45 protein-coding genes and 1 tRNA gene (2 of these 46 cut by a window edge) are annotated in these 57671 nt (G+C 58.7%); 29 read left to right on the plus strand and 17 right to left on the minus strand.

What is annotated here, in order from left to right; genetic code table 11:
• Positions 1-398, minus strand: the start of a protein-coding gene (locus tag CA51_RS24630; protein WP_145123762.1) for a neutral/alkaline non-lysosomal ceramidase N-terminal domain-containing protein. It extends 1021 nt beyond the left edge of the window; the window shows 398 of its 1419 coding nt (coding positions 1-398); its start codon is at positions 396-398; its stop codon lies off the left edge, out of view.
• 260 nt (positions 399-658) lie between these two features.
• Between CA51_RS24630 and CA51_RS24635 the strand changes: the two genes are divergently transcribed.
• On the plus strand, positions 659-1066 hold the full coding sequence (locus CA51_RS24635) for a DUF1294 domain-containing protein (RefSeq protein ID WP_197451450.1): 408 nt from the start codon (positions 659-661) through the stop codon (positions 1064-1066).
• 738 nt (positions 1067-1804) lie between these two features.
• Here the strand turns inward: CA51_RS24635 and CA51_RS26015 are convergent.
• From CA51_RS26015 to CA51_RS24645, 3 genes are all read right to left on the minus strand, one after another.
• Positions 1805-1966, minus strand: coding sequence for a hypothetical protein (locus tag CA51_RS26015; protein WP_197451451.1), 162 nt, complete (start codon positions 1964-1966; stop codon positions 1805-1807).
• Positions 1967-2091: 125 nt separating this feature from the next.
• The gene (gene arsS, locus CA51_RS24640; RefSeq protein WP_145123763.1) at positions 2092-3159 is read right to left on the minus strand and encodes an arsenosugar biosynthesis radical SAM (seleno)protein ArsS; all 1068 of its coding nucleotides are present in this window, start codon (positions 3157-3159) and stop codon (positions 2092-2094) included.
• A gap of 137 nt (positions 3160-3296) precedes the next feature.
• Positions 3297-4475 (minus strand): methyltransferase domain-containing protein, encoded by a 1179-nt coding sequence (locus tag CA51_RS24645; protein ID WP_145123764.1) that lies wholly within the window; start codon positions 4473-4475, stop codon positions 3297-3299.
• A 279-nt stretch (positions 4476-4754) separates the two neighbouring features.
• Between CA51_RS24645 and CA51_RS24650 the strand changes: the two genes are divergently transcribed.
• Entirely contained in the window at positions 4755-5558 is an 804-nt protein-coding gene (locus tag CA51_RS24650; protein ID WP_231745881.1) for a glycosyltransferase family 2 protein, read from the plus strand.
• Positions 5558-7306: a hypothetical protein gene (locus CA51_RS24655; RefSeq protein WP_145123765.1), complete on the plus strand. Its 1749-nt coding sequence runs from the start codon at positions 5558-5560 to the stop codon at positions 7304-7306. The genes CA51_RS24650 and CA51_RS24655 overlap by 1 nt, the downstream gene beginning before the upstream one ends.
• A gap of 47 nt (positions 7307-7353) precedes the next feature.
• On the opposite strand, the gene CA51_RS26020 is transcribed toward CA51_RS24655, so the two are convergent.
• On the minus strand, positions 7354-7494 hold the full coding sequence (locus CA51_RS26020) for a hypothetical protein (RefSeq protein WP_197451452.1): 141 nt from the start codon (positions 7492-7494) through the stop codon (positions 7354-7356).
• A 317-nt stretch (positions 7495-7811) separates the two neighbouring features.
• Between CA51_RS26020 and CA51_RS24660 the strand changes: the two genes are divergently transcribed.
• Both CA51_RS24660 and CA51_RS24665 read left to right on the plus strand, forming a co-directional pair.
• Positions 7812-10622 (plus strand): hybrid sensor histidine kinase/response regulator, encoded by a 2811-nt coding sequence (locus CA51_RS24660; RefSeq protein WP_145123766.1) that lies wholly within the window; start codon positions 7812-7814, stop codon positions 10620-10622.
• Between the two features lie 279 nt (positions 10623-10901).
• Positions 10902-11996, plus strand: a complete 1095-nt coding sequence (locus CA51_RS24665) for a hypothetical protein (RefSeq protein WP_145123767.1) — start codon at positions 10902-10904, stop codon at positions 11994-11996.
• A 639-nt stretch (positions 11997-12635) separates the two neighbouring features.
• Here CA51_RS24665 and CA51_RS24670 read toward each other — a convergent pair.
• Positions 12636-14006 carry a hypothetical protein gene (locus tag CA51_RS24670; RefSeq protein WP_145123768.1) on the minus strand — a complete coding sequence of 457 codons (1371 nt, stop codon included), beginning with the start codon at positions 14004-14006 and terminating at the stop codon, positions 12636-12638.
• A 389-nt stretch (positions 14007-14395) separates the two neighbouring features.
• Positions 14396-16558: a sodium:solute symporter family protein gene (locus tag CA51_RS24675; RefSeq protein ID WP_145123769.1), complete on the minus strand. Its 2163-nt coding sequence runs from the start codon at positions 16556-16558 to the stop codon at positions 14396-14398.
• A gap of 348 nt (positions 16559-16906) precedes the next feature.
• On the opposite strand from CA51_RS24675, the gene CA51_RS24680 reads away from it, so the two are divergent.
• The 9 genes from CA51_RS24680 (at position 16907) to phoU (ending at position 29719) form a co-directional block, all read left to right on the plus strand.
• Positions 16907-18973 carry a thioredoxin domain-containing protein gene (locus CA51_RS24680; protein ID WP_145123770.1) on the plus strand — a complete coding sequence of 689 codons (2067 nt, stop codon included), beginning with the start codon at positions 16907-16909 and terminating at the stop codon, positions 18971-18973.
• Between the two features lie 115 nt (positions 18974-19088).
• Positions 19089-19793 carry an SDR family NAD(P)-dependent oxidoreductase gene (locus CA51_RS24685; RefSeq protein ID WP_145123771.1) on the plus strand — a complete coding sequence of 235 codons (705 nt, stop codon included), beginning with the start codon at positions 19089-19091 and terminating at the stop codon, positions 19791-19793.
• Positions 19794-20247: 454 nt separating this feature from the next.
• Entirely contained in the window at positions 20248-23244 is a 2997-nt protein-coding gene (locus CA51_RS24690) for a PVC-type heme-binding CxxCH protein (protein WP_197451453.1), read from the plus strand.
• Between the two features lie 62 nt (positions 23245-23306).
• Positions 23307-24584, plus strand: a complete 1278-nt coding sequence (locus CA51_RS24695; RefSeq protein ID WP_145123773.1) for an aminotransferase class I/II-fold pyridoxal phosphate-dependent enzyme — start codon at positions 23307-23309, stop codon at positions 24582-24584.
• A 188-nt stretch (positions 24585-24772) separates the two neighbouring features.
• Positions 24773-25849 carry a PstS family phosphate ABC transporter substrate-binding protein gene (locus tag CA51_RS24700; RefSeq protein WP_197451454.1) on the plus strand — a complete coding sequence of 359 codons (1077 nt, stop codon included), beginning with the start codon at positions 24773-24775 and terminating at the stop codon, positions 25847-25849.
• A gap of 2 nt (positions 25850-25851) precedes the next feature.
• Positions 25852-26808, plus strand: a complete 957-nt coding sequence (gene pstC / locus CA51_RS24705) for a phosphate ABC transporter permease subunit PstC (RefSeq protein ID WP_231745882.1) — start codon at positions 25852-25854, stop codon at positions 26806-26808.
• The gene (locus tag CA51_RS24710; RefSeq protein WP_145123775.1) at positions 26805-28022 is read left to right on the plus strand and encodes a PstA family ABC transporter permease; all 1218 of its coding nucleotides are present in this window, start codon (positions 26805-26807) and stop codon (positions 28020-28022) included. Before pstC ends, CA51_RS24710 begins: the two co-directional genes overlap by 4 nt.
• A 104-nt stretch (positions 28023-28126) precedes the next feature.
• On the plus strand, positions 28127-28918 hold the full coding sequence (pstB, locus tag CA51_RS24715; RefSeq protein ID WP_197451455.1) for a phosphate ABC transporter ATP-binding protein PstB: 792 nt from the start codon (positions 28127-28129) through the stop codon (positions 28916-28918).
• A 75-nt stretch (positions 28919-28993) separates the two neighbouring features.
• Complete coding sequence (gene phoU / locus CA51_RS24720; RefSeq protein ID WP_231745883.1) at positions 28994-29719, plus strand: phosphate signaling complex protein PhoU; 726 nt, start codon at positions 28994-28996, stop codon at positions 29717-29719.
• Positions 29720-29806: 87 nt separating this feature from the next.
• Here phoU and CA51_RS24725 read toward each other — a convergent pair whose 3' ends face one another.
• Positions 29807-30769 (minus strand): DUF3500 domain-containing protein, encoded by a 963-nt coding sequence (locus CA51_RS24725; RefSeq protein ID WP_145123777.1) that lies wholly within the window; start codon positions 30767-30769, stop codon positions 29807-29809.
• Between the two features lie 467 nt (positions 30770-31236).
• On the opposite strand from CA51_RS24725, the gene CA51_RS24730 reads away from it, so the two are divergent.
• Entirely contained in the window at positions 31237-32292 is a 1056-nt protein-coding gene (locus CA51_RS24730) for a fatty acid desaturase family protein (protein WP_145123778.1), read from the plus strand.
• Here CA51_RS24730 and CA51_RS24735 read toward each other — a convergent pair.
• A complete protein-coding gene (locus CA51_RS24735; protein WP_145123779.1) occupies positions 32272-33138 on the minus strand; it encodes a class I SAM-dependent methyltransferase in 867 nt (288 codons plus the stop codon). The two genes, CA51_RS24730 and CA51_RS24735, sit on opposite strands and share 21 nt — an antisense overlap.
• 241 nt (positions 33139-33379) lie before the next feature.
• On the opposite strand from CA51_RS24735, the gene CA51_RS24740 reads away from it, so the two are divergent.
• From CA51_RS24740 to CA51_RS24750, 3 genes are read left to right on the plus strand one after another with little or no spacing between them, the layout of a single operon-like run.
• Positions 33380-34573 carry a M20/M25/M40 family metallo-hydrolase gene (locus CA51_RS24740; RefSeq protein WP_145123780.1) on the plus strand — a complete coding sequence of 398 codons (1194 nt, stop codon included), beginning with the start codon at positions 33380-33382 and terminating at the stop codon, positions 34571-34573.
• 2 nt (positions 34574-34575) lie between these two features.
• Positions 34576-34842 carry a (2Fe-2S)-binding protein gene (locus tag CA51_RS24745; RefSeq protein WP_145123781.1) on the plus strand — a complete coding sequence of 89 codons (267 nt, stop codon included), beginning with the start codon at positions 34576-34578 and terminating at the stop codon, positions 34840-34842.
• Positions 34842-35927 (plus strand): serine hydrolase domain-containing protein, encoded by a 1086-nt coding sequence (locus tag CA51_RS24750; RefSeq protein ID WP_145123782.1) that lies wholly within the window; start codon positions 34842-34844, stop codon positions 35925-35927. Before CA51_RS24745 ends, CA51_RS24750 begins: the two co-directional genes overlap by 1 nt.
• Positions 35928-36178: 251 nt before the next feature.
• Here the strand turns inward: CA51_RS24750 and infC are convergent, their stop codons facing one another.
• Positions 36179-36694, minus strand: coding sequence for a translation initiation factor IF-3 (gene infC, locus CA51_RS24755; protein WP_231745884.1), 516 nt, complete (start codon positions 36692-36694; stop codon positions 36179-36181).
• A gap of 346 nt (positions 36695-37040) precedes the next feature.
• Between infC and CA51_RS24760 the strand changes: the two genes are divergently transcribed.
• A tRNA-Val gene (locus tag CA51_RS24760) sits at positions 37041-37114 on the plus strand.
• 514 nt (positions 37115-37628) lie between these two features.
• Here the strand turns inward: CA51_RS24760 and CA51_RS24765 are convergent.
• The 5 genes from CA51_RS24765 to CA51_RS24785 all read right to left on the minus strand — a co-directional run bounded on the left by CA51_RS24765 (position 37629) and on the right by CA51_RS24785 (position 44685).
• Entirely contained in the window at positions 37629-38267 is a 639-nt protein-coding gene (locus CA51_RS24765) for a DUF3800 domain-containing protein (protein ID WP_145123784.1), read from the minus strand.
• 595 nt (positions 38268-38862) lie between these two features.
• On the minus strand, positions 38863-39696 hold the full coding sequence (locus CA51_RS24770; RefSeq protein ID WP_145123785.1) for a hypothetical protein: 834 nt from the start codon (positions 39694-39696) through the stop codon (positions 38863-38865).
• A gap of 1112 nt (positions 39697-40808) precedes the next feature.
• Entirely contained in the window at positions 40809-42236 is a 1428-nt protein-coding gene (locus CA51_RS24775; protein ID WP_145123786.1) for a DUF11 domain-containing protein, read from the minus strand.
• Positions 42236-43084, minus strand: coding sequence for a hypothetical protein (locus tag CA51_RS24780; RefSeq protein WP_145123787.1), 849 nt, complete (start codon positions 43082-43084; stop codon positions 42236-42238). The genes CA51_RS24775 and CA51_RS24780 overlap by 1 nt, the downstream gene beginning before the upstream one ends.
• A gap of 167 nt (positions 43085-43251) precedes the next feature.
• Positions 43252-44685 (minus strand): hypothetical protein, encoded by a 1434-nt coding sequence (locus CA51_RS24785; protein WP_232530192.1) that lies wholly within the window; start codon positions 44683-44685, stop codon positions 43252-43254.
• Between the two features lie 279 nt (positions 44686-44964).
• Here CA51_RS24785 and CA51_RS24790 point away from each other — a divergent pair, with 279 nt between their 5' ends.
• The 4 genes from CA51_RS24790 (at position 44965) to clpX (ending at position 49179) form a co-directional block, all read left to right on the plus strand.
• Positions 44965-45930 carry a hypothetical protein gene (locus tag CA51_RS24790; protein ID WP_145123789.1) on the plus strand — a complete coding sequence of 322 codons (966 nt, stop codon included), beginning with the start codon at positions 44965-44967 and terminating at the stop codon, positions 45928-45930.
• Positions 45931-46088: 158 nt separating this feature from the next.
• Complete coding sequence (locus CA51_RS24795) at positions 46089-47063, plus strand: UbiA family prenyltransferase (RefSeq protein WP_145123790.1); 975 nt, start codon at positions 46089-46091, stop codon at positions 47061-47063.
• Positions 47064-47220: 157 nt separating this feature from the next.
• A complete protein-coding gene (locus tag CA51_RS24800) occupies positions 47221-47472 on the plus strand; it encodes a hypothetical protein (RefSeq protein WP_145123791.1) in 252 nt (83 codons plus the stop codon).
• Between the two features lie 417 nt (positions 47473-47889).
• Positions 47890-49179: an ATP-dependent Clp protease ATP-binding subunit ClpX gene (clpX, locus tag CA51_RS24805; protein WP_145123792.1), complete on the plus strand. Its 1290-nt coding sequence runs from the start codon at positions 47890-47892 to the stop codon at positions 49177-49179.
• A 147-nt stretch (positions 49180-49326) separates the two neighbouring features.
• Here clpX and CA51_RS24810 read toward each other — a convergent pair whose 3' ends face one another.
• Positions 49327-50280: an FHA domain-containing protein gene (locus CA51_RS24810; RefSeq protein WP_145123793.1), complete on the minus strand. Its 954-nt coding sequence runs from the start codon at positions 50278-50280 to the stop codon at positions 49327-49329.
• 641 nt (positions 50281-50921) lie between these two features.
• Between CA51_RS24810 and CA51_RS24815 the strand changes: the two genes are divergently transcribed.
• The 6 genes from CA51_RS24815 to CA51_RS24840 all read left to right on the plus strand — a co-directional run bounded on the left by CA51_RS24815 (position 50922) and on the right by CA51_RS24840 (position 57354).
• A complete protein-coding gene (locus CA51_RS24815; protein ID WP_145123794.1) occupies positions 50922-52562 on the plus strand; it encodes a hybrid sensor histidine kinase/response regulator in 1641 nt (546 codons plus the stop codon).
• Positions 52562-52954: a response regulator gene (locus CA51_RS24820; RefSeq protein WP_197451456.1), complete on the plus strand. Its 393-nt coding sequence runs from the start codon at positions 52562-52564 to the stop codon at positions 52952-52954. Before CA51_RS24815 ends, CA51_RS24820 begins: the two co-directional genes overlap by 1 nt.
• Positions 52951-53541: a response regulator gene (locus tag CA51_RS24825; protein ID WP_145123796.1), complete on the plus strand. Its 591-nt coding sequence runs from the start codon at positions 52951-52953 to the stop codon at positions 53539-53541. The genes CA51_RS24820 and CA51_RS24825 overlap by 4 nt, the downstream gene beginning before the upstream one ends.
• A 203-nt stretch (positions 53542-53744) precedes the next feature.
• Positions 53745-55007 carry an ABC transporter substrate-binding protein gene (locus tag CA51_RS24830; protein WP_145123797.1) on the plus strand — a complete coding sequence of 421 codons (1263 nt, stop codon included), beginning with the start codon at positions 53745-53747 and terminating at the stop codon, positions 55005-55007.
• A gap of 11 nt (positions 55008-55018) precedes the next feature.
• On the plus strand, positions 55019-56914 hold the full coding sequence (locus CA51_RS24835; RefSeq protein WP_197451457.1) for a sensor histidine kinase: 1896 nt from the start codon (positions 55019-55021) through the stop codon (positions 56912-56914).
• Between the two features lie 35 nt (positions 56915-56949).
• A complete protein-coding gene (locus CA51_RS24840) occupies positions 56950-57354 on the plus strand; it encodes a response regulator (protein WP_145123799.1) in 405 nt (134 codons plus the stop codon).
• Between the two features lie 165 nt (positions 57355-57519).
• Here CA51_RS24840 and CA51_RS24845 read toward each other — a convergent pair whose 3' ends face one another.
• Positions 57520-57671 carry the final stretch of an amidohydrolase family protein gene (locus CA51_RS24845; protein WP_145123800.1) on the minus strand. 799 nt of this gene lie beyond the right edge of the window, so only the last 152 of its 951 coding nucleotides appear in the window; its start codon lies off the right edge, out of view; its stop codon occupies positions 57520-57522.

The raw sequence follows: 57671 nt of genomic DNA on the forward strand, positions 1-57671 counted from the left end.
CAGACGCGGACGTTGGCAGCCGGGATGCCCGTCTGTTTTGCGACCCGCTGTTGCACTTGTTGTGTGAAGCCGGGCGAGACGCTCAAAATGTCGAGCGAGACGATTGCAACGGATTGATCGGCCACTCGCAGCACCAGCGCTCGGGCGGCTGTCTTTTGGCGAATCCCCGTGATTCGGCGTTCTTGTCCAACCGGTTTATGGAACCCGGCTAGCTCGATTCCCAACGGCGGCGTGGTGTCGACGACGGCGTGGCCGATCGAAAGCGAACCGCTTGTGGATGTCGCGTCCGCAGCGATCCCGTGGCAGGGCCAAGCGGCAGCGGTGGTCGCGGCACCGAGACTCGCCAGAAATCGGCGACGATCGTGGGGCGGCAACGAAGTGGGTTGGGATTTTGGCATGGCTTGTTTTTCCTGGAGGGCTAAGGAGGGAAAGCAAAGCTGCGATCGCGGGGAGTGTTGTCGTGCGATTGGCGGGCTGGGGGAGGTGGGCCTATTGTAGTCGATCGGAGAGCGATCGTTGCCATTCGCCAAATCGGCGGATCCGCCGACTGCTGATCCGCCGAAACGCGGTAGATGTTCGTTTCGGTTGGCGGCTACACTACGTGCCGCCGCGCCCGACCGATGCTCCGCGCACGGTACCCCCGACCAAGGATGAACCGATGTTTTTTCATGCTCCGTTGCTTTCGATCGCCGTTCTCGACGGGACCGGTTCTCGGTTCGCAATCACCACGACTTCGCTGCTGTTGGCCCAAAACGATTCGACCGACGGAGTGGGGATCGGTCCGCTGGCGATGATCTACGCCGTGGTGATGTTGATTTTGTCGCTGCTGAGTTTCGCGAGCTACGGCTGGGACAAGCGGCAGGCGCGGGCGGATCGCCAGCGGATCAGCGAACGAAGATTGCACACGATCGATCTGCTGGGCGGCTGGCCGGGCGGTTGGGTCGGCCGGCGGACGTTCCGTCACAAGACGAGCAAGCGATCGTTTGTGATCGTGTTTTGGATGACGGTGGTGCTGAACCTGAGCCTCGTCGGCGCGTGTTTCTACGGCCTGTCTCGATTGATGTGAGCTGCGCGGGCCGCGGCGAGCTGGCCATCGACGTTTGCGGGTAAAACACATGCCGTCGCTTCGCGACTGACGCGGCAGGTTGGGGCTCAGATTCCTGGGACTTGCGTCCCAGGCTCTTGGATGCCGTCGCTTTGCGACTGATCGCCGCACAGTCGCGAAGCGATGACACTGGACCGGAAACCGCATGTCGTCGCTTCGCGACTGACGCAGCATGTTGGGGCCTAGATTCCTGGGACTTGCGTCCTGTCAGTTATACGTAAGGCATGATGAGTTGTCGCGACCGAACGCTTGCCCGGCCAGTGTGAAGTCTTTCGTTCGTCGCAGACCGTTCCACATCGCAATCATCCATGTTAGGGCCGCAGGCTCGACCATTTGCATAGCCCAGGCCATCGGCCTGGGTTCTAGGGGCGTTGATTGACATGGTTGGGCTGAAGGCCCGGTCGATTGTCACAACCACTCCCCGGGGCGTTGCCCCTTCGCCTGTTGTGAAATGAAACCGGGCGCCGTCGGCTGATACCCAGCCCTGCAGGCTGGGCTATGCAAATTGCTGGACCTTCGGCCCGCGCCAGGCGTGCCAGGAATGTGCGTGTCCCCTTTTGCCCCTTGCTTTCGCCGTTATCTGCGACTTACGTATAACTGACAGGACTTGCGTCCCAGGCTCTTGGATGCCGTCGCCTTGCGACTGAATCGCGACTGGGACGCGGGCCGGTGGATGCGATCGCTGTCGAGGTCGACTTTCTAGTACGACGTGCCGGAACCTTGGGGCTTGCTCGCGGGCTCGTCGGCTGTCTCGGTCGCGGGAGCGGTTGTGGGTTCTTCCGTGGGAGTGCTGGGAGCACATCCGATCATTGGGATGCAGAGCGCGGCGGTCAGAAGAGCGAATCGAATTACGGAAAACATCGTTGGTTTGGCCTCGGACGAATATTGTTGGCGTGACGGGGAAACGAATCAACAATTTTGCCCCGCCCCGAGGCGGATGTCTGTGAGCCACCGCACAACATCCGCACAAGCTGCCTTGCACAGATCTAGGCAGGCTTTTCGGTACCGATCTTGACGACCGCTCCTTGGCAGCTGGAACCGTTGCCGGCGGTGCAGCCGAAGCAATGCCGGCCGGTCTGGATGCCGCGACTGGCCAGCGATTCAAAATCGAAATCGGAGATATGCCGCGGTTGCTCCGGCGACAGGCCGATGTTGAGCATCTGATTGAAATCGCAATCGAACAGATGGCCCTGCCAGTCGACCGAGACCATCGTGCGGCACATCACGCCTTCGACAGTCACCGGATTAAACGACTCGATCAACTTTTGCATGTAGTTGTCGAATTGGTCCGACCGCAACAGATCGTCCAGAAAGCGGCTGATCGGCAGGTTGGTGATCGTGTGCAGATTCGTGAAGACGATGTCGTATCGCGACTTCAATTCGCTGCGGTAGGTCGCTTCGAGAGCGGCTTGCGATGGCGGAAGCGATGGGCCGACGGGGTTGTAGACCAGGTTCAGCGTCCGCGGCGAATCGGGTTGTCCGTAGCCGAGGGCGTTGAGTCGGCGGAGGCCATCGATCGATCGCTTGAAGACGCCATCGCCCCGCTGGCTGTCGCAGTTCTCTTCTAGGTAACAGGGAAGCGACGCGACGACTTCCACCTCGTGCTCGGCCAGGAATTCAGGGAGGTCGCGATAGCCATTGGCCATCAGGATCGTCAGGTTACAGCGGTCGATCACGCGGCGGCCCAGCAACGTCGCCTGTTCGACGAGCCAACGAAAGTTCGGGTTCATCTCCGGCGCACCGCCGGTGATGTCGAGCGTCGGAATATCGTGGCGAGCCAAGACGTCGATGATCGCCTCGGCGGTCGCTCGCGACATGCTCTCGCGGCGATCGGGGCCAGCGTCGACGTGGCAATGGGTGCAGGTTTGGTTGCACAGTTTGCCGACATTGATCTGCAGCACCTCGATCCCGGTGGCGGTCAGTCGCGGCAATCCGTTATTCGACAGCGCTTCGGTGAAGTAGGGGAGCGGAGGCGTGAATTCGTCTTCGAGCACCTCGCGTTGCCGAGCGGCGTTGGCGAGTTCACTCTGTTGTCGCAGAAGAGATAATTGCATCGTGTGGATTCTTTGCGGATCGGACGGTTGATGAACGGAGACTTCGTTTAACCGCGTGGGCATCGCCCCGCGTTTCTGCTGCGTGTGCAGCCTCGACAAGCTCGCGGTTTAAACGAAAACTTCAATGCGACGGGGCACTAGCAGCAGGGCTCTTCGTCGCTGCAACTACTGGCGTTCCCCTGGCTGGTCGCATCGTAATCGAGCCCCTTCGATTCGCGAGGATCGCGACAAACGTTGCGTCGACAGTCGAACGCTTTGGCATCTTCCAAGGCGATCGATTCTCGCGGCTCGATCGCGTCGAACATCTTGGCATAAGGAGCCCGCTGGAGCAGGTGGAACGTTTTGTCACAGACTGCCATCCGCTGGCCGCGGTGGTAGGTGTGGCCGTCGTCGTCGACGACCTTTTTGAATGGGCCACGATAGACAACGGCTTGATTGCGTTCCAGGCATGGTCCTTGCTTGCCCTTGTGAGCGACGACGGTGACCGATCGAAATTCGATCCCCTCGACCGTCCGCCACGGTTCGCTCTGCCGTTTGACGATCTCGATTCCGTGGAATCCGGCTTCTTCAAACGCCTGCAAGAACTTGTCCTCGCGGAACGCTCCGGTGATACATCCCGACCACAACTCGGGATCCTGCTGCAAGCGATCGGGGACATCTTCATCGCTGACGATATCGCTGATCGCCGCCCGTCCGCCGCGACGCAAGACGCGGAAGATCTCCGAAAACAGCGGCCGGCGATCCTGTTGGCGGACTAGGTTCAGCACGCAGTTCGACAGGACACAATCGACGGAATCGTCGTCGACCAACGGGTGCTGACGACGCAGACGTTCTTCGGTCTGACGCAGCGAAAGGTAGCCGGCCGGATCGTGGACCGGGTGCTCGGCCAGTTCGCTGGCCAAAAGGTCGAGGTCGAGTCCCAGGTCTTGGATCAATCCGTAACGGAAATCGACGTTGGCGTATCCGATCGTCTCGGCGACTGTCGAGGTGTGCTTGCGAGCCAGGTCGAGCATTTCGCGATTGCAGTCGACACCGATCACACGCCCCTCGCGACCGACGACTTGCGACGCGATGTAGCAGAGCTTGCCGCCGCCGCTGCCTAGATCGAGCACCGTCTCGCCGGGACGAACGTAGGGAGTTGGGTCGCCACAGCCGTAGTCGCGCTCGATGATCTCTTGCGGAATCGCGGCCAGCAGGTCGGTGTTGTATTCGACGGGGCAGCAGAGTGCGGGTTCGACGGCATGGGCTGCGGCGGCATAACGATCGTAGACAGAGGATTCAGAAGACGGGGCCTCGGCGGTCGTCGTGGTCTTCATTCGCGGTTTCCTTCCAGGAGACAAGGATTGGCTGGCAACACGCAGGTCGATGCGTGTGTTTTCGTCAAGGTAGACGGTCTCGGTTGCCAGTCCTTACGAATTCTATTCGTTTTTTTCTCGGGAATGGCATTCGGCGGCTGTAAAAGTGGACGGGGGAACACGATCGTTGGGTCAAGCGGTTGAAGCTCGGCAAGAACGGACATTTGGCGGACCTGTGAGCGAATTCACAGATTCCGAAGCAAGACGGTACTAAATTGCAGCATCTGCATCGCGATCTCGATGCGTCGCCCCAATACGATGTCCCAGGTGACCGCTATCAATCAAGCCGAATCCGCAGCCGTGAGCGCTGCGGCGAATCCCGTCTCGTCGCATCTGCAATCCGTTGTCGTCGTGATCCCCGCGCTGAACGAAGAGCGATCGTTGCCGTTGGTTCTGGGCGATCTGCCCGACGTCGGCCAAGTGATCGTGATCGATAACGGCTCGACCGACCGGACCGCCGACGTCGCCAGAGCGGGCGGAGCGGTTGTCGTCAGCGAGTCGCAGCGAGGTTATGGAGCGGCTTGCTTGCGTGGTCTGGCGACGATTGAACAACAGATAAATGACGGGCGTGCGGCTCCCGACATCGTCGTCTTTCTGGATGCCGACTACAGCGATCACCCCGATCTTTTGCCGCGGTTGGTGGCACCGATCTTCATGGGGCAAGCCGATTTTGTGCTCGGGTCGCGACTGCTGGGAGAACGCGAAAAGGGAGCGATGCCGCCGCAAAGCGTCTACGGCAATCGACTCGCTTGCTTCTTGATGCGGCTGCTGTTTGGTGCCCGCTACACCGACCTGGGCCCGTTCCGCGCGATCGACTACGGCAAGCTGTGCGATCTTAAAATGGCCGACGAGAACTTCGGTTGGACGATCGAGATGCAGATCAAAGCGATCTTTGCCCATCTGCGTTATCTGGAGATTCCAGTTCCCTACCGCAACCGCGTCGGGACCAGCAAGATCAGCGGAACGGTTAGCGGAACGATCAAAGCCGGCTCAAAGATCCTCTACACAGTCGCTCGCTATGGTTTGCGACGGGGATCGATGTGATGGATGGTGCCGACCGACCGCACGATCGAACAGCTGTCGCAACGCGATCGCTGGCCGTTTTGGCGATCGTTTCAATCGGGCTGTATGCGGCGATCGCCTGGCTCAGCTGGCAGTTCGATTACCACGCGGCAGGCGTCGACCGACCGATCCTTGCTGTCTTAGGACTGTTCGCCGTCGCGTTTGCACTCTATCTGATCGCGATCCGAAGCGTGGCTGCCGGTCCGGGGAATCTGAAGTTAGTAGTTGTGGCGGCGATTGGGTTTCGGATCGTGGTGCTCTTCTCGCTGCCGATTCAAGAGGTCGATATCTATCGGTACCTGTGGGACGGAGCGGTCTCGGTGGCGGGAGTGAGCCCCTATCAATACAGTCCACAACAGGTTCAGGATGCTGCGTTTTCAACGACCGACGATCCCGAACTGCAGCGATTGATCGCGGTCTTGGATCGAGAGCCTCCGTTGGCGGAGATCTTGGCTCGCGTTCACTTTCCCGAATTGCCAACGATTTATCCGTCGACCAGCCAAGTTGTCTTTGCCGCCAGCGAAATCACGACGCCCGCTGGTGCGTCGCTGCTGGCCCGCCTCTTCATCATGAAGGCGTGGCTGATCGGATTCGACATCGCAACGCTGCTGGTGGTGATCGGATTGCTGCGGGCGTGCGGGCGATCCGCCGATCTATGCGTGATCTACGCTTGGTGTCCGCTGTTGATGAAAGAGGTCGCCGGGAGCGGCCACTTGGACGCGATCGCCGTCTTCTTCACAGCGCTCTCGATCTACCTGGCCGTCCGACTGTTAAAACGAGACGCTGCGACGGTGAAGCCCAACGACCTTGGATTGGCAGGCGTCGCGATCACGCTCGCACTAGCCATCGGTGCCAAGTTGTACCCTGTCGTGCTGGCACCGCTGATGGTGTTGGTTGTCGCCCGTAGATTCGGCTGGCGACATTTGCTGATGCCCGGAGCTGTCCTGGCCGTTGGAACGCTGCTGCTATTGTGGCCGATGATGCCACGCGATGCGGAAGTTGCTGAACCGATCGTAGCACTCGTCGCGGAGCACTCCGGCGGTTCGATGCCTGAGCCGATCGAGGTGATCTCGATCGCACCTCCCAGCCCACCGGCGACCGATCCCAGCCTGGGCGTGGCGACGTTTTTGAAACGCTGGGAAATGAACGACTTCCTATTTTTGATCCTGATCGAAAACCTGAAGCCGACCAGCGAGCTACCATCCGATCGCATCGCCTGGTTTTCGATCGTTCCCGACGCGGCCCGAGAGAGCGCCCTCGAAACGGCTCAGCAATCGATGGGCATCGAAGCGGCAGAGGCTCCGTTTTTTGTCGCGCGAGCGATCACAGCGGCCGCGTTTTTGCTGGTCGCAATCGGGCTGGCGTGGCGAGCTTCCTCCGCTGCCGACGGGGCATTGTTTTGCGAGACCGTCTTCCTGACGCTCGCCTGGTTCTGGCTGCTGTGCCCCACACAGAATCCGTGGTACTGGAGCTGGGCGCTGCCCTTCCTGCCGTTTGCCCGCGGGAGAGCTTGGTTGGCGATCAGCGGACTGGTGCTGGTCTACTACCTGCGATTCTGGCTGGACTATCACCACGCCGACACCACCGTCCTCGGTACCCGATACGCCGGAGTCGCATTCTATGACTTTGTCGTCACCTGGCTCGAGTTCGCGCCCTGGATGGCCTTCCTAGCAATCGACGCCTGGCGACGTCCGAAGCGGCCAGCATCTCCATCGCTGAACGTAGGTTAAAGGGAGAGCTGAAGAATGACGCTACGACGCAGTTGCCGCTGCGCAGGTTAGACGTTCGCCGGATCGCTTGCTTGAGCTGCGGCGGCTAGGGCTGCGCCGGGCTCGATCGAGCTGCCCGATTGACGCAGGATCGTTTCCAGGGCGGCCAGGATCAGGGTTACGTTCCGCGCCGTGCAACTGTGCCCCACCACGCCGATTCGCCATGACGACCGAATTTTGTGAGTAGATCGGACATTCTATCGGACATGGTAAAGGAGGTCCTGTTGTCGCGGGGGGGCAATGCTGAGCGGTGGCCCGGGCGGCGTTTCCGCGTTTCCCGGGCGACGTCGTATCGCAACAAAGGTTCGCCTGCCGGGCGGCTCCGCGACGAATTGGCATTCGATTCGCACCACACCCCACCGAATGGTTACACTGGAAACAGTGATTGCCTACGGATTCTGGCAGGTTCGCGGTTATCGGAAACGCGAGGCCCGCCTGCTCTTCGGCTAACTCCTCGTGCACGAACATGCGAATCGTTCATAAGCTGCTGCTTGCGTCGTTGATCCCAGCCATGCTGATTTGGATCGTCGGCAGCTACGCAACTAATGTTAGCGAGCGAAGTCTGCGGCATGCGATCGAAACGACTTCGCTGATGCGAGCCAGCGCGGTGATCGATGAGATCGATCGAGTCGTTCAATCGCGGTCGGCCGATTGGAAAGCCTATTCGCAAAGCGGCTTAGTTCAGCAGACGTTGCAGGCTTCCAATCGCGAGTTTTCCGAACTCGACCAGCCGGAGCAAACGATCGCCCAGCGCGATCGCCAATGGACCGATGCACCGGCGAGTCAAGAAACCGAGCTGATGCAGACGCTGATGCTCAACGCCCTGTCGCGCGATCTCCGCCTGCGACTGCAAAAGCTGAACGAGGGAAGCGGGTATCTGATCTTCGGCGAGGTCTTCATCACCAATCGCTGGGGCGTCAACGCGGCGCTGACCAATCGCACGTCCGATTACCGCCAAGACGATGAAGACTGGTGGAAGCACGCGGTTCGCGAAGGCGTCTTTATCGATGACGTGCGGTTCGACGAGAGCGCGGGGATCTATTCGGTCGACATCTGCCAACGGATCGACGATGAGCAGGGCGAATTGCTGGGCGTGATCAAGATCGTGATGAATATCCAAACGGTGTTGGATGTCTTCGACGCTCGCGTTCAACGGCACAGCCCCGACGAGCGCTTGGTGCTGTTCACCGCCAAGGGGAAGATCATTCGAGCCAGCGATATGGATCTGGAGCCGCTGGCCGATGGCACCGCATTCCTGGAGCATCTTGTCGTCGCGGACAAATCGAACAGCAGCGTCTTCTACCGACGCGACCCGATCAGCGACGAACGCTACCTTTCCGCTTTTGCCATCTCCCGCGGCTTCGCCGATTACGCCGGGCTCGGCTGGATTGTGTTGGACGAGCGAGCTGAATCGATCGTCTTCGCCCCGGTCGACACGTTGCGGCAACGGATCGTCTGGCTGTCGTTGATGGCAACGCTTGTTGCGATGCTGATCGGCACTCTGACCGCGATTTCGATGTCGCGGCGATTGCATCGATTGTCCGCTGCGGCGGAGGCGATCGGTCGAGGCGAGCTGCAGACCACCGTCGCGATCACCGGCAGAGACGAAGTCGCTGGGCTGGCGGCACAATTTAATGCGATGAGTGGCGAGTTGGCACAGGCGAACCGCGAACTGGTGGTCGCCCGCGACGAAGCTCGCGACGCCAACAAAGCGAAGAGTTCGTTCCTGGCGAACATGAGCCACGAGATCCGCACGCCGATGAATGGGATCATTGGGATGAGCGATCTAATGGCGGGATCGAAGCTCAGCGGCGAGCAGCGGGAATATTTAAAGATGATCCAGCATTCGGCCGATGCCCTGCTGCGATTGCTGAACGATATTCTCGATTTTTCAAAGATCGAAGCCGGCCGATTGGAACTGGAGGAGATCGAGTTCAGTCTGCGCGATTGCGTCGGTCTGACCGGCCAGGCGCTGGCGATCCGAGCGGCTGAAAAGGACCTGGAGCTTGCTTGCCGGGTCGCGCCGGAGATCCCCGATACGTTGCGAGGGGATCCCGGACGCCTGCGGCAGATCCTCGTGAATCTAGTCGGCAATGCGATCAAGTTCACAAACGCCGGCGAAGTGATCATCGACGTCGGCTTGGAATCGCGATCCGACGACCGGGTGCGGATCCACGCTCGCGTGATCGATTCGGGCGTCGGCATCCCCGACGACAAGTTGGGGCACATCTTCGAAGCGTTCAGCCAAGCCGATGCGTCGACCACGCGGCGATTTGGCGGGACTGGACTAGGACTGACGATCTCGTCGCAATTGGTCGAACTGGCGGGAGGCAAGATCTGGGTCGAAAGCGAAGTGGGGACCGGGACGACGTTCCATTTCACTGCCGAGTTTGAAGTGCTGGAAGATCGCCAACCGGTCGCCCGATTCGATTCGCTGCCCGATCGGCCGCTGCGAGTTCTCGTCGTCGACGACAACGCGACTAACCGCCGCGTCTTTATCGAGATGCTCAAGAGTTGGGGGATCGAATCGGTCGCGTTGGCTTCGCCGCTGGCTGGGCTCGAGGCATTGCAGCAGTCGATTCAGGCAGGGCCGCCGTTCGATTTGGTGCTGCTCGATTACATGATGCCCGAGATGGATGGGTTTGCTTTCATCGAACGCTGCCGTAGCGACAACGCGCTCCGCGACACAAAGATCGTGATGATCTCGTCGGCAGCGCAAGCGGGACACACCAAGCGATGCGAACAGTTAGATGTGATTCGCTACATGACCAAACCGGTGATCCAGTCCGAACTGCTGCAGACTCTGGTCGACATCTTCGCCGACCAATGCGGGGCGGGTGCGACATCCACATCGTCCGAGCCCGATGACGCGACCGACGGTGAAACCAACGGCATTCCGCTGAAAATCCTGCTGGCCGAAGATGGGCTGGTCAACCAACGCGTGGCGATTGGTTTGTTGAAGCGGCAAGGTCACGAAGTGGTCGTCGCCGCCGATGGCCGCGAAGCGATCCAGGCTTGGGAGCACGAGTGCTTTGATTTGATCCTGATGGATGTGCAGATGCCCGAAATCGATGGGCTGCAAGCCGCCGAAATGATTCGCGAGAAAGAACAAGGCAGCGGCGGGCACATCCCGATCATCGCGATGACCGCCAGCGCGATGAAGGGGGATCGCGAGCGGTGCCTCGCCGCCGGCATGGACGACTACGTCACCAAGCCGATCGTTTCGGCGGAACTGTTTGAGACGATCCGCCGGCAAACGCAGCCTTCCAGCAGTTAAAGCTGCGCGTCGCACGCCCCTTCCCACACCAGATAGGTGACGTGCTAGCAAATTGATAGCAATGCTTGCACCGGCAACTTGAAGGTTTCTTGGTGGGAATCTCAATCTTTTTTGCCGACTCGCAAGTCTTGGAAACTTCACGGTTTGGGCGATTTGCTTGCGGCAACTACGAGCGCTGCCGCCACGATTCTCGCCGACAATGACGTTGGACGCGGTCGCGTCTCCGCGTAGACTCCCCGCTCTCCAAAACCGAACCCCGATGGATCGAGGTCTTTGAGCATGGAAGCTCGCTTTCTACGCAGTCTCTTCGTTGTCGCAACTCTCCTAGCCGTACCCGCTTTCGGCGCCGGCTACCGAACGCAGAACTTCATCGTACAAGCCAGCACACCGCAGTTTGCCAAGCAGGTTGGCGACGCGGCGGAGCAGTTTCGATCCCAATTGGCGATCGATTGGCTGGGCAGCGAATTGCCACCGTGGCCCGCTCCATGTCCGATCCGCGTGCAAGACGCACCGCATCTGGGCGCTGGCGGAGCGACCGAATACACCCCAACACGCCGCGGCGTCCGCGATTTCCGGATGTCGATCCAAGGATCGCAAGTCCGAATCATGGACAGCGTGTTGCCGCACGAAGTCACCCACACCGTCTTGGCGACGCACTTCGGCCAACCGCTGCCACGCTGGGCCGATGAAGGGGCCAGCACAACCGTGGAACACCACAGCGAACGCCAGCGACACGAAGAGATGCTTCGCGAGTTCTTGAGCAACAACCGCGGGATCCCGATGAACCAGATGTTCATGATGCGGGAATACCCCAGCGATATCCTGCCGCTGTACGCTCAAGGATTTTCGGTTTCGCGATTCCTGATCGAACAAGGCGGCCGCCGCAAGTTTGTCGACTTCGTCGGCGAAACGCTGCAAGGCAGCCAATGGACTCAAGCCGTTCGCCGCCACTACGGATACGAGAGCCTGTCCGAACTGCAAGACACCTGGCTCGCCTGGGTCGCCAGCGGCAGCGGCCCCGTCGACGCGTATGTGAAGAACCGTGGCCCCGCCGCAGCCGACGTGGCACAAGTCGCCGCCGTCGCTCCGGCTGGCAACATGTCGCAACCGGGCGATGTCACGCAAATCGCCGCCGCCACACCAAGCCCGCAACGCCAAGGGATGCAGGCGACGTTGGCATCAGCTGACGGCAGCGGATGGTACATGCGACGACGCCAAGAAGTTGCCGCCGGCGAAGTGGCGGATCCCGAACCGCCACAAAGCTTCAACAAGAAATCGATCCGCGATCACGGCCTCGCTCGCCCGCAAGCGATGCAGACGATTGCACCTCAAGGCGTCCCATGGGGACCCGAGCAGGGAACCGTCTGGCGATAACGAACGCACCGTTGGTCGCCTTTCGCTCCGCGAAAGTGCGGCGACTGACAAGCGTTCTTCTTAAACCAGTTCTTGACGTGCACGCACTTTCGCGGAGCGAAAGGCGACAATCTTGCAGACGATTGCACCTCAAGGCGTCCCATGGGGCCCCGAGCAAGGAACCGTTTGGCGATAACGAACGCCCCGTTGGTCGCCTTTCGCTCCGCGAAAGTGCGGCGACTGACAAGCGTTCTTCTTAAACCAGTTCTTGACGTGCACGCACTTTCGCGGAGCGAAAGGCGACAATCCTGCAGACGATTGCACCTCAAGGCGTCCCATGGGGCCCCGAGCAGGGAACCGTCTGGCGCTAGCGAACGCCCGTTGGTCGCCTTTCGCTCCGCGAAAGTGCGGCGAGTGACAGGCGTTCTCCTTAAACCAGTTCTTGACGCGTACGCACTTTCGCGGAGCGAAAGGCGACAATCTTGCAGACGATTGCACCTCAAGGCGTCCCATGGGGACCCGAGCAGGGAACCGTCTGGCGATAACGAACGCCCCGTTGGTCGCCTTTCGCTCCGCGAAAGTGCGGCGACTGACAAGCGTTCTCCTTAAACCAGTTCTTGACGTGTACGCACTTTCGCGGAGCGAAAGGCGACAATCAGCTTATTCGGCTAACAAGCGGTTGACCGCACCTGTCAGAACGCCTTCGACTTGTGGAGCGACTCGCGACGCGCGCTCGCTGGTCTCGTAGCCTCCTTGGCCATAAGCGATCTCGGTGCCGATATAGCCGGGGGCGTAATCGCCGTAAGCGGCCATCGCCACGAACAGATCGGGGCGTTGCTTCTGAGCTGCCAGCTGGTATTCGACGAACAGTTCGCCCGGCATGTGTAGCACTCGCGCCTTGCCGATCCGCAAGCAAGCGATCTCGATCGGCCAATCCCCCGCTTCGCAGCGACGCAGCCAAACCAGGTTCCTAGCGGCCGCTTGCCGTACCGGGCCTGCGGCCGTTGTGTCCTCCAAGATCTTCTGCAACGGTTCGGCTTGCAGGTGTTTGCCGACGGGCAGTTGCACCGATTCGGTCTCCCATCCGATGTCGGCGGCAGCGATCGGCGTTCGCTTGGTCGCTTCCCAAGCCTTCTTCATTCCCGCCGCGACGCGGTCGGCCAGCACCTGTCGGTTTTCCTTCGAGCCATCGTTCCATTTCCCCGCACCGATGTTACCGCCGGCGCCGTTGAAGTGGATGTGCGGCACACCGGTCTCGGCCTGGCGAGCGTTTCGAGCCATGCCGGGGAAGTCGGGATTCGCCAGCCCGGTGCGATAGTAGCTTTGCGGATGCGTGGCGTAGTAGGTCAGCACTGCCACGGCCGATTCACCGTTCCAGAAACTGATCATCTTCAACATCGGATCGATCGTCCCGACCGGGGCAGCTCGGATCACGGGGTTGCGCGTGGCGGAATAGCGAACGTATTTTACTTTGCCATCCTCGCCGAGGACGCGGCGGTTCGAAGCGACCTTTTCGATCTCTCCCTCGCCCACGCCAAGGTGCGTGACCGGCGTGGTGTCAGCTGTCGCTTCGGCTACCGCCTTGGCAGCTCGTTCGATCACCTGCTGCGCGAAATGCGAATCGTACCGCACCTTGGTGACGCCGTGTTGAGCGAGCAATTGAGCCGCGGTGAAATCGCAGGCGGGGGCATCGTGTTGGTGCAACGCATGCACCGCCACGCGATCGGGAGTTGTCCCGGCAGCTTTGGCGAGTGCGCGACGGAAGTCGCGATGCCCATCGTTCCCCACGCCGATCCAATCGATCGCGCACAACACGATCGGTTCCCCCGATCCTAGCAGCACGATGCCGCTGCACGAAAGAGGCGTTTGCACGCCGATGGTCGGATCGTAGGCCAACGGACTGCCGACCGGCGGCGAAGCATCGACGCTGAACCGGCCGACGCGCAGCGCTGGCTCATCCGCCGAAACAGGACCGGATAATAAGAAGAGACTCAGCAACATCAACCACGCAGGGCAAGGGATCCGTTTCATCGCAGCACACACTCCAGGCAGGGAAGGGGAAGGGAGGAAGGAAAAGGCAGGTTGTTTAACCGCGGTGGCAACGCCCCGCGCGCCATGCAGTACAACGCGCGGCCCGCCGGGCACGCGGTAAGGGTGGGCGTTGGTCGCCTTTCGCTCCGCGAAAGTGCGTTCCAGCACCTCGCACTTTCGCGGAGCGAAAGGCGACCATCGTTCATGGTCCGTGACATACCAGCACGAAGCGCAAGCGAGTGGTCGAGAACCAGCTCGGTCGCGTTTCGTGCTCGGATCGTATTTCCAGCGTAATCGAATGCAGAACCACTCGCTTGCGCTTCGTGCTAGTATTTGCAACGCAAGCGAGTGATCAAACATCCGCTTGCGTTTCGTGCCCGTGTTTTGGCTTAGGAGCCGATTTGGGCTACCCAGACCAACAGGCCGATGATCGCGGCGCAAACCGCGATCGAGAGCACAAATCCGCCGATGTCTTTGCGGCCGGGACGCATGATCTCAATGTCGCCACCAGGCACCAACCGACGATCGTCGAACCGTGTCGGGTCGGCGTACGATGCTTCCAGCTTCGCTCGATCCTTCTCCGGATCGGGATCGACCTCGGTTTTCATCTTGGCGTAATAGCGGTCCAACTTCTCTTTGTCATCGCGTGGGGTCAGGTAGCTGACGACGATCAGGAATACAAACGGCATCACGACCCGCGGCGGAAGACGCAGCGAGGCGAGGGTCGCTTTAGAGACGCTGCCGAGATCGATCCCCAGCAGATGGTAGACCATAAAATCGATGTTGAAGTTGCCTTTCCCCTCCATCGGTCCGGTCTGTTTTTGCACCAGCGTCTTCACGCCATCCGCTTCGGTTTCGGAAACGGTTTCCAGTTTCGCATCGCCGATCGGGACAACTCCTTCGCTCCAGAAGATCGATGCGCCGCCAGTCTTATTGACTAGCGTGATCGGTTGCCCGATCTCCGCTTTGGGCGGCGCGGCGCCGATCGATTTCAGCACGGCGGCCAATCGCTCGGGATCGTCCGCGTGACGCTCTTCGGCTTGAGCGACCGCCGTCTCCCAAGCTTCATGTTTGGCAACGTCGACTGGCGTCGCTTCGCGAACGCGGGTTGTGGTCACGATCTGAGTGGTCGTTGTCAGCGAAGGATCTTCGCGCATCGCAGGGTTCACGATCGGCAGGGCGATCGGCAGGATGAAGAAGACGACAGCGACAAAACTGATCGTCATCCAGACCGCCGTTCGGTTCGCTCTTCGCCAGACCATTCCGATCCAGAACGGAGCGGCAAACAGCAACGGCAACTCGATCGCCATCTTGAACTGACCGAAGACGTTCGAGAAATAGATCGCCACGATCGACGCGCCTACGATGATGATCAAGCCGGTCATCCGCGCGACGCCGACACATTTCGCTTCGGTTGCGTCGGGCTCGATGTACGCCGCGTAAACGTTGCGGACGACCAAACCCGAGGTGACGATCATATAAGCGTCAGCGGAACTCATCATCGCCGCCAATAAACAGGCCAGCATCAGCCCAACCAGACCGAGGTTCAACGGACCCAGGATCTCGCGAGCCGCGACGCCCCAGACTCGATCCGGATCGGCGGCGATCTCCGCGTTGCCTGCCAGCAGCGCCAGGGCGATCAACGCCGTCAACGCCCAACCGGCGGTGCACAAGCGTTTCAGCAAGTTACCGACGACCAGACCGATCCGAGCCTCATCTTCGCTCTTCGCCGAACCGCCACCGGTCGCGATGAAGTGCGGCTGGACCACGATCCCGACCAGGGCGAGCAATGTCAACGCGAAGATGTATTGCGGCGGGAACTCACCAGCACTGGGGCCGGCGAACAGACTGAAATTATCGGCGGCAACGCGTTGATGCAGGATCGTAAATCCGTCCATGATTCCCATCGTCGCCGGATCGCCGAACTGTTTCACCAGTGCCAGCAGGCCAAAGGGGATCAACAGGATCGACAACAAGATGATGAAGATGCCTTGGATCAGATCGGTCCAATAGGCGGCGGTCAATCCGCCCAGCACGCCGTAGACGATCACGATCGCCGCGATCGTCGGGATCAGAATGTACTTCAGTTCATAGCCCCACAGCGTCTCGACCCCCATCAACGGCACCGAAAACTTGGCGATCGCCGAGAGCATCGTCGACAGGTAGAACATATAGAAGACGATCGCGAACAGCGTGTACGCGGCGCCGAGGGCTTTGGAGTTGTAGCGTTCGACAAACCAATCGCCGAGGGTCAGGTGCCGCATCCGGCGATACCAGACCGCGGTGAACCAATAGATCGGCGTCACGAACAACCACATCAGCGCCGACCAAACGCCCGACAGCCCGCTGGTCCAACCGGTCCGGCCGACTTGCACCGGTTCATGAGCTCCGGTTCCGGCACCAAAGGCGGCGAAGGTTTGCAGCAGCTTGCCAAACCCGCGGCCGCCCATGAAATAATCTTCTTGCCCTTTGACACGCCGCATGGCCCACAAGCCGATGCCGATCATGGTGCCAAAGTAGACGATCAAAACAATGATATCGATAACAGTCATGCGGCGAACTCGTACAGGCGGGAAGATGTTTGCTGTGAGAAGAGGCGGGACACTTGGGGGACGAGTATAGCGTACCGATCACGCCAGTGCAGGCGTTCACTTCGCGGAGACCAGGGCAAATTTCGGTTTCAATTTGGGGCACTATCCGCCGCGTGATCGCATCGGGTTCTCATAGCCGATCCGGATGCGATCGCGTTGCCGCCGATTCGTCGCAGCCCAAACGTTGCGTCTCCTTTTCGCGGGGACTTGCCAGTCGAGCCGACTTGCTGAAGACTTGAGTTAATGGACGGGGTCCGATCCGCCACACTCCCCATCGCTGAACTCTGCCCTCTCAAGAAAGCTGCTGCCATGACCAATCGACTCGCTCAATCCAACAGTCCTTATCTGTTGCAGCATCAAGACAATCCCGTCGATTGGTATCCGTGGGGTGAGGAAGCGCTGCAGCGGGCGAAAGACGAACACAAGCCGATCTTTCTGTCGATCGGATATGCGGCGTGCCATTGGTGCCACGTGATGGAGCACGAGAGCTTTGAACAACCGCGGATCGCCGAACTGTTGAACGATCGCTTCGTCTGCATCAAAGTCGATCGCGAGGAACGCCCCGACATCGATCAGATCTACATGCACGCGGTCCAAGCGATGACCGGCCAAGGAGGCTGGCCGATGAGCATGTTCCTGACTCCCGAGGGGAAACCGTTCTACGGCGGAACCTATTTCCCGCCGACCAGTCGATCGGGCATGCCCGGCTTCGATACGATCGTCAACGCAGTCGCCGACGCTTGGGAAAACAAGCAGTCCGATGTTTTGTGCCAAGCCGATCAGATGACGAATCACCTGCAAGAGTCGCTGCAGCCGCAGCCCGATGGCAAGCCCGAACTGTTTTCCCGCTGGATCGCGGCGGCGTGCAAAGCGAAAGCGGAAACCTTCGACGCTCAAAACGGCGGCTTCGGATCGCGGCCCAAATTCCCGCATCCGATGGATCTGGAACTGATGCTGCGTCACTGGCATGCGACCGGCGAGGATCGCTGGCTGAACATCGTCACCGTTACCCTGTCGAAGATGGCCGATGGCGGGATCTACGATCATCTGGGCGGCGGATTCGCGCGGTACAGCGTCGACGAGCGTTGGCTGGTCCCGCACTTCGAAAAGATGCTCTACGACAACGCGCTGCTGGCCGGCATCTATCTACGTGGCTATCAAGCGACCGGCAACCAGCGGTTTGCTCAAGTCGCTCGCGAGTCGCTCGAATACCTGATCCGCGACATGTTGGATCCCTGCGGCGCGATCCACTGCACCGAAGATGCCGACAGCGAGGGAGAGGAAGGCAAATATTATGTCTGGACGCCAGACGAGGTCGTGAAGGTTTTGGGCGAAGCGCGAGGCGAGCGGTTCTGCCAAATCTACGACATCACGCAAGAAGGAAACTTCGAAGGCAAGAGCATCCTCAACCTGCGGCGTCCGCTGGAGTTGATCGCCAGCAGCCAGGGGCTCGATTACGAAACGCTCCGCAGCGAACTGGCCGAAGATCGCCAGCGGCTGCTGGAGGTTCGCGAGTCGCGCGTCCGGCCGGGCCGCGACGACAAGGTGCTTGTCAGTTGGAACGCGCTGGCAATCGACGCGTTGGCGTTGGCCAGCGGCGTGCTGGGCGACGCGCGGATGTTGGAGGTCGCTCAAGGAGCGGCCGAGTTCATCTGGACTCAGATGCGAACCGATCAAGGACGACTGCTGCACGCCTATCGGCAAGGCACGTCGCATCTCGACGCGTACGTCGATGATTACGCGACGCTGATCACGGCGTTGGTTTCGCTGTTCGAAGCCGATGGCGACTGCAAGTGGCTCGCCCGCGCCAGCGAATTGGCCGACCAGATGCTCGACCATTTCAGCGACACCACCGCCGGCGGTTTCTTCTATACCGCGGACGATCACGAATCGCTGATCCTGCGGACCAAAGACTATCACGACAGCAGCGTTCCCAGCGGCAATGGCGAAGCGGCATATGCGTTGATCCGCTTGGCGCGTCTGACCGGCAACGAACGCTTCGAAGCGGCGGCGAACTTGACGCTGCGATCGGCCGTGACCGTGATGACCGAACAATCGATGGCCGCCAGCCGATTGCTGATCGCGCTAGACATCTGCCTGAATCCGACGCAGCAGTTTGTTCTAGTCGACCCGTCGGCGGAATCGCTGACGAAGCTGAAATCGGCCTACTTCCAGGCCTATCGCCCGCGAGCCGTCTTGGCCGCGGAAGTCGCCACCGGAAGCGAACCGAGCCGCGACCTGACCATTGAAAATTTGTTCCGTGGCAAAACCGCAGTCGATGGAGATCCGACGCTTTACCAATGTGAAAGCTTCACCTGCAAGGAACCGGCCACCGGCACCGCAGCGATTCTCGACGCGCTGGGATCCAAGAACTAAAAGAACGAAACGACTTGCCAGTCCCAACCCGCTGCCTACAGTCAATTGTTGGCGGTGCGAGATACCATCGCTTGCGTAAGTCACAGACGCGGCACCCTCTTGGACTGGTCGAAAGATGCAAGACAAAAATTTCGTCATCGTTGGTGGCAGTCATGGGATCGGCGCAGGGATCGTCCGCCGCTGCGTGGAGAGAGGAGCCAAGGTGACGGTGCTTTCGCGTGGCATCGGCGAACTGCCCGATCTGCCCGGCGTTCGGCACGTTCCGTTCGATGTGACGCAGCGGGGGCCGACGGCGGATGAACTGCCCGATTCCATCGATGCTTTGGCCTACTGCCCGGGATCGATCAACCTGGGACCGCTGCGATCGGTCACCGAACAGACGCTGCGAGATGATTTTGAGCTCAACGTGGTCGGCGCCGTCAGGTGCATGCAAGCCTGCTTGGCCGGACTGAAATCGGGAGCTTCCGCCAGCGTCGTCCTGTTCAGCACCGTCGCCGTTCAACAGGGGCTCGCCATGCACACCTCCGTGGCGGCAGCGAAGGGAGCGATCGAAGGTTTAACTCGCACTTGGGCTGCGGAACTCGCCCCCAAGGTTCGCGTCAACTGCATCGCCCCGGCCCTGACCGCAACTCAACTGAGCGAACGTCTGCTGGCCACCGACGAGAAACGTCAGGCGATGGCGGCCATGTATCCTCTAGGCCGCCACGGCGAAGTCGACGACATCGCTGCGGCAGCCGAATTCTTGCTCTCCGATGCCAGCAGCTGGATCACCGGCCAAGTTCTGGGAGTCGACGGCGGTCTATCGTCGCTACGCAAATAGCACGCCCCCGGTGCTCTCGAAGCAAAACACCGGCAAGCCAGTGCCGCGACCTGACCACTGAAAATTTGTTCCGTGGCAAAACCGTGATCGATGGCGATCGGACGCTCTGTTTACGTGAAAGCTCCGCCTGCAGGGAGCCGGTTACGGGGGAGTAATGGTGCTTAAGTCAATCGGTTTGGAGAGCTGAAATGCTGGTGGACTAGCTGGCTGCGCGGCTTGATGGAGTCGTGCGGGCGATTTTTGTCGATCGAGGGCTACAAAAAGTTACCCCTCGCTGCACCCGTTGCTACAATGGCTGCAGCACTCTCGCAGTGCTCCTCGCCTAAAGTTCATTCGACACCTTTCCCACCTTTTGGATGTCTCCGGAATGCGATTTCCCCGCCGCGCCCTGCGCTCCGCTTGTCTCGCAAGTTTGCTGCTCCCCTTTTCTCCGCTCGCCAGTGCCGACGATATCGTGAAATCGCGAAAAGTCACGAAGGCCGACATGCCGCGGATCCCGCACACCGAACCGGCCGACGCGTTGGCTGGGTTCCGCACCGCCGACGGCTTCAAGCTGGAAATGGTTGCGTCCGAACCGATGGTGGGCGACCCCGTCGATGCCTGCTTCGATGAATACGGGCGGATGTTTGTCGCCGAAATGCACGGTTATCCGTTTTCCCAAGAGCCGACCAAACTGAATCCCGAAGGGGGCGGATTGGTCGACGCCGGGATCATCCGGATGTTGGAGGATACCGATGGCGACGGCGCGATGGACAAGAGTGTCGTCTTCGCCGATGGGCTCAGCTGGCCTACATCGCTGTGCTGCTACAACGGCGGCATCTTCGTTCTGGCCCCTAAATACCTGCTGTATCTAAAAGACACCGACGGTGACGGCAAAGCCGATGTGCGCGAAGAGATCTTGGCCGGGTTTGGCCGGGGCAACGTGCAAGCGGTCACCAACGGTCTGAAGTGGGACCTGGACAATCAAATCTATTTTGCGGCCGGTCGCAATCCGATGTCGTTGACGCATCGCGGCGAACCATTGTTCCCGATCAGCGGTGCCGATCTGCGGCTGAATCCAAAGACCGAAAAATTTGAACCGGTCACCGGCGGTTCGCAGTTTGGCCACAGCATCGACGACTGGGGGACGCGGTTCGTCTGCAGCAACAGCGACCACATCCAACAAGTTGTCTATCCACGCGATTACCTAGAACGGAATCCTTATTTTGTCGCCTCGGGGATGATCCGCAGCATCGCCCAAGATGGAGCGAGCGCCCGCGTCTTCCGCCGCAGTCCGCCCGAACCGTGGCGAATCATTCGCCAGAAATGGCGAGCTGCCGACAAGGGCTATAAGCTGGTTGTCAAAGAAGACGGCGAGTGGGAGTTCATTCCGCTGGATCCGTCAAAGCCAAAGAATGCCGTTCCCACCGAACACCCGATCGGATATTTCACCTCGGCAACCGGCATCACCATCTATCGCGGCAACGCCTACCCCGAACGTTACCGCGGCAACGCCTTTGTCGGCGATGTCGGCGGCAACCTGGTTCACCGCAAGACGGTCGACACATCGTCGGTTGTCTACCGTGCCAAGCGTGCTGATGAAGGAGTTGAAATCCTGGCGTCGTCGGACAACTGGTTCCGTCCAGTGAACTTCGTCAACGCTCCCGATGGCAGCCTGTACGTGCTGGACATGTACCGCGAAACGATCGAGCATCCGTATTCGATCCCGCAGGAGATCAAGCAGTTTTTGCATCTGACCAGCGGCAACGATCGCGGCCGGATCTATCGCTTGGTCAGCCCCGATATGAAACGAAATCCGGTTGTCAAAATCGGCGATCTGCCGCCAGCCGAACTGGTTCAACAATTGGCCTCCGACAACAGCTGGAACCGCGAAACGGCGCAGCGTTTGATCTGGGAACGCCAAGACAAAACGCTGGTTCCGCAATTGCGAGAACTGTTGAAAACATCCGACAAGCCACTGGCTCGGCTGCACGCAATGTACTGCTTGGCCGGACTCGATTCGTTGACCGAAGCCGACGTTCGCGGCGGACTGAAAGATTCCGAAGGACGCGTGCGAGCGCATGCGATTCGATTGTCCGAACCGATGCTGGCGACATCGCCTGCGGTTCTGGACGACCTGCTGTCGCTGTGCGACGACAAAAACGAACACGTTCGTTTCCAGTTAGCCTTTTCGCTGGGCGAATCGAAAGATCCTAAAGCGATCGACGGCTTGGCCCGCTTGGCTCGCAACCCAAACAATTCGGCAGAGGTCGTCGCGGCGTTGATGTCGTCGGTCGGCGGCACCGCCGACCAATTGGCCGCCTCGCTGATCAGCGACGCCGACTTTGCAAAACAGAAGCAGGCCGCTTCGATCATCTCGCAACTGGCCCTGATCGTCGGTGCAACTCCCGAAGCCGATGGCACGCTGAACTTGATCGGCGAATGCTCCAAGCCAGGTGTTCCCGCATCGGTTCAACGGACCGTGATGGCTTCGTTGGGCGAAGGACTGAAGCGACGCGGCAGCTCGTTTGCCAAGCTAATCCCAACCGCATCGGCTGACGATGCCCGCGTTCAAGCGTTTGCCGCGATGATGCAACAAGCAAACGATCGCGCAACCGATGAAGATGAATCGATGGCCGACCGCACCGCTGCGGTCCAGTTGCTCGCCTTTGCCGATCTGGAAACCGCGACGGAAACGTTGCCCGCGATGCTCGATCCGCAATACCCGCAGAGCTTGCAACTGGCTGCTGTCCAATCGATGGCTCAATTGAATTCCGACCTGCTGGCCAGCGAGATGCTGGAAGGCTGGCGTGGACACAGCCCACAGATCCGCCAAGCGGTTCTAGTCGCGCTGTCGGATAAGCCAGCGTGGCTCGGAAAATTGCTGGACAGTGTGGAAGCCAAGGCGATCAAGCCGGGCGAACTGCCTGCGGAGACGAAGCAATTGGTGATGGCGCATCCGAACAAGCAGCTGCAAGCTCGCGGCAAAGCATTGTTCGCCGGAGCGGTCAACAGCGACCGAGCCAAGGTTGTCGACCAGTATCAGGACGTGCTGAATCTCGAAGGCGATTCGACTCGTGGCCTGGCGATCTTCAAGCAGAAATGTGCTGTCTGTCACCAGGTTGGCAAGCTAGGGCACCAAGTTGCTCCGAGCCTGGAATCGGTGAAAAACAAATCGACAGCCGATCTGTTGATCGCGATCCTGGATCCCAACCGCGAAGCGCAACCGAACTTCAACACCTACATCGTGCAAACGATCGACGGTCGTGTGCTGACCGGGATGATCGGGGCGGAATCGTCCAGCAGCATCACGCTCAAACGCGCTGAAGGGAAGGAAGACGTGATCCTTCGCAGCAACATCGACCTGATGCAAGCGACGGGCGTGTCGTTGATGCCCGAAGGATTGGAAACCGATCTCAAACGCCAGGACTTGGCCGATGTGATTTCGTTTGTAAAGACGATCCAGCCCTAGCGAAACGGGAAACATCTTGAGAGAATGGGCGCGACTTTCCTCTACATTTGGAACCCACGCCCATGAGCGATCAGATCAATCTCGACGGACCTGCAATCGACCAATCGACCGAAGATCCGCAACCCGAGCCGTTTCAAATTCGTGTTGCCAATCGGGTCGATCGGTTGCCGCCGTACATGTTCGGGCGGATCAACGCGATGCTTTATCAAAAGCGTCGCGACGGTAGCGACGTAATCGATATGGGGATGGGTAATCCCTCCGATCCGCCGCAGACCGACGTCGTCGAGAAACTGACCGAAGCGGCTCACGATGAACGCAACCACGGCTACAGCAAATCGAACGGTTTGCTGAATCTCCGCCGCGAGGTCTGCAATAAGTACGAACGTAAATACGACGTGCAGCTGGAAGCCGATCACGAAGTCATCGCTTGCCTGGGAAGCAAGGAGGGATTTTCGCACATGTGCCTGGCTCTAATGGGGCCTGGTGACACCGCAATCATCCCATCTCCCTATTTCCCGATCCACATGTACGCGGTCATCTTGGCGTCGGGGAACGTCGTCACGCTGGACGTCTTCGACCCCGAGAAATTTCTCCGCAACGTCGAATACACCTGCCAGACTTTCACGCCGCGGCCGAAGTTGTTGATCATCAACTACCCGCACAATCCGTCGGCGGCGACGATCGAGCCCGACTTCTTCGTCGAGGTGGTGCGTCTGGCCAAGAAGTACGGGTTCATGGTGATCCACGACTTTGCCTACGCCGACATCGGCTTCGACGGCTACCAACCGCCCAGCTTCCTGTCCGCCCCCGGAGCCAAGGATGTTGGCGTCGAGTTCACGACGATGAGCAAGGGCTACAACATGGCTGGCTGGCGAGTCGGCTTCTGTGCTGGCAACGCCGACATGATCCGCGCCTTGGGAACGATCAAAGGCTACTACGATTACGGCATGTTCCAAGCGGTGCAGATCGCTGCGATCGTGGCGATGCGCGACACCGAAGACGCAGTCGCCGAGCAGGCGCTCGTCTACCAAAGTCGCCGCGATGCGCTGGTCGATGGGCTGCGACGGATCGGCTGGGAAATCGACCCACCCAAGGCGGGAATGTTCGTCTGGGCGAAGGTACCCGAACAGTGGCGTCATATGAGCACGATGGATTTCGCCATGATGCTGCTGGAGAAGGGGGACGTCGCCGTCAGCCCGGGCAGCGGATTTGGCCCCGCCGGCGAAGGCTACCTGCGGATGTCGCTCGTCGAAAACGAACAGCGTCTGCGCCAGGCGGTTCGCCAGATCTCGCGATGCTTGGACAAACAGAGTGCTCTGGAATCGGAGGCGACGACGTAACGAGGTCGCCAGCCCCGAAGCAGTCCTTGTGGCGAACAGCCGCCGCCAAAGGCGGCTCTTCTTCACGCAAAATTAGCGCAGCGACGGGTGCTTTCCAGGAGGCGAAGGGTGTAAAGTTCAATGCGATTTGCCTCGACGAAAACCTGAAAAACGTCACCTCCACAACCTCGCAGAAAGCGGAACGAACGATGAGACAGACATTTGGCAGAACGACACTCACGGCAATGTTGTGCATTGGCTTCCTGACTGTCGCGGGATGCGGTTCGAAAAAGTCGGGCGGGGATTCCGACGCGGGTGGCCCCGTCGTTTCCGATGGCGAGGCCGTCTCGCAATTGACCGGCAAGATCGCCGTCGAGGGATCGAGCACCGTCTCGCCGATCACCACGCAAGCTAAAGAACGTTTCAACGAACAGCACCCCGACGTGACGATCTCGATCACGGGGGAAGGGACCAGCAACGGGTTCAAGTCGTTCGCCAAGAAGGAGACCGACATCCAGGACGCGTCGCGGCCGATCAAGCAGAAGGAACTCGACACCTGCAACGAAAACGGCATGGAGTTCATCGAAGTTCCCGTCGCTTACGACGGTTTGACGATCGCCGTGCATCCTAAAAACAAGTTCGTCAAATCGCTGACCGTCGACCAATTGAAGAAGATCTTCCGCTCGGGCGATTCGGCGAAGACGTGGAAAGAGGTCGATCCGCAATGGCCCGACAAGAAGATCTCGATCTTCTCGCCAGGAACCGGGTCGGGCACGTACGATTACTTCAGCGAAGTCGTGATCGGCAAAGAGGGTTCGCTCCGCGATGACAACCAGATCAACTTAAACGAAGACGACAACATCCTGGTCCGCGGCGTCGCTGGCGATGAATTTGCGATCGGCTACTTCGGTTACTCTTATTACGACCGGAACAAGAACGACCTGCAAGCGGTGCCGATCATCAACCCGGCCGGGGAAGCAGTGTTGCCGACCGCGGAGACGATCGAATCGGGAGAATATGCCCCTTTCAGCCGCCCGCTGTTCATCTACTTGAACTCCGAATCGCTGGACAAGGTCGAGGTGGAAATCTTCGTGGAATCGTACATGACGAACATTCGCGAAATTGTCGCCGCTGCGAACTATGTACCGCTTCCCGAAAGCGTCTATACTGCCGCCACACACAACATCGAAAACCGCGTTGCAGGAACCCATTACCTGACGGCTGAAGGTGAAAAACGCGAGGGTTCGATTATCAACGTCTTTAAGCCTGAGAATTTGAAAAAGTAATTGTGTCGAGTGGAACACCCGTCGAATTGCCCAGCGCGTTGCGGAAGCGACGCATGCGGCCCAGTGCAACGAGCAAGCGAAACCAAGCGTTTGTCGTCTCGCTACTGACTCTGTGCGCAACGCTTTCGATCGCAACCACCGTCGGCATCGTCACGATTTTGCTGACCGAATCGTTTGGATTCTTTTCGCGGATCGACCTCGGCGATTTCCTGCTGGGGACCGAATGGACGATCGGCCGATCGAAAAACGAAGCCGATTACAAATATGGAATCTGGCCGCTGCTGCTGGGTACCCTGCGGATCACGTTGATCGCGATGGCGATCGCGATCCCGCTGGGGCTGACAACAGCTGTCTACTTAAGTGAATACGCACCGCGATGGGTCCGAGCGATCCTGAAGCCTGTGCTTGAAATATTGGCCGGTATGCCAACCGTCGTGTTGGGATATTTTGCCGTCGTCGTGATCACGCCGTCGCTACTCGAACCGCTCGGCTTCAAGCCCTACAACGCCATGTCGGCGGGGATTGCTGTCGGCATCCTCTGCTTGCCGCTTGTCAGTTCGCTGGCCGAAGACGCTCTGCAAGCCGTTCCTCGCGGCCTTCGCGAGGCAGCTTATGGGCTTGGTGGCACGCGATTCGATAGCGTCGTGAAGGTAGTGATCCCCGCGGCGATGTCGGGAATCGTGTCGGCTTTCCTACTGGCCTTTGCCCGCGCGATCGGCGAAACGATGATCGTCGCTCTCGCCGCCGGTTCGATCCCCACGTTTACGGTGGACCCTCGTGGCCCCTCGCAAACGATGACCGGATTTATCGTCGAGGTCTTCCAGAGCGAAGACGTGATCCCCGGCACGATCGCCTATTATTCGATCTACGCCGTCGCCCTGACCCTCTTCCTGTTGACGTTCATCACAACATTGATTGGTCAGTTCGTCCGCCGCCGATACCGTGAGGCCTACGAATGAGCGAAGCCGATTACCAAGTTCCCGCGGTCGACCCGCAGCGAGCGAAGAACCGGCATACGATCAGTGCCATCTTTCGCGTTGCCTGCATGTTGGTCGCCGTTCAGGCTGTCGTGATCCTGATCGTCTTGTTGACGACGGTCTTCGTTCGCGGCGTCGACCAACTCTCCTGGGATTTCCTGACGGGCGTCCATCGCGACGACAACCCCGACGGCTCGGGGCTCTGGCCAGCGATCATCGGATCGATCGTGATCTGTTTGATCTGTGGCGCCGCGGCGCTGCCGATCGGGATCGGCACGGCGATCTTCTTGGAAGAGTTCAAACCGCGCAACAAGGCGCTGGCGATCCTGCACAATCTGGTGCAATTGAACATCACCAACCTCGCCGGCGTGCCGTCGATCGTCTACGGCATCCTCGGGCTAACCGCGTTTGTCTACATGTTTGGTCTGTTTGGAACCTACGAAGCCAACAAGGCGGCCGACTTGGAGTTTGGTGCACAGCGTTATTACCAGGTGCGAACTGCCGCCAAGACGTTCGTCTGGATTCCCGTCACCGACAAAACACTTCGCGTGCTGGAAATCGAAGAACCGATCGCTGCGAGGTATCCCGACGGCGGCGATTTCACACTCAACGTGATCGATCGCGGAGCGACTAAGCCAACCGACCCGACGGTACTGGGGCAGACGGTCTACCGCGGATCCAAAGCCAGCATCTTTGCCAAACACCCCTGGCATTACCTGCGTCTGCCGTTTCACAAGAGTGTCTTGTCGGCTGGCCTTACGCTGGCGCTAGTCGTGCTGCCGATCGTGATCATCTCCTCGCAGGAATCGATCCGCGCGGTTCCCGATACGATGCGCGACGCCGGCCTTGGGCTGGGTTGCACTCGCTGGCAGATGGTCCGCACGATCGTTTTGCCCGCTTCGATTCCTGGAATCATGACCGGGGCGATATTGGCGATGAGCCGCGCTGTAGGGGAAGCTGCGCCGCTGCTGGCGGTGATGGGGGGCGTGGTCGGCAAGCGAAATGCACCCGAAAATTTGATGGACAATGCCGCCGCGATGCCGATCACAATTTATAATTGGGCCCGCGACGATAACCCTGGATTCTGGGAGCTTTCGGCGACGGCGATTATCGTCCTGCTGTGCCTGCTGTTGACGATGAATTCGATCGCTATCTTGCTTCGCTACTGGGCAGAAAAGAAGTTCGCGTCGCGTTGATCACGATCGGCGATCGTTGCGAACAGTCGACGAACAGGGCCCCAACCTACACTGCATTTTTAATGTCTGAAGCCGCAATTAAAACCAATCGAGTGACACCTGCGATGGCCAATGACGCGAACCAGTCGCCTGGCGAAAGCGCCGAAGCCGCGATCAGCACCCACAACTTCAACGCCTGGTACGGCGATTTCCAGGCGTTGCACGATCTCTCGCTGCAGATCCCTCGAAATCGAGTGACTGCGTTTATCGGCCCCAGCGGTTGCGGCAAGAGTACGTTTTTGCGATGGATCAATCGCATGAACGATACGGTTGCGATCGCCCGTGCCAGCGGATCGCTGCAGATGGGCGACCTGGATCTGCTGTCGGATCGCACCGATGTCGTCGACCTTCGCCGGCGGATTGGGATCGTGTTCCAGAAGCCGAATCCATTCCCCAAGACGATCTTTGAAAACGTCGCCTTCGGGCCGCGGTTGCACATGCGGATCTCCCGCAGCGAACTCGAAGAACTTGTCGAATGGGCGCTCCGCAAAGCCGCTGTTTGGAACGAAGTCAAGGATCGGCTCAACGGGCCCGCCTTCGGTTTGTCCGGCGGCCAGCAACAACGGCTGTGCATCGCTCGAGCGATCGCGACGGGCCCCGAAGTGCTGTTGATGGACGAGCCCTGTTCGGCGCTGGATCCGGCTAGCACGCTGGCGATCGAAGATCTGATCTACGAACTGCGCGAACAATACACGATCGTGATCGTGACTCACAACATGCAGCAAGCGTCGCGGTGCAGCGACCAGACCGCTTTCTTTTACGAGGGCAAGCTGATCGAACTGGGGTCGACGTCACAGGTCTTCACCAAGCCATCGAACAAACAGACCGAAGACTACGTCAGCGGCAAATTTGGATAAGCCCGACGCCATGTCGCTGTCGGCTCACGCAATTCCTGACGCCACCGATCCTCTTGCCACCCTAAGGTTAATAACGTGTCGGACGAACTGAAGAACAAGCTCCGCCGATCTCGGCACCTGCAACGCAGTCTCGATCGCTTGCAATCCGATCTGCTGTCGCTGTTTGGGATCGTCGAACAGATGATCAACAAATCGGTCCGATCGCTGTACCAACGCGACATCAACCTGGCCGACGAGGTGATCAAGTCCGACGAGATCGTCGACCAACGCGAGGTGGCGATCGAAGACGACTGTCTGAATCTACTGGCTCTTCACCAACCGGTCGCCAGCGACTTGCGCTGGACCACGACGGTGATCAAGGTCAACAGCGACCTGGAGCGAATGGCCGACTTGGCTTGCAACATCGCCGAGCGAGCGAAGGCGTTGACCCATTTCCCGCTGTTCCCGATCCCCGACGACTTCGAACCGATGGTCAGCGAAGCGACGACGATGGTCAGCCGAGCGCTCGATTCGTTTGTCGAATCCAACACTTCGCTCGCTTTTAGTGTGATGCGGTCCGACGAGCGAGTCGACGAATTGAATCGCAGCCTGATCCAAGAACTGCGCGAGATCATGAAACGCGATCCCGATTCGGTCGAACCGGCACTGCACTGCTTCAGCGCCGCCCGCCACTTGGAACGGATCGCCGACCTCGCCGAAAACATCTCCGAAGATGTGGTCTTCCTGGTCGAGGGAGAGATCATTCGCCACAAGCCGGAAGAGCACGGCCGCAGCACGCCGCGCCCTGACAGCGACAGCTAAAACGTCTGCCGGCTAGAGGGTCTGCCGGGTAAAACGCCTGCCGGGCGAAGCCGCTCTTGCCGAGCGGCTTCGTTCCCCGTCGATCGCTTAAGCCTTCTTGACGCCGATGTTGATGTAGGCGTGAACGTGAGGTGCGCCGCGGAAATGGCAAACCAAGTTCGGGCCTTCGATTCGCCACAGATCCCAGACCTTGTCGTTTAATAGGTCTTCGTCTTGATAGAAGGCCATTCGCAACTGATCGACGCCGCCGTTGGTGTCCAGAATCGACATCGCTTCTTCGACGTCGGTCTCGCGGTAGGGAGCGATGATCGTTCGCAGTGTCTGTTCGACGAGCTGCTTTTGTTCGCCGGAGAGATCCGCGACAGCAACGCCTTCGAATTTCCCTTCGCTCCCCTGCAGTTCGACCTCCCACTCACCGGGGAAGCCTTCCAGCAGAGCCGCCTTGGCTTGGTCGGCATCCAGCGACTTGAAGACCTCGTTGGCGACCGCTGTCTGGTAGCCGAATAGACTGCGCTTCGGGTTGCCGACACCGTGGCCGTAGACCAACGGTCCGCCAAAGGCAGCGCCGGGGACGCTGTTCCCGTCGGCTCGCATCGTCAGGTGGCGACCTGTCAGTTCCCACTGAAACTGATCGGTCGATGGATCGCCAAAAATCGCGATCGCATAATTGTGGACCCCTTCGTGATCGGAGGTCATCTGTCGCTGGAACCTCTCGTAGCCATCTTCGCTGGTCACGCCGCGGATCACGCGGTCGATCAGATCGCGTTGCTTGTCGCTGTAGAAAGTGTCGCCGATCTTGTGTTTGGTGACGTGCCAGTTGGCGCTGATCTCGCTTCGCTTGGAGTGATTGAAGTCGAAGCAGATCTCGCCGCGCTGCGCCTCGGACAGCGAAGAGTAGAGTTCGCCGACGGCGCTTTCAGCAGGCTGACGAGCCGCCGGGGCACCGTGAGCAAACCGAGCGATCGAGCCAGCCAAGGGGACCGCAACGGTGGCGGCGCTAGCGATTCGAACAAACGAGCGACGATCGATGGCGTTGGGTTGCCTGGTCATGCGACTGCGAACTCCTGAGTGGATGGATTGGGGCGGGAAGGCGGAGAATCCATTTTACGGGTGTTTCTCGCCGGTTGCATCATTTTTCGGCCTTTCGGTACCGCGGCCGACACAAATTCGCAAATGCGGGGGCGTTACGCCTCCCTCGGCTTGGGCGACCGAGAAGGAGATCGACCGGTAACTCCAGCCCCTCGACGGTTTGCCGCCAGAGCAAATCACGGCTCGAGATTAGGGATTACTGGCAACCCGACGCGTAAGCGAGCGGTCCCGGGAATTCCTCGCTTACGCTTCGGGTTACCCGTTTCATGGGGCGTTCGAGCTTGAAAAACTTAATTGCACTGTTGTTTGTCGCTTGCAATTGCGGATCGACCGAGCAAGCTACACTAAAAGGGTGGGAAGCTATCAACTCCCCACCCCATCTCCGACACAGGACTTCCAATTTGCAGGGGCTCGCCCCACCGGAGCCGATGAGAACCGTTGATCAGATCCTGAACGATGCAGCCGATGGCAATCGGCCCGCGACCGATGAGAGCGAACTGCCGCTGCCCCGCTTCTCGCGAACGCGGCACATCGAAAGCGTGCGAGCCCTATCGGACGTCAACGGTTGGCGAACGACCGGCTATCTATTGTTCCATTGGTCGCTGATGATCGCCGCGATGTTCGCCGCCGGATACAGCGGCCACTGGGCGGTCTACCTGGTCGCGGCGTTTGTCGTCGCCAGCCGGATGCAGGCGTTGGGCGTGATGCTGCACGATGGAGTCCATTACCTGCTGTACAAGAACCGCAGCGTCAACGACGTCGTCTGCGACCTGTTTATCGCTTTCCCGATCGGGATGAGCACCACGCTATATCGCCGGACACACTTCCGTCACCATCGGTTTGCCAACACCGAAGAGGATCAAGATCTCGCGGCTCAGCGCGAAGAACAGGAATGGTTTGAATGGCCCAAGACCCGTTGGGGATGTTTTGTCACGATGCTCCGCAGCCTGCTGGGGATCAACGCGCACCGCAGTTGGATCCTCTTCAAATACTGGGCGCCGTGGAACCATTTGTATCGGCCTGTCGACGCCGCGTTCCCGATGCGAGCTCGCGTGCTGTACGTGGCGTCGATGATCGCCGTCTATTCCGGATTCGCCGTGGCGATCAAAGTTTCGCCACGCCTCACGCTCTCGTTGATGGCGTTATATATGTTTTCAGGGATCACGCTGCTGAATCTGATCAACCGCGTTCGCGCGACGGCGGAGCATCTAGGCACGCGGCAGACTCACGAACTGAACGCCACGCGGACCGTGCTGCCAAGCCTTTTCGAGCGGATCATGATCGCACCCTACGGCGTCAACTATCACCTGGAACATCATCTGTTCCCGTCGGTCCCCGGATGCAACCTTTCCAAATTGCACGACGAACTGATGCAGGACGATGAGTTCTGCGAGCACGCGCACGTCACGAAGACCTACGTCGGCGTGATCCGCGAACTGATGACACCTGCGCCGTCCAATGAATCAGCAGCTCCGATCGCCTAGCTTTTCGAAGCTCAAGATCAGATAGCGGATCAATTTCTTGCGAGACGCTTTCCGCAGCCAACCCGTCGCTTGCAGGAACAGCTCGGCGTGATGACGGTCGTGCCATCGCTGCGCCCCTTCGCACAAGAAGTCGTAGGTTGGCAGAGTCTGCTCGGTCACGTCCTCGCAAGCCAACAACCGCATCCCGTTTTCGGCGGCGAGTTGTTCGTATCCGTCGAGGCTGCACGACATGTCGACATCGCCGTAGGTCCAGCGGATCGCTTCGCTCATCGCACCGGCGCCGCCGGTCATGAAGTCAGCCATCTGCGGCTGAGGGACAAAATCGGAAAGGCTCAGCACGCCGCCGGGTCGCAGGATTCGAGACGCTTCGGCAAAGAAGCGAGGCCGATCGAAGTGAAAGATACACTCGACAGCCAGCACGGCATCAAACGCTGCATCGTCCAGTGGCAGCGACGCCGCGTCGGCACAGGTCCACTGGACCTGGTTGTCCGCCGCCGGGACCACCTGTTCCTCAGCCCGCTGCAATTGCCGCGGATCGATGTTGATCCCCGTCATCGCCAGCGACTGGTACCGCTCGTTCAGGCTCGCGATCGTGCCGCCGAAACCGCAACCGACATCGGCGATCCGGGCGGGCGGTTGGATCTTGGCGGCGTCGCAGATCCGCTGACACATTCGCTCTGCCGCCTGCAGATAATCGGCGGCACTTCCGTCAGCGGCGGCGGGGGAATCCCAAAGTCCCCAGTGAACATGCCGCCCAAACGCGGTCACCGCCTCGCGATCGCCCGACGCGATCCGGTCTAACAGAACATCGAAGTAGGGCGGGTTGGGAGATTCGGATGCGTTCACGGCTTCATAATTCAAGGGCAAGGGATGGCGTGCCGACCTGACCTAGTGTATCGATAAAGCTTGCAGACGATAGCCGATCACCCAGGGCTAATGAGTGTTTGTGCATAGGCAAATTAGCCGGCACGCGTTAGCGTCCGGTTCTCCAGGCAAACCGGACGCTAACGCTTGCCGGCTGATACCTCCACTTGAAACAATGCATTGCCCTGGCCGATCACCCCATAACCACCGAGAAGCGAATCCCATGTCGAGATCTATTCCATTGGACACCCAGCAAGCTGTCGATCGCGTGATCCGATTGATGGCGATCCCCGGCATCAGCGGCTGCGAGACGGCGGTCTCCGAAGCGATCATCGCCGAACTGACCGACGCCGGCGCCGCGATCGCTCAGTTCAGCTACGACGACGCCAACACGCGAACTCGGCTGGCGGGTGAAGTCGGTAACCTGATCTTCCATCTGCCCGGCAAGTCGGACCTGCCGGCGCGTCTGTTGACCGCACACATGGACACCGTGCCGATCTGCGAAGGCGCTCAACCGGCTCGCGAAGGGGACCAGATCGTCTCGACCGATCCGGCGACTGGCTTAGGGGCCGACGATCGTGCCGGCTGTGCTGCGATCCTGACCGCGGCGCTCGAAGCGCTCAAGCTGAAAGGCGATCACCCGCCGCTGGTCTTCGGTTGGTTGATCCAAGAAGAAGTCGGTCTGCAGGGGGCGCGAAACCTCGACGTCGGCAAGATCGGCGACGTCGGCTTGGCCTTCAACTTCGATGGCGGCACCGTCGACAAGTTGACAGTTGGTGCGACCGGCGGCGAGCGGATGGAGATCAAGATCACCGGACGCCCCAGCCACGCCGGAGTCGCTCCCGAACAAGGGATCAGCGCGATCGCCATCGCAAGTCTCGCGATCGCTCGCCTGCACAACGACGGCTGGCACGGCCGCATCGAGAAACCCGAGGGCCGCGGCACCAGCAACGTCGGCGTGATCCAAGGCGGCCAGGCGACCAACGTCGTCACTCCCGAAGTCAATCTTCGCGTCGAGGCTCGCAGCCACGATTCGGCGATGCGAACGCGGATCGTCGACGAGATCCGATCGGCTTTCCAATGGGCTGCGACGCAGGTTACCGCCGCCGATGGCTCGGTCGGCCAGATCGAATTCAGCTCGCACCTGGATTACGATTCGTTCCGTATCGACGACGACGCTCCCAGCGTTCGCATGGCGGCGGCGGCTGTTGAACAATTAGGCCGCAAGCCCTACACCGAATTGGCAGGGGGCGGCCTGGATGCCAACTGGCTCTACAAGCATGGCATCCCCGCGGTCACTTTGGGCTGTGGCCAACGGAACATTCACACCGCCAATGAAACGCTCGAAATCGATGACTACCTGGACGCCTGCCGCGTGGCGATCGCGTTGGCTTGCGACACGACGAGTGGCGTGTAACGATGGAACTCGACGACGAACTGTGCCTCTGTTTTCACGTCACCAAACGGAAGGTCGTGAACTTCATCCGCATCCGCAAGCCTGTCAAAGCGAGCCAGTTGAGCGAGTGTTTTGGCGCGGGGACCGGTTGCGGTTGGTGCCGTCCGTTTCTGCAGCGGTTGCTGGAGCAATCGGCCCAGCAGATCGAACAACCCGACGACGGCCTGCCCGATACCGACGCTTACGCTTCGGGACGCCAACAGCATCGCAAGAACAAAGGACTCACCTGATGATCGGTCAAAATCTGTTTCGCATTGGCATGTTGTTGGTCTTGGCGTCAGCCGTCGTTGCGGCTCCGTCGCAAGCCGACGACGATGTCGCCGCGATCATCCAGCAACTCGCCACGCCATACATCGAATCCAAACAAGCGGCTGGGCTTTCGGTTGGCGTCTTGAAAGGCGACCAGGCGACGACGCAGCACCTCGGGCAAACTCGAACCGGCGGCCCTACACCCGATGACGACACGATCTACGAGATCGCGTCGATCTCCAAAGTCTTCACCGGCTTGCTGTTAGCTGATGCCGTCGCTCGCAAGCAGTTGCAACTCGACCAAGCCGCCCAAGAACTGTTGCCCGAGGGTGTCACGATGCCCGCTGGCGAAACGCGGCCGATTCAATTGGTCGATCTCGCCACACATCGCTCCGGCCTGCCGCGGCTAGCCGATAACATGCCCAGCCTGCAAACCGACAACCCCTACGTCGATTACACGACAACGCTGGCTTACGAATTTCTGAACTCCCACCGTTTGCGACGCGAGCCCGGCGCGGCTCACGAATATTCGAACCTCGGCTTTGCCCTGTTAGGAAGTGCTGTCGCCGATCGAGCCCAACTCTCCTACGACCAACTGCTGCAGCAACGGATCGCCGAGCCGCTGGGGATGGCTGACACGCGAGTCGCACTGACAGCTTCGATGCGCGATCGGCTGGCGAAACCACATCTGGCCGACGGCACCGAGACCGCCAACTGGGACTTCGCCGACATGCCGGGGGCAGGTGGGATCCGCAGCAGCCTTGCCGATATGCTGCGATTTGCAGCGGCGAACCTGAAGCCAGAATCGAGCAAGCTTGGGCCGGCGATCGAAATCGCGTGGCAGGTCCATCGCGACGATAGCGATCAGGGACCGGTGATGGGACTCGGCTGGCACGTCACCGGTGACGGTTCGACGCGGTGGCACAACGGCCAGACTGGCGGTTACCACAGCATGCTGATGATCAATCGTTGGGCGGGGGCCGCGGTGGTCGTGCTATCGAACACCGCCAGCGAAAAGATCGACACCCTGGCAGTCCAGTTGCTGCAAGCCGTCGCTCAGAAATAAGCGACAGTCGACGAGAATCGCAGACACGGCGGCGCGAGTGCCTTGTGGATAACGTGTCTGGTCTTGCTTTGCAGACCCGCGGGAATGCCGCCGATGCGAAACGCTGGCCGGGAGGCAAACGCTGTGCTCCGAACCAGCAAGCGCTTGAGGCGTTCCTCCGCTATCGGGCTGCCGCTGCAGAGAGTCCGATAGCCTGGAGGGGGCAGACGCATTACCGGTGACATGAGCCACCGGTATCGGGCTGGCACCGTTTAGCGAGGCGCCAACATGCAGATGATTCGGCGACCGTTGCGTTGCGGCGCCGACTCGACCTTGCCGACTTCAGCCAGCTGTTCGAGGACCAGTTCCATCACCTTTTCGCCCTCGTCGATGTGAGCGTTTTCACGGCCACGGAAGAGGACGGAGACTTGGACCTTGTCCTTGTGCCCCAAGAATTTTTCGGCCTGACGGATCTTGGTGTCGATGTCGTTCTGGCCTGTTTTGGGCCGCAAACGAATCTCTTTCGTCTTCGTCTGGTGCGAAGTGTGTGAGTTTTTCTTTTTGTTCTTGTCGTATTTGTATTTGCCGTAATCCATGATTCGGCAAACCGGCGGCCGTTCGTTGGGAGCGACCTCAACTAGATCGAGACCGGCATCTCGGGCTCGCGATAGCGCGTCTTCGGTGGAAATTACCCCCAATTGATCCCCTTCGGGACCTACAACGCGGATCGGAGAAATACGAATCTGGGTATTGATCCGGGTCGAATCACGCTCGACCTGCGGTTGCATACCTCTTCTTGCTAGTGCCATTCACAAACCTCGGCCAAACCTTATTCGGCCCATGGGGAAAAAAACATCTTCGCCGTCATCGCGACAGCCAACATAAACCCTTAGCATCCGAATCGTTACAACAGTGGAAGCAAGGGCTTTTCAAAAGTATCAGTGCTCGGGAAGGGCCCAGTCAACAGCATTTTTAACGATTTTATAAGATTTAACGGCTTATCGCCCCCATTGATCCCTCTCCCCGCCCTTGACGAGAAACGATCTTGAAGCAAGACTACCGGACCAGCCGATAAATGTTTTGGTTAAGTGTCGCCCGTCGACAAGCCGAAACACCTAATCGGATGCCCATCGAGGGCGATTAGCTCAGTTGGTTAGAGCGCTACGTTGACATCGTAGAGGTCGTTGGTTCGAATCCAATATCGCCCACTTTCTTAAAGCAGTCCTCGAACTGCCCCCCCAGAAAAAAAAACACCAATCCAAAAAAGCCCTAGCTTGTAGCAAGCCGGGGCTTTTTTCGTTTCAGCACACACAGCAGATCGAGCTCGGCGCGTTTCGAGGCGCTCTTCTTGTTCTAAAGAAGGAAGCGCTGCCGGCGGGGCAGGGCACTTTTTCAAACTGGATCGTCACCGGAAATGGTAACCCGACGCGTAAGCGAGGAATTCACGCGGCGCCTCGCTTACGCGCCGGGTTGCCAACAACGCCCAAATATTGGGCGCTGACTTGCCCCGGCGCTGCTAGCAGGAGACGTAGCTTGCGCCGCGATTAGGCTGTCAAGCAACTCGCGTCGCTCGGCGGGGTGGAAGTACCGCACTATTTGATTTTCTGGTTGATGTTTTCTCTGCAGCGGGCGATAATTCTGTTGGAATTGACCCGTATGCCGAACAGTCACCCAGTGTGTGCGTTTCCGCAAGGAATAGGCGACGGGTTTTTTTGTGCGCACTCAGGTAGCGTCCGTTGCTGTCGGCCAAATCCGCACCTCCAATTCGTTGTGCTCGATCAAGCGACGAAACTGCCGTCGGTTCCCGGCGCTGCTGCTGTAGCATCTCGCAACGGCACCGCAAACCATGTCGGCCAGCTGGACGAGATTGTTTTTGTGCGAATCATCCGTCTTCACGTTCTTGACCGCACGTCGCTCTCCCGCATTGGCGTGAGTCTTCAAGTACTTCTTCAGTTGATTGACGAAGTCGCGATTGCCGCATCGATCCAGCACCACGATCGCGTCGCGTAGATGGGGAGCCATGTTCTCGAACAGCAGCCGAGTCGAATCTTTGTAGCACGATCGACTATCGTGAAACCCTGGCCCCGAAATCAGCGACTTGTCGAGCACAAAGGTCGAGTACAGAAATTCAAACGACTGCACCGCTTGGAAGAATTGCAACCGGAACGCATCGGGCATTTTGGCAAACTTGAATTCGCGGCCAGACGCGCCGGACTTTTGTCGGAATCGGTCAATTGCCTGATCGCACCGCAGGGCTTCATCCCGGTCGAGAAACAGCACGCCGGTCACAACAAAATATCGCGACGACCCCGCACCGAGCTTCATTCCGGTGTCGCCGGATTCATCAAAGAATACAAGCATCCCCCACCCTTCCTGAAAGATGCCAAGCGAACATCCATCCCGCACGCGACTCCGCCCACAACAAACTGTTTCCGAAACACGATGCCGAGTCCAGCTTTGGCGAACTCGTATTAGTGATCGGGGCCAGTTTTTGGCGAGTCAGCGAACGACGTTTATTTGACAACCAGGCCGTCACGCGATGGGCAACAACATCGGCGAGCGTTTCAAATTCCAATGGAGACAACATTACGCCAGCCTCCACCGTTGTTTGATGGCGGCGTGATGTTTCGCTGATTCGCTGGTCCTGTATCCAGCCTTGACGATTTCGCCGTCCCGATGCATCCGGGCAGGGATCGCGCCGAACACGCGCCGGTCGAAACGCTCGTGTTTTTTTGCATCACGGACAACGTTCCCAAAGGGAACCGGCTTGCCGATTCGGAACAGTCGCCGAAATGTGGTTTCGACTCCGGTTAGCACGTCGCAACCGATCGACGACCCAAGCGGCGAGTGGGATAGCTGACAGATAGCGGCGTCGGTCGACCGCGTGATCTTTGTTGCCATTTGATACCTCCATCATTGATGACGTAGGCATCATCCCACTATTTCATTGCGCCATTTAGGGGCGAATTAAGGGTTGAATTGGTGCATCGGACTTCCCCAACGAGTTGGCAACTTGCTTTCCAAGGTCAGTCAGCCATCGGCCGTGACGCCTTTTCGCACCTATCAGCTTGTTCGCTTTGAGCCGATCAAATGCCCGCTTTCGATCGCTGGCACCATTCATTGCGTGATTCAAGATTATGTCACTGGAAATGGGCGTTTCGATGTAGGCGTTCAGATCAAGCATTGCGAGAAGAATACAACGGTCGTTGTCCGTCAGGGGCTCTACTACTCCGAATTGTCCTGCCATTTCAGCTTGGGAACCCTCAGCCACGGGCGCCAGTGGAGTTGTTACGATTGCCTGAGATCTCTCATGTTCGAGTTGCATATCGGAAGGATCTTGCTTTTGCTCGCATCCCTCAATCCATTCAGAAAGTAGTTCACAGGCGGACGCGAGATACCCGTAGTAGGAAAAACGCTTCGCCTCTAAAACAGTCCAAAAGCATTCCAATTCGTCGGTGACCGGACTTGGGACAAGCTCGCAAATTGGCTTGAAGACGCGTGGCCATTCCTCGGCAATTATTGCGGGGCTTATTACCACATCTACCTTCCCTGGGAATCCATCGCCTACAAATGTGGTCGTTTCTTGACAGTAGCCCAAGACCACATCTAACGACGTCAAAGGCGATTCAGTATCCGCCAGATCGGCGAACATGGCATCCAGCATTGGTTGTGGCAGGAGCTTTGCAATCATGGCATCCGCTAAAACGCGGTTGAGCCGCACTGAAAGTTCGTAGGCGGCATCTAGGCCCGACACATCACACAATCGTGCTTCACGAAATTCACCAGCCATGTGCCGGAGTTCTCGGGACAATCCAGTAGCTGAATAATCTACATCACCCATCATCTCCCTTTCGATTTACAGAAGGGCCGATCCATCTGGCCACGCTAGAAAGGAAAGCCGGCAGCGGAATGAACCGAGCGGCGTCCCGTCGGATGCCTACCCATGAGAAAACGCCACGGGTCAAGCGCCGGAAGCTTGTGAGCGACCACCTCCGCAGCCTGCTATTATGGCGATACGTTTGCTAACGTTCCAGCGGCACGGGGAGGCAAGCTAGTGTCCGGCATGTCGAACAGTTCGCACTGAGGCACCATTTATAAACGCTAGAGAAGGACCTGCTATTACGCGCCACAGCGTTGTGATGCTCGCTGGTGCTGGGTGACTGAGAGCTGTGTAGGTTCTATGGCCATTTGTGACTAAGTTTTGACAGCGGCATTGAGCCTGCCCCAGCACCATGGAGCACAGCTAGTACATGGGGGCTATTCGCGTCTGGTGGGAGCAAAAGTACCGCAGTGGGATTCGGGAAACCTGCAATGCAATCGATTGTCAGGTACGTTCTGCCAGGGAAGCAGTTTTCCGTACCGGCGGGCAGCGCCCGAATGAAACAATTTGAAACGGCCCAATGGGTTCGACGCAAAAACGGGGAGAGAGAATTTCTTCAGTGGAAAGTGATGCCGTCCGGAATGGGGGCGAGTGCGTCAACTATCCCACTCAGCAGCGAAGCCCGAACGCCTCGAAAACGGGCTGCGTCCTTGCTTGCGGGCTACACACATCCAATTCCGTGCGCTCGATCAAGCGATCGAAAATGGCGTCGGTTCGCCACGCTGATGATGTAGCTCGCAATCGGGGTGCGAGGGCTGTGAAACATCCGGGGCGTGGCGGACTGGCTTTGCGGGCCGTTTATTCCCGTGCAGTTTGTTGCATGCAGAGTGCTGCAACGTGGCGACTGGGCTTAGTCGTGCAGGCGTGCCGCTGGTAAGCGAAGCGCTGAATGGAAAACCGGTCGGTGGCCGCTTCGTCTTTTGGGGGCGGCTTTTGTCGGCTTGGGGCTCGAGTGGGGCAGGGATGAAATCATCTCTGCCCCGATTGGCCAAGCAACTTGTCGACTCGAAGAGCCGACGCGGTTAGCGGACCTTGCACTTGAAGCGGATCACGCAGCCTTCGCCAACGCCGAGAGTCTCGGTCAGTTCCCATCGCAGTCGCAGCGATTGGCCCTCGTTGTCTTGGGCACTGAAGTTCGCTCCCTTGGTGCAGGTCTGACTTCCTTCGACGTATTCCAGTCGGGTCGTCAGGTTGTCGAGGATCGCGACGTTGCTGACCGGTTGGTCGCCAACGTTGTCGAATCGCAAGACGAAGTGAACAAACTCGCCCGGCAATGCGTTCTGCTTGTCGGCCAGTTTGATCAGACGAACGCGGCCCTTGCCGACTTCGAAGATCTTCAGCTCTTCAGGCTTCTGGTCGTTGGTTGCGATCCCAACCACCACTTCGTCGATCACGACTTGAGCTCCCTCTTCGCTGCTCCACGCGATCGCAGCCTGCCCCGCTTTTGCAAGCCAAGGTTTGTCGGCATCGCGAAGCACGCCCTGTTCGATGATCGAGAGTCCCGCCAGGACGGCGATCACATCTTCGGCTAGCAACGGTTGCACGACGTTTTCTGCTGGCACACCGCGGTTGCGATCACGCAACGCATCGGGGCCCATCGTGCGGACGTTGCGTTCGGGGCCCAACGGCTGCATGACAGCGCTGCTCGGTTGACGCAGGTCGATCCCGATCGGGCCGCGAGGCAGATCGACACGCTGAGTCGCCAAAACGTTTTCGCCGGTCACGGCGGAGGTGACTTTGCGAACGGCGGCAAATCGCGGTGCGTAAACGCAGACGCGGTTGCTAGGTTCGACGTACGTCAGCCCATCTTGCGTTTCATAATGAACGATCGTGTCTTCCAGCCCCAAGCCTCCGACGTCGTTGTTCAACAACACGCGGGCGCTCGGCATCCGGTCGCCACCATCGCACAAGTATTCGTTTGGATCGCCGGGGAATTGGCAGATCATCGGCGTTGGGCATTGAGCCGCCCCGCAACAGGCACAACCTGTGTTGTCGGGCATGCAGGTCGCACAGCCGCCGTTGCAAGCGGTGCAGGCGCCGCCGGCCAAGCCGCTGGAGAGGCGATTCCGGAATCCGGCAGTCTCATAGACACCGGGATAGTTGTCGGGCGTATAGGTCGGCGCGGTGACTTCAGTCTGTCCGCCGGGCGTCGCGACCAATTGCTGGTGCGTGACCAACGCGACTCCCGCAGCGGCATTGCCGTTCGGTGCCGCGGCCGGTTGTCCGGCAGCGGTCGCTTGAGGTGCGGGTGGCATCGCGGGGGCAGCGGTTGGCGCCGACGCAAATTGCTGTGCCGGATGCGGTTGCGCCGGTTGGCTCGCTCGCTGCGCCATCGGTTGCGATGGAGCAGGGGCCAGCGACTGGCAACCGCTTGTTGCGATCGACAATCCGAGTAGGCCGAGAGCGTAGAGCGACGACGCTTGGATGCGGAGGAAGGCAAGCGATGGCATTATCGAACAACTCCAGAATCGATCGGCAAGGCATACGGTCGAGCAATTCTCGTCTGCTCGGTCGATGGGATCACTTGCGTGGGAACGTCGTCTCGCGGAATGTGACGTGTGCGAATCGCAGCGGTCTGTCCCTCAGGCGTCAACGCCTCGGTTCGCGGCGATTGCAGCGGCAGCCAATACGGGCAGCCCATCAGGAAGGCGTTCATATAAGTTGGATCCGACGGTGGTGTCCGCGAACCATAACGAATGATCGCCACGGGGCGGCCCAGCGTGTCGGCGACATCCAGGGCGTCTTGATGCGGTTGGATGTCGAAGTCGCGTTGCTCGCCGGGTGTTTCGGCGATCGGCAGCGCGGTCGAAGGATCTTCCAGGTAGATCACTCGCGTGACCAGATTGCCACGCAGCGCGTGCAACATGTCGTCGTTGCTGATCACGATCGGAATCGCAAACCGCACCTCTTGCCCAGCGGGCGGATAGACGCGGTCGATCAATTCGATCGTCGGATAGATTTCGTAGCCTTCGAACAACGGGATCTCGGTGATCCGAATTCGGTAGACGTTGCCGAGTTCAAAACCGGCGTAGACCGGTTCGGCGGTATCGGCTTGAAACATGTTGCCGATCGCCAGGGAGACCTTGGCGGTCCCTTCGGCGGTGATTTTCACCGGCTGGTACTGGCACTGTACCGGGCCGCGGAGATCGCGTCGGAATTGACCGATCGCGCCGGGCGGCATGTTGTCGTTGAACAGGCGATGGCGCTGCGGTTGCTGCGCTGTCGCAAGGGTTGCCAACAGCAAGCTTGCGACGATGAAGCTGGTTCGGATTGAAGAGTAAAAGTTTTTCACTTGCATCGAAACGCTTCTCACCGTTTTTGCCGTTTTGCCGTAGCCTGCGACGCTTACTTTATTGAGCAAGGCAACCGCCTGGTGATCACCGGGGGCGGTTGCGTTTCCATTTCAGCGGCCGGTGATGTTCCGGCCGCCGTCGTATATTTAGACCCGTGTTGGATCAACCGGTCTTATTCCGGTGGGCAATAAGCACCGCCACCAGGAACGGTTCCCGGAGCATTCGGGCTGGAGACCGCTTGGCTTCCCTGGGTGTAACCAGGTCGTCCGTAAGCTGTTCCAGGATGAATGTTCTGCTCCGTGATGTTGATCCGGCTGACAGGATGCGGATAGCTGTATCCAGGTTGCATCTTGACACCGATCTTGACGTCCTTAACCGGCGACGGCATGACGCTGTGCGTGCGGTTGGTCATCGTGTGGCTCTTCAGGCTAGCCGGTCCACCCAATGGAATGTGAGGTGGTCCGGGCAATCCGATTGGTGTGCCGGTGATCGGCATACCGTATTGAGGCGCGGTGACGCCCGAGATCATGCCTGGCAGACCAGGTGGCATTGGTGCTCCGCCTGGAATTCCCATCGGTCCACAGCTGCCATTGGCACAATTGCCCATCGCGTATCCACCGGCTCCCGCCATTCCCATCATGTAACCGCCCGCTCCGTTTGGCATGCCCCCCAGCATGGCTCCGGCTCCCATCTGTCCAGCCATCTCGATGTCCTTGTCGCCAAGTCGCAAGATAGCCAGGATCGAACCACGGCGGTCGGCTTCGATGATCGGATCGACACCTGGATCCAAGCGAGTGCTAACCAGCGTATCGATGCCGGCCAATGCTGGACCTTGGAAGTCGGGATCTGGAAGATAGATCACCTTGGTGACAAAGTTGCCAGTCAAGACTTGATCGAGATCTTCTTCGGTGATCTGGATTGGAATCGAATTGTGCGCCAGGTAGGCACCGGTACGCGGATTGCCTGGAGCAATTTCGAGACTCGGATACAGTTCGACCCCTTCGCGGCCAACGATGTTGGTCAGCTTCAAGCGGTACAAACCGCCGGCGGGGAAGTTCTGGCGAGCTGGCACAACCAGCGGTTCGCTGTCAAAGCTGCCGCCACCCGAGACATCGTATTGAACGTGCATCGAATCGGGGCGAGCGAATGTGACTTGAACCGTCGGGTTCATTTGGAACGCCGCTTGGACGATTTCGCCGCCGCCATCATCCATGCCGCCGCTGCAGCTAGAGCAACCGCAACCGCTCGATGCGTTGCAAACGTTGCTCATCCCGCTGCCATACATTCCATTGAATGCGGCTTGGGCGATCGGCGAAGGCATCTGTGCGACCTGGGATCCAGGTTCGCTAGCTCCCGGTGGCATCTGGCCAGGGCCCATTTGGCCAGGGCCCATCATCGGTCCGCCACCCATCATGGGTCCTGGTCCCATTCCGGGACCTCCCATCATCGGTCCGCCGCCACCCATCTGCATCGCAGGTGGAGCCAACACGCCGGGGCCGGGGCCGCCGACGCCAGGGCCAGGCTGCATCATGCGCTCAGCCGGTGGCAGGTTGTGGCGGACGGGGGCGCAACCGGTGACCAGCACCGTCCCCGCAATAGAAAGCATTAGGTGGGTCAGTCCGATTCTCATGTGATTCCTCATCGACTTGGTCTGTCCGTAGACCGAGAACTTTGGCGTCCGAAGCGCTTTCCTTTGCTTTCGCGACGTTGCCGTCACGCTTCGACTTCAGCCATCAGTAGCTGATTGCGTTTAGCAGCTTGATCAGCCTGGACCCCTGGAGGGTTTCGGGCCTAGAATCCGCGCGGCGACGAATTCAGCTACTGCCTTTGTGCATCGGCATGTTCCCACTTGATTCTTTGACAAAATCCGTATAACCGGAAAATCATGACCAAACCGAATCCCGCTCGGATCAACTTTACGACGCTTTTCGCAGTGCTAGCACTGGCCGCTGTAGCCGTCTATTGCCTGCCAATTGCCCTCTCTCAAGCCCCCAGCGAGAGCGGTCCGACCAGCAAATCGCCTACTGAACCAGCCGAATCGGGCGTTTCGTCGAGCAATGCGACCAAGGCTTGGCAGACGCTTAACGGAGCGATCCGCCAGCTGGTCGACACCGGACCGGCTTTTGAGGCGAAATTGAGGCAAGTCACCCGCGTCGACGGCCAAGAGGTGCGAGCTGTCGGGCGATACATCCAATCGAGTGGCCTGCGAGGACTGATGCGGATGGAGCTGCAATCGCCGATCGGCAACCAGACCAGCCGCTTCGAACAGACCTGCGACGGAAGACTCACCTGGACGCGAGAACAGGTCGGCGAGGAGGTGCGGATCCGCCGCGTCGACGTCGGCCGGCTCGACGAAATCGCGTTCACCTCGGGCGTCTCGGCGCGGTTCAAAGTCGGCGGGCTCCCCGAACTGCTCGATTCGATCGCCTGGGACTACGACCTACAACTGGTCCGCGGCGTCCTTAAAGAAACGCAAAACGTCTGGATCATTCGCGGCACGCTGAAGGAATCTCGCCTGCAATCGCTGCTGGATGAAAACGAACAGACGATCGTTCCCCCCGAACTTCCAACGAAAGTCCGCGTCGCCTTGGCGGCCGACGGTCCGTTTCGCTTGATCCCTGTGCGGATGGAGTTTTCGTCCGAACCGCCCGAGGGCGGCAGCGGGCCGGCGCGGCTGATCAGCGAGCTGGACATCTACGAGATCAAGGCGATCGACCCTCCCAAGGAGGAGCTGTTTCGTTACAGCACGACCGAAGACGACGCCCACTTCACCAACGAAACGCAGATCTATCTCGATCGCTTCCAGACGCGGATGGCGACGCTGCCGGGATTCTCCGGGATGCGGCGGTAGATCGAACCGGCGGGATCAGCGGCGGATCGCGGTATCCGCCAGCGTTTCCCCTTGTTTTCTGCGGTTGGCGGCTTAAAGTGGCGGCTTTCGGTTTCCAAGGATCGGGCTGGCCCATCGCCCGCCCCCCAACCGCCGCTCACAGAAAACTGGTTCGCCGCATGAGTTCTCCCGCCCCAAGCCCCACTTTGCGCGATTGGTGCCAACTGGTTCGTCTGCCCAACGTCTTTACCGTCATCGCAGACACCACCGCCGCATTTCTGTTAGTCGCACACTCGCTGGTTCCACTGCCTCGCTATGGGATCGTGCTGGCGGCTGTCGTGTGCATCTACTGGGCTGGGATGATCCTGAACGATGTCTGGGACATCGAGATCGATCGCCAAGAGCGTTCCAAGCGTCCGTTGCCCGCCGGGAAGATCTCCTTGCCAGCGGCTCGCCGCGCCGGCTGGGGACTGCTGATCGCTGGCGTCGCCCTCTCCTTTGCGGTTGGTTTTGTACCTCACGGCGATACGCCGCCGAGCCTAGTGCCCGGGGGGATTGCCGTTTTATTAGCCGCCATGGTCGTGCTGTACGACGGACCGGTCAAACGCACGCCGCTGGCTCCGATGGCGATGGGGCTGTGTCGCTTCTTCAGCTTCTTATTAGGAGCGAGCGCGGCGGTCACTTCGGTCTCCGAATTCCCCTTCGTGCCACCGCATGTGTTGGGAATCGCGGCGGGGTTTGGCGTTTACATCGTCGGTGTCACCTGCATGGCTCGCGGCGAAGCTGTCGGCGGCGACAAGCAAAAGGTGCCGTTGATCTTCGGCTTGGTGATCACGATCGTCGGGATGGCGATGATCGCTGGCGGGCCTCAGTTTGCGCCGGCTGATGCGATCGCAAAATTTCAAATCGATCCCCAGCGGCAGTTCTCGCTGCTGATCGGGCTGCTCGCCTTTACGATCATCCACCGGGCGTTCCGAGCGATCTTGAACCCCGAACCGTACGCGATCCAGATGAACATCAAGCACGCGATCTTGACTATAATACCTCTTGCTGCCGCCGTCGCGCTGTTGTCTGCAGGCGTGCTGGCGGGGCTGATGGTGTTTGCGTTGGCGGTCCCCGCGATGACTCTGGGCGCCTTTCTTCGGGTGACCTAAACCGAGCTGCGGGGGATGCTGCGGCGCTTCGGTTCTCGATAATCTTCAGTGAAAATACTGGACCCTGAAGCTGGACATTGCGTATTATTCGGCAACACGCGAGCTGACGCTTCCGTGAACGAACCCAGTTGGTCCGGTTTCAACGTAAGGTCTGATCATGTCAGATTTATTCGCCACACCGACCGCACAGTCTGTGTTCAGCCTGCTGATCTTAAGCATCCTAATCGCCATTGGAGTTTGGCTGGTGGCAAGATTTCGGGGTGGCACCGATGAGGACCGGGAACCCGGCTCAGAAGTGCTATCAAACTTTGAAGAAATGCTTCGAGAGGGTGACATCAGCCCGGCGGAATTCCGAACTATAGAGGCGGTGGTGGGTGAAAAGCTCAACAGTGAAGCGAAGGATTCCTGAGAACCAGGCCTGTACTGGTTAGCGGGAATGAAGCGGTGGGACCGAATGTCCTGTCGCGGTGGTGTTGCGATAGCTCGCAACGCGGTCGACCAAACTTCGTTGGTGGTTTCTCAATTGTCAGGATGACAAACCCATCATCACCGATTGATTCGGATTTCAACTTGTTTGAACTGATTCGATCCCAATCCATTAAACAATTGAACCACAATCGGCTCGAACTTGCGGTCACGGATGTCCCGAGTCATCGATGCAGCAGTCGGTCGCGACGCCCCCTTATGTCGCGATCAGCTGTGAATTCAACGGCGAATCGAGCTGTGGACTACCGTCCTGAACTAACGCGATCGATGTGAACGAAATTGAGCCTGGCTTAGGGTCGTCGCAACGGTTTTGCAATATAAACGCAGCAAGGAGTCGAGTATGACATCAAAGGATATTACCACCGGACGCCGCAGCGGTGGCACGACGAAGAAGAATGCTTTCTGTTCGTTCTGTCGCAAGAGCTACCGGGATGTCGGCCCGTTGGTTGAAGGTCCTGGCGACGTCTACATTTGTTCCGAGTGTATCGAGTTGTGCCAATCCATCTTGGATCAGGAACAACGCCGTCGCGGCCCGTCGAAAAAGTTGTTCGACGATATCCCCGCGCCTCGCGAATTGGTCTCCCACTTGGATCAATATGTGATCGGCCAACAAGCTGCCAAAAAGGTGCTGTCGGTCGCGGTCCACAACCACTACAAACGCCTGACCGCCGAATGGGAAGGTACCTCGGACGTCGAGATCGAAAAATCGAACGTCTTGATGGTTGGCCCGACCGGCTGCGGCAAGACCTTGCTGGCTCGATCGTTGGCTCGCATGTTAAACGTTCCGTTTGCGATCGGCGACGCGACGACGCTGACCGAAGCGGGCTACGTCGGTGAAGATGTCGAGAACCTGCTGCTGAAACTGTTGCACGCTGCCGACTTCGATCTCGAAGCGGCTCAACGCGGCATCTTGTACATCGATGAAGTCGACAAGATCGGCAAGACTGGCGGCAACGTCTCGATCACTCGCGATGTCTCCGGCGAAGGTGTTCAACAGTCGCTGTTGAAGATGCTCGAAGGAACCGTGGCCAACGTTCCTCCTCAGGGCGGCCGCAAGCATCCCGAGCAGCAGTACATCCAGATGGACACCAGCAACATCCTGTTCATCTGCGGCGGAACCTTTGTCGGAATCGAAGAGATCATCCGCAAGCGTCAGGGACATCGTACGTTGGGCTTCGGCAGCGACGCCGGACACCGCGACGAATCGGATGTCGCATCGCTGCTGGCTCAGGTCAGCTCCGACGACATCTTGGAATACGGTTTGATTCCCGAGCTGGTCGGACGGATGCCCGTCGTCACTCACTTGGCTCCATTGGACGAAGAGGGCCTGTTGAATGTCTTGCGTGAACCGCGCAACGCACTCACCAAGCAGTACCAAGCTTTGTTCCAGATGGAGCACTGCGAAGTCGAGTTCACCGAAGACGCGTTGCGAGTGATCGCACAACGCGCTCAGGAGAAGGGAACCGGAGCACGTGGCCTTCGCAGCATCATCGAAGAAGTGATGCTGGACATCATGTACGAACTGCCCGACCAAGAGCGTGGCAGCGTCTACACGATCGACGAGAGCATCGTCACCGGTCGCCGCAAGTTGTTCCAGATGCCTGAGCAACCACAGACCAAAAGCGCATAAGAATCGAAGCCTTCATAACGCCGATTCTCGAAACGGCCACGTTCCCCGGCGGGGGAAACGTGGCCGTTTCCTTTTGCGCTCATGGAAACGCTCGCCTCACCAAACCCATCTCGCAGCGATTCCATCGGGCGCGTCACAACAATGCGATCACGCGGCGCCGCATGCGGTCAGTAGACGGTGGGCTTGGACGCTGACGCTGCCAAAATAGAGAGTGTCGTCGACGTGCAATCGACAGCGTTGGATCCGAATCGGCTTGCCATCGCCACGCTGCAGAAAGGTTCCGTTTTTGGAGTGCAGGTCTTCAACGGTCGCCGCCGTTCCGCTGGGGATGATCCGAGCATGGAACAACGAAACCGTGGGCGATTCCAACTGGATCTCGTTGCCCGCTCCCTTCCCAACAAAGATCGCTCCGTGCGAATCCTCTCCCGCCATCAGATGTCCCGGCAGGAGAATGCGTTTGTCGCGTCCCAACGTGATCAGATCCTGCCGCCGAACCGAATGGGGAGAGTGAATTCGTTTTTGATTGACATAGGTGCCGTTGGTCGAATTCAAGTCGGCGATGGCCGCCCCTTGGCTCGAATAAATCACCTCGCAATGAATACTCGAAACAACGGGACTGTCGATCCGGAAATCGCACTTTGGATCGTACCCAATCACCCAACGATTCTGCCGTGGCTGGCCCGCTAGCATTGGTGCGATGTTGATGTAGATCGCCTCCATCGACGTCGGCACGATCTCCTCGACGGTTCCTTTGACCGAGCCCTTCGCAAGCATTTTCGCCGACTTCGACTTGGCGGTCGGAAGGACTGTCCCCGCAGGCACCGTCCCACCGGTAATCAGCGCCAGATCGTACGCTTCGCGACGCGCCGGATTGATCAAGCACAATCGCGCCTCTGCGATCTCGTTCAACAGACGGCAGCCAAGCTCGGCAAACTCACCCTCGGCAAGCCGACGGACTTGCATCGATTGATGACCCGCGGCCCGGCGGATGACATCCAAGTCGCGTTCGAAACACGCCACCCCCAACAAATCATAAAGAGTCGGCGGCTGATCTTCGGGCGGAATGCCCAACCATTGATGATATACGTCGTAGTCATTCATCAGCTTGTTACTCGTTCCCGCCACACTACCTGTCCGCGCTGGTCCACTCAGTCACTCAACGGAACCAACGATTGCTCCACCGCGATGGCGATGCAAAAAGCTTGCCAAGCCCTCGAAACTTGAAGGTATAGTCGATCGCCTCGGATCCACGCCATCCCTGCCTGCCAATCCCAGCCCAACAGGAGCACCTGCCGCCGGGCTTTTCGCTATTCAACGACATTTGTTTGTGATTCTACAGCGAATGAAGCTGCACGCGAATGTCGCACGCGGGAATTTCGTGCCCTCGAGCGGTCGCCCCGGAGGCCGATCAGGAAGGTGTCGATACGGGGCCGGCGACGACTCGAAGAATCACTGCGCCGCTGAGCCGCCGGGAATCGGCGGCCCCGTTGAATCTGCGGTCAGCGGCCCCGATCGGCAACCCGCTCCGGTCTCGATTGCAACTTATTCCTATTGCCCTGCAATCGCTACAACCCCACGCAGGTCCCATCCCTCTTGGGGCCGTACTGGGTGTTTCTGCGACGAAGCCACAATTTATCGCCAGCTAGATTCCGTGGTCAACGTAGGTAGTTCACGTCTCGCTATGCAGTCGATTGCACGCGTGGCAGCAACAGAGCTTCCAAGCACGAAGAGGCGAGTGGAGAATGAAGAGACAAGCGATCGATGTATTGCTGATCGAAGATGACGACGTCGACGCGGAAATTGTGAAGCGTGCGTTGGGGAAGTCACAGTCTTCGTTTCGTGTTTGCCGAGCAACAACGCTTGCACAGGCGCTTGCGACGGCCGAATCACAGCACGTCGATGTCATCCTCACCGACCTGACTCTGCCCGACAGCGGATGTTCCGAAACTCCAGCGAAGATCCGCCAATCGCAGCCGCTGGTGCCGCTGATCATCTTGACTGGATTGGCTAGCCGCGAACTGGCCGAGGAACTACTCGAAGCCGGAGCGCAGGACTATGTAGTCAAAGACTCGCTGTCGAGCGATTGTTTGGAGCGGTCGATTCGTCACGCGATCCAGAGACAACACAACTGCATCCGAATCCGCGAATTGTTAGACGAATTGGAAGTCAAGCAGGAACTGCTGGAGACCAACAATCGCAAACTGACACGTCTGTATTCGCAAGCTCATGAATTCGTCGACAACGTTTCTCACGAGTTCCGCACGCCGTTGACCGTGATCAAAGAATACACCTCGCTGATGCGTGAGGGACTTGTCGGCAGCGTCTCCGATGAACAGTCGCGTCTGTTGAGCGTCGTCGAAGACCGCGCCGACGATCTGAACATCATGGTCGACGACATGTTAGACAACAGCAAACTCGAGGCGGGGATGTTGTGCGCCTGGCGAAAAGAGTGCAGCGTCGCGGAGATCATCGATCGTGTGCGAAACGTGCTCCAACGCAAAGCTGACGTCCGGCAAGTCTCTCTGCAATGGGATGTTTCCGAACCGACCACTCGTGTCTACTGCGACGCCGAAAAAGCTGGCCGCGTGATCACGAACCTGGCGATCAACGCGATCAAGTTCTGCGGGTCCAACGGAACGGTACAAATCGCAGTCCATGCGGAAGCGACAGAACAAGAGGTTTGGATACGCATCAGCGACAATGGCCCTGGGATCGATGAAACCGCTCTGGCCGAGATCTGCCAACGATTCACTCAGGTCTCCACACACGATAGCGAAGAGACGAAAGGGTTTGGACTGGGACTGAATATCGCCCAGCAATTGGTGCAACTGAACTTCGGCGAACTGAGCATCCAGAGCCAGCCCACGGTTGGCAGCACGTTTTCGTTTAGCATTCCGATGTCCAATCCATTCGAAATCGTTAAACGTTACTTGAATCAAATCGACCTTCTTCAGCGTGCCGACACCGATTCGGACGTCGTTTCGATGATCGCTTGCAGCGTTGATGAAACGGCCGACCCTGCATCGATGTCGGATGTCGACCGATTCCTCAACTGCCGCCTGCGACGCAATGACATCCTGTTGCGCAGCCAATCCAATCGATGGGTTCTCGCATTGCCGTTGGCTGAAGATCAGTTGGAAGACCATTTTTCGCGGCTCCAATCCGAACGCCTCACTACAAATCGCAACCGTCCCCATGGACCGTTGCCCAATGTGAATTTTGAATCGCTCGGCTCATGGCGTGTTGTGGCTCAGCGCTCACAGATACTCGATTGTGTTGTGACGGAATTCAGCTCCGATCGCGCAGTTGCGATCATGGCAAGCGAGTGTGTCGACGGAGCGTTTCCCGCCGCATTGCAGACATCGATGGCGGAGGGAATCTAGTGCCTGGAACAATCTTATTGGTCGATGACAACCACGAAATCCTGACGGGAGTCCGGATGCGTTTGGGAGCTGTCGGTTACCAAACTCGGACCGCCTGCGACGGGCAAACCGGAATCCAATCGGCGATCCAACATCCTCCCGACGCGATCGTGATGGATGTTCGCATGCCCGGAATCGACGGTTTGCAAGCCGTTGCGGAATTGCAATGCCGCCCCGATACAAAAGACATCCCGATCATCGTGCTTTCGGCTAGCTTGGCCGATGAAGAGTCGGCGCTCGACGCTGGGGCTCATTTCTTTGTTAAGAAGCCGTATGTCGGTACCGAATTGATAGCAGCAATTCGCGCCGCCGTCGGTCTCAAATCCGTACCGTCCCAAGGTGGTTCAGAATGAAACAGCGATTCCTATTCGCCGATATCAACAGCGATCCGATCGGCGACCAAACGCCTGCGAATCACACGCCCGCCGCAGGGTTTTCACACCAAGAACCTGTCGATCGCGACCCGACACTCGATGCGGTATTCAGCGCATTGGGGATGGATTTGGGATACCTCGGCGACTCGCAAATGGTCAGCGACAGCGCCGGCGACCAGTCGATCGACGATCGCCCGTGGGTCCTCCACGTCGACGACGACGATGCATTTCGCAACATCGTGCGGTTGCGATTGGAAGCTGCCGGGATCTGTGTTGCCAATGCTAGCGACGGGATTGAAGGTATCCACCAAGCGTTCCGGCAGCGTGTTGGTGCTATCATCCTCGACTTCGAGATGCCCAACGGTCGTGGCGATTATGTCCTGGGGCGACTGAAAGGGAATCCCGTCACCATGGACATTCCTGTTATCGTGTTGACCGGGATGCGAGATCCGCTGCTGTCCGAGCGTTTGTTAGAGATGGGAGCGGCGGCATGTTTGCGTAAGCCGCCTCAATTCGACGTGCTAATTGAACAGATCGAACAACTTGTGTGTGCGGCTGCGCGATGACAAATCGCTGAAAAGAGCACGATGTCAGCACGACGGGGTTTGTGCAAACAACGCTTGCTGCATCCCGCCGATCATTGTGGGAAATCTAAACAATGATGGTGATATCGACGATCGGTCGTTGGGGAACTTGACTTCCTGTAATAATCACCTGAACGCTGCGCTATTTTTGCGCAAACCGATCGTGGGCAGGAACAGGGGAAATCATGAAAGTCAGTCGACGGCAACTGCTGGCCGCTTCCGTGGGGAGCGTATTATCCGCAGGATCGCTGCGTGCGGCCCCGACGATTCATGTGAAGAAGCGTCGCGTGCTGCGGGTTCTCGGCACGCACGTCACCTTGCAAGAGACGCTGCGCAAACAGGCCGAAGCCGATCTGGGGATCGAGCTTCAGTTTCAGCCGGGCGGCAGCGGAGCGGTGTTATATCAAGCGTCGACGCGGCCCGAATCATTTGATCTCTACGAACAATGGTCCAACAGCATCCGCGTCCTGTGGCGTTCCAATGCGATCCAAGCGATCGACACGCAACGGATTCGACACTGGGACGAGATCAACGGTTTGACCAAAGAAGGTCGCGTGACTCCCGCGGCAAAGCTGGGCGCGGGCGATTCGCCCGAGAAACTGTTGTTTGTTCAGCCGGACGAATCGCTCGGCAGCAATGCAACAAACCGCGTCAGCTTCTTGCCCTACGTGCACAATGTCGACTCGTTTGGTTATGACAGCGCAGCGATCCCGCGCGGCAAGCCCTACGAAACCGAAAGCTGGTCGTGGCTGCTGGACGATGCGCATGCGGGGAAAGTCGCGATCGTCAACGAACCGACGATTGGGCTGTTCGATCTGGCCTTGGCTGCGCAGAGCAAAGGCTTGATTCAGTTCGACGACATCGGAAACCTGACGCGGAAAGAACTCGACGCATTGTTTTCGATACTCTTGAAGTATCGGCAGGCGGGGCATTTTCGAGGTGTTTGGAACAGCGTGCCTCAGTCGGTGAAGTTGATGTCGTCGGGCGAATCGACGATTCAAAGCATGTTCTCACCCGCGGTATTCGATCTGCGCAGCCGTGGCATCGATTGCGTCTACGCATCGCCCAAAGAAGGCTACCGAGCTTGGCACGGCGTGATGTGCATGTCGTCTAAAACGCAAGGCGATACACAAGACACGGCTTATGAATACATGAACTGGTGGCTTTCGGGCTGGCCCGGCGCGTTCATTGCCAAACAGGGTTATTACATCTCCAATCCCCAACGCTCGCGTCCTCACTTGAGTCAGCCGGAATGGGATTATTGGTATTTGGGAAAACGTGCGTCGGAAGACTTGCAGGGGACCAGCGGTACAACTGTGGTTCGCGAGGGACAGGTCCGCGACGGTGGATCGTATGAACGACGATTCAGCAACATCGTGGTTTGGAATACCGTGATGCCGACCTACGAATACAGCCTCCAACGATGGAACGAGTTCCTGTCAGGCTAAAGATCATGAAGATGCTTCAACGTACAGGAACGCTCCGAACACAGATCTACACCAGCTGTTGTGTGCTGGTGGCGCTTTGTGTTTTAAACATGGGAATCGGTTGGTGGGGGCAATATCGACTGCTTCAGAACTTTGATTCGTACGAGCAGACAGAGCGTACAGCCGCTGCCGTGCTAAAGATCGATCGCAACGTCCAGGAGCTCAAATCTCGCTCGGAAAACTATCTGCACACCGGATCGGAATCTCAGCACCAGACCGCGGTCCAATTTCAGCTGGATCTGCTCCATCAGATCGACTCGGTGATGCAAGAAGCAAACAGTGAAGACCTGCGGACGATTCTTGCCGAGATGCGGACGCATGTTCAAACGCTGCAAGAGCAGTTGCGGTTGGCAGCGGAGGAACGCGATCTGCGCAAGAGCTTGGTTCAGGAGCAGTTGCCGTTGATCGGAGACCAGGTCCAAGCGGCGGTGCGACGTTTCCAGGCGACACTCGGCGAGAACGCTGCGGATGCGTCTCACGATCAATTGCTCAACGCGATCCAAGCGTTTTCGTTTGCGCGGATGAACCTGTTGCAATACTTTAACAACCCGCGATCCGAAGACTTCGACCGGATGGTGCAGAGTCTTAAGGAAGCCGAGCATTTGACGGCGAGCATCGTGAGCTCTTCCACCTCGCCTGAATTCACCCTAGCGCAAGCCGATTTGCTAGCGAAGCTTGCTCAGTTCCGCCAAATCGGATCGCACGCCGTCCACGCGACCCGCAGCTATCTGTACTACTCAAATGTTGTGATGGCCGGTGAGATCTCCGAATTCGTCTATTACTCCAATCGCCTGAAGTCTTTTGTTGTCGACCAGCAAAAACTCAACCGCCAATCGCGACGTGCCTCCGCGCAGCAAACGCGGAACCTGGGATTTGCCGCTTCCTCGATAGCGATTTTGTTGGCGATTTGCCTAGCCGCTCGTTTGTCATATTCGATTGTTTCGCCGATCGCACAGATTACCGAAACCTTCCGGCAACTCTCCGGCGGAGCAACGATCGATGCGATCCCGGCGACGCATCGCCACGACGAGATTGGGCGGATGGCTCAAGCGGCAACGATCTTCAATGAGAAGAACCGCGAGACGCGCAGACTGCTGCAACACTCGCGCGAACTGTCGGCTGAACTGGCGATTAAAGCCCAAGCGTTGGAGGAATCGAACCAGGAGTTGGATAACTTTGCCTACGTTGCGTCGCATGATCTGAAGTCGCCGTTGCGAGGGCTCAACGCGCTGGCAACTTGGGTCCAGGAAGATTGCGACAGTTTATTGCCCGCCGGCTCGCGGAAGCACTTGCAACAGATGCAAGATCGCGTCGCAAGAATGGAAGCATTGCTGGACGATCTACTGGAATACTCGCGAGCGGGAAGATCGGAGGTGTCGATCGAAAATGTGAACGTCGGCGAACTTTTGGACTCGGTGCTGCAGATCGTCGACAATCCGGGCGAAGTACAAATTCGGGTGCAGGGCAACCTGCCTGAACTCCCCACCTACCGCGCTCCACTGCAGCAGATATTCCTCAACCTGATCACAAATGCTGTGAAATACAACGACAAAGGGACCGAAGGCGTCGTTGAAATCGAATGCCACGAAATCGATCAGGCGTATCGGTTTACGATTTCAGACAATGGAATCGGTATCGATCCGAAGTTTCACGAGCGGATATTCCGCATGTATCAGCGAGTTGCTGTGAAAAAAGCGGACGGCAGCGGGATGGGGCTGGCGATTGTCAAGAAGCAAGTCGAGACGTATGGTGGAGAGGTCAGTGTTTTTTCCTGTGCCGGTCAAGGCGCCAAGTTTACGTTCACTTGGCCCAAGGGACTCAGTTGTCCCACCGCGGTTCAACCCCGTTCGCCACAACTGACCGCGTAGGCGAGTTTGAGATCCACTCATAGAGAGAATTGCAAATGTTCTTGTTAGTCGAAGACGACGAAGTGGATGTGGAGCGGTTCCGCCGCGCGATGAATTCCCATCGGATCACCGCAGAATTGCTGGTCGCCAACGACGGTGCAGAAGCGATTGAGCTTCTGCACAATCAAGCCGCTGGAACGCAAAAGCTGATCGTCTTTCTGGATTTGAACATGCCAGGCGTCAACGGCTTCGAGTTCTTGCAGATGCTCCGAGCCGATGCGGGGCTTCGCCGCACGCTTGTCTTTATCTTGACTTCGTCCAACCACCAACGGGACAAACAGCAAGCCTACGACAAGAACGTCGCCGGCTACTTCGTCAAATCGAATCTCGACGCACTGATGAACACCGTCAAGAGCTACTCCGACAGCGTCGAATATCCGCCCCCCGCCTACGCCTCGTAATCCAACCGCCTAGCCGCGTGCACCTCCTCGATCGCAGTCTGTCCTCACCCGCGGCAGCGGCAAGGACGGCAGTGAATCGCCCCAGCAAAGTCCGCTCACCACAAGAGAGCGCAGCATGCTTTACTCTCGTGGCAACAGCAGCGGTTTCTGGTTTACCGCCGATGTTTATGTATCAAACCCAAACAGCCGCGCGGCGTTTCCTCCAAAGACCTTGCTCCGGTCCTCATCGCTGAACGCTGGAAGCATCTGGGCGATCTGTTGCCGGTACTGCCGGTAGGACGCGTCCGTTGTCTTGGCGTTAAAGCCTCCTCCATAGA

It is taken from the genome of Rosistilla oblonga (genome assembly GCF_007751715.1).
GTDB lineage: Bacteria > Planctomycetota > Planctomycetia > Pirellulales > Pirellulaceae > Rosistilla > Rosistilla oblonga.

Excerpts from the sequence above, each read along its gene's own strand:
- CA51_RS24635 (WP_197451450.1), top strand. The coding sequence starts at position 659 with ATGTTTTTTCATGCTCCGTTGCTTTCGATCGCCGTTCTCGACGGGACC.
- CA51_RS26015 (WP_197451451.1), bottom strand. The coding sequence starts at position 1,966 with ATGTTTTCCGTAATTCGATTCGCTCTTCTGACCGCCGCGCTCTGCATC.
- arsS (WP_145123763.1), bottom strand. The coding sequence starts at position 3,159 with ATGCAATTATCTCTTCTGCGACAACAGAGTGAACTCGCCAACGCCGCT.
- CA51_RS24645 (WP_145123764.1), bottom strand. The coding sequence starts at position 4,475 with ATGAAGACCACGACGACCGCCGAGGCCCCGTCTTCTGAATCCTCTGTC.
- CA51_RS24650 (WP_231745881.1), top strand. The coding sequence starts at position 4,755 with ATGCGTCGCCCCAATACGATGTCCCAGGTGACCGCTATCAATCAAGCC.
- CA51_RS24655 (WP_145123765.1), top strand. The coding sequence starts at position 5,558 with ATGGATGGTGCCGACCGACCGCACGATCGAACAGCTGTCGCAACGCGA.
- CA51_RS24660 (WP_145123766.1), top strand. The coding sequence starts at position 7,812 with ATGCGAATCGTTCATAAGCTGCTGCTTGCGTCGTTGATCCCAGCCATG.
- CA51_RS24665 (WP_145123767.1), top strand. The coding sequence starts at position 10,902 with ATGGAAGCTCGCTTTCTACGCAGTCTCTTCGTTGTCGCAACTCTCCTA.
- CA51_RS24670 (WP_145123768.1), bottom strand. The coding sequence starts at position 14,006 with ATGAAACGGATCCCTTGCCCTGCGTGGTTGATGTTGCTGAGTCTCTTC.
- CA51_RS24675 (WP_145123769.1), bottom strand. The coding sequence starts at position 16,558 with ATGACTGTTATCGATATCATTGTTTTGATCGTCTACTTTGGCACCATG.
- CA51_RS24680 (WP_145123770.1), top strand. The coding sequence starts at position 16,907 with ATGACCAATCGACTCGCTCAATCCAACAGTCCTTATCTGTTGCAGCAT.
- CA51_RS24685 (WP_145123771.1), top strand. The coding sequence starts at position 19,089 with ATGCAAGACAAAAATTTCGTCATCGTTGGTGGCAGTCATGGGATCGGC.
- CA51_RS24695 (WP_145123773.1), top strand. The coding sequence starts at position 23,307 with ATGAGCGATCAGATCAATCTCGACGGACCTGCAATCGACCAATCGACC.
- CA51_RS24700 (WP_197451454.1), top strand. The coding sequence starts at position 24,773 with ATGAGACAGACATTTGGCAGAACGACACTCACGGCAATGTTGTGCATT.
- CA51_RS24710 (WP_145123775.1), top strand. The coding sequence starts at position 26,805 with ATGAGCGAAGCCGATTACCAAGTTCCCGCGGTCGACCCGCAGCGAGCG.
- pstB (WP_197451455.1), top strand. The coding sequence starts at position 28,127 with ATGGCCAATGACGCGAACCAGTCGCCTGGCGAAAGCGCCGAAGCCGCG.
- CA51_RS24725 (WP_145123777.1), bottom strand. The coding sequence starts at position 30,769 with ATGACCAGGCAACCCAACGCCATCGATCGTCGCTCGTTTGTTCGAATC.
- CA51_RS24730 (WP_145123778.1), top strand. The coding sequence starts at position 31,237 with ATGAGAACCGTTGATCAGATCCTGAACGATGCAGCCGATGGCAATCGG.
- CA51_RS24740 (WP_145123780.1), top strand. The coding sequence starts at position 33,380 with ATGTCGAGATCTATTCCATTGGACACCCAGCAAGCTGTCGATCGCGTG.
- CA51_RS24745 (WP_145123781.1), top strand. The coding sequence starts at position 34,576 with ATGGAACTCGACGACGAACTGTGCCTCTGTTTTCACGTCACCAAACGG.
- CA51_RS24750 (WP_145123782.1), top strand. The coding sequence starts at position 34,842 with ATGATCGGTCAAAATCTGTTTCGCATTGGCATGTTGTTGGTCTTGGCG.
- infC (WP_231745884.1), bottom strand. The coding sequence starts at position 36,694 with ATGCAACCGCAGGTCGAGCGTGATTCGACCCGGATCAATACCCAGATT.
- CA51_RS24765 (WP_145123784.1), bottom strand. The coding sequence starts at position 38,267 with ATGCTTGTATTCTTTGATGAATCCGGCGACACCGGAATGAAGCTCGGT.
- CA51_RS24770 (WP_145123785.1), bottom strand. The coding sequence starts at position 39,696 with ATGGCTGGTGAATTTCGTGAAGCACGATTGTGTGATGTGTCGGGCCTA.
- CA51_RS24775 (WP_145123786.1), bottom strand. The coding sequence starts at position 42,236 with ATGCCATCGCTTGCCTTCCTCCGCATCCAAGCGTCGTCGCTCTACGCT.
- CA51_RS24780 (WP_145123787.1), bottom strand. The coding sequence starts at position 43,084 with ATGCAAGTGAAAAACTTTTACTCTTCAATCCGAACCAGCTTCATCGTC.
- CA51_RS24785 (WP_232530192.1), bottom strand. The coding sequence starts at position 44,685 with ATGCTTTCTATTGCGGGGACGGTGCTGGTCACCGGTTGCGCCCCCGTC.
- CA51_RS24790 (WP_145123789.1), top strand. The coding sequence starts at position 44,965 with ATGACCAAACCGAATCCCGCTCGGATCAACTTTACGACGCTTTTCGCA.
- CA51_RS24795 (WP_145123790.1), top strand. The coding sequence starts at position 46,089 with ATGAGTTCTCCCGCCCCAAGCCCCACTTTGCGCGATTGGTGCCAACTG.
- CA51_RS24800 (WP_145123791.1), top strand. The coding sequence starts at position 47,221 with ATGTCAGATTTATTCGCCACACCGACCGCACAGTCTGTGTTCAGCCTG.
- clpX (WP_145123792.1), top strand. The coding sequence starts at position 47,890 with ATGACATCAAAGGATATTACCACCGGACGCCGCAGCGGTGGCACGACG.
- CA51_RS24810 (WP_145123793.1), bottom strand. The coding sequence starts at position 50,280 with ATGAATGACTACGACGTATATCATCAATGGTTGGGCATTCCGCCCGAA.
- CA51_RS24815 (WP_145123794.1), top strand. The coding sequence starts at position 50,922 with ATGAAGAGACAAGCGATCGATGTATTGCTGATCGAAGATGACGACGTC.
- CA51_RS24825 (WP_145123796.1), top strand. The coding sequence starts at position 52,951 with ATGAAACAGCGATTCCTATTCGCCGATATCAACAGCGATCCGATCGGC.
- CA51_RS24830 (WP_145123797.1), top strand. The coding sequence starts at position 53,745 with ATGAAAGTCAGTCGACGGCAACTGCTGGCCGCTTCCGTGGGGAGCGTA.
- CA51_RS24835 (WP_197451457.1), top strand. The coding sequence starts at position 55,019 with ATGCTTCAACGTACAGGAACGCTCCGAACACAGATCTACACCAGCTGT.
- CA51_RS24840 (WP_145123799.1), top strand. The coding sequence starts at position 56,950 with ATGTTCTTGTTAGTCGAAGACGACGAAGTGGATGTGGAGCGGTTCCGC.